Below are 55,053 nucleotides of genomic sequence, written 5' to 3' on the forward strand. Positions count from 1 at the left end.
GAGGGACCCGGCGAGATCGCGCACCGCGCCGGGGTCGCCCAGCATCCGGCCGCCGATCGGCAGCTCCAGCGCGGCGGCCAGGGTGAACGGCCCACCGACCTGCACCTTGACCGGCCCGGCGTACCCCTCGGCCTGCTCGGCGAGCTGGTCCAGATCACGTTCCATCAGGTCGCGGGCCCGGCGCAGGTCCCGGCCGGGGCGCAGGGCGATCCGCCACCGGGCGGCGTAGAGCTCCACCGGCAGCTCGACCAGCAGCCCGGCCGTCCGGCCGATCAGGTCGGCACCGGGGCCGCGCGCCGGCAACTCCGCGAGGTGCGGCAGGGCGGGCAGCTCACCGAGGACGATCCGCTGCGCCTCGGCGATGTCGGTGCCGGGCAACGAGCCGACGCCGGTCGCCGCGCCGGGCGGCCACGGCCATGCCTGGTCTGTCACGGCCGAAGACTATCCGGTACGCGGACCCCGGCACGCCGCCGCCGGCCACCCCGCCGAACGGGCTGCCCGCCGATCGGGCTGCCGTGAGGGCGGTGGGCGCGCCGTCGGGCAGGCCTGCGGGCGGCGGCGCGTCCGTCGGAGCCGCCGAGGGCGGCGGCTCGGACGGCGTGGTCAGCCGGTGATGGTGGCGGAGCCGAGCACGATGTCGCCGGCCGGATCCGGCCGGTACGCCACCACGGCCTGCCCGGCGGCCACGCCCCGGACCGGCCGACGCAGCTCGGCCTGGAACGTGTCGCCGGCCAGCGTGACGGTGGCGGGCACCACGTCACCGTGTGCCCGCAGCTGCACCTCGCACTCCACCGGCGCCTCCGGACGCGGGCCGCCGGTCCACACCGGACGCTCGGCGCGCACCCGGGCGACCTCCAGCGCCTCGGCCGGGCCGACGGTCACCGTGTTGGTCTTCGGGGTGATGGAGAGCACGTAGCGCGGCCGGCCGTCCGGGGCGGGGCGGTCCAGGTTCAGCCCCCGCCGCTGGCCGACCGTGTACGCGTACGCGCCGGTGTGGCTGCCGACCACCGCGCCGGTGGTCGCGTCCACCACGTCGCCCGGGGCCGCGCCGAGCCGCTGGGCGAGGAAGCCGCGGGTGTCGCCGTCGGCGATGAAGCAGATGTCGTGCGAGTCCGGCTTGTCGGCCACCGCCAGGCCCCGCCGGGCGGCCTCCGCGCGGACCTGCGCCTTGGTCGATTCGCCGAGCGGGAACATCGACCGGTCCAGCTGCTCGCGGGTGAGCACCGCGAGCACGTACGACTGGTCCTTGGCCACGTCGACGCTGCGGCGCAGCAGGCCGTCCGCGCCGAGCCGGGCGTGGTGGCCGGTGACCACGGCGTCGAAGCCCAGGGCCACCGCCCGGTCCAGCACCGCGGCGAACTTGATCTTCTCGTTGCAGCGCAGGCAGGGGTTCGGGGTACGGCCGGCGGCGTACTCGGCGACGAAGTCGTCCACCACGTCGGAGTGGAACCGGTCGGCCATGTCCCAGACGTAGAACGGGATGCCGATCACGTCGGCCGCCCGCCGGGCGTCCCGGGAGTCCTCCAGGGTGCAGCAGCCGCGCGCCCCGGTGCGGTAGGTCTGCGGGTTCCGGGCGAGCGCCAGGTGCACCCCGGTCACCTCGTGCCCGGCCTCGACGGCACGCGCCGCCGCGACCGCCGAGTCGACCCCGCCGGACATCGCCGCCAACACCCTCACCGGCCCACTCCCTTCATCCCACCGAGCCTATCCCCGCTCACGACCCACCCTGCCTCCCCGCCCGCCACCGCCGCCCCCGTCACAGCCGAGATCGCCCACGTCACACCCGACAGAAAGGTGTGAACGCCGCCGATGAAGAGCCGAAACGCAAGATCGCGGCGGCCTGGGCCGGAGCGGCGAGGCGCGGGTCAGCGGGGGGTGCGGAGGGCGGCGGCGCGGCGGGCCCGGTCGACGGCGGCGGGCAGCGCGGCGATCAGGGCGTCGACGTCGGCCGGGGTGCTGGTGTGGCCGAGGGTGAAGCGCAGCGAGGAGCGGGCCCGGTCGTCGTCGGCGCCCATCGCGAGCAGCACGTGCGAGGGTTGGGCCACCCCGGCCGAGCAGGCCGACCCGGTCGAGCAGGCGATCCCCTGGGCGTCCAGCAGGAGCAGCAGGGCGTCGCCCTCGCAGCCGGGGAAGGAGAAGTGCGCGTTGCCGGGCAGCCGGTCGACCGGGTCGCCGTTGAAGACCACCTCGGGCACCGCCCGCCGGACCCGCTCGACCAGGTCGTCGCGGAGGGCGGCCACCCGGGCCGCGTACTCCTGCTGGCCCTTCACCGCCGCTTCCACCGCGACCGCGAAGGCCACGATGCCAGCGGTGTCCAGGGTCCCGGAGCGGACGTCCCGCTCCTGGCCGCCGCCGTGCAGCAGCGGGGTGGCCGGCACGTCCCGGGCAAGCAGCAGGGCGCCCACCCCGGCCGGTCCGCCGAGCTTGTGCCCGGTGACGGTCAGCGCGGCGACCCCGCTGGCGGAGAAGTCGACCGGCACCTGACCGACCGCCTGGATGGCGTCGGTGTGGAACGGCACCCCGTACTCGGCGGCGACGCCGGCCAGCTCGCTGACCGGCTGCACCGTGCCGACCTCGTTGTTCGCCCACATCGCGGTGATCACGGCCACCCGGTCGCCGTGCTCGGCCAACTCGGCGCGCAGCCCGTCGGGAGTGAGCCGGCCGGCCTCGTCGACCGGCAGCCAACCCACGTCGGCGCTCTCGTGCCCGGCGATCCAGTCGACCGCGTCGAGCACCGCGTGGTGCTCGACCGCGCTAGAGACCACCCGGTTCCGTCGCGCGTCGGCGCCCCGGCGGGCCCAGAAGATGCCCTTGACCGCCAGGTTGTCGCTCTCCGTGCCGCCACCGGTGAAGATCACCTCGGACGGCCGGGCACCGAGCGCGGCGGCCACCCGCTCCCTCGACTCCTCCACCCGGCGACGGGCACGACGACCCGCCGCGTGCAGCGAGGACGCGTTGCCGACCTCGCGGGCGGTGGTGACATACGCCTCCAGTGCCTCGTCGAGCATCGGCGTGGTCGCAGCGTGATCCAGGTAAGCCATCACGACTCAGCCTACGACCGCCGGCGGACCGGCCGGACGCCGGAGGCCGGGCGGGACCGGCCCGCAGGTGACCAGGATCGGCCCCGCGCCGACGCGAGGCGCGGGTGTTCGACGACGGGCGGCTGCACGTGCCCGCGGCGATTCTCCCGGACGTCCCGGGGTACTACGAGGTCTGGCTCATCAACCCACGGACGAGGGAGATGTTCTCGGTCGGCGTACTCGGCGACAGGGCGGACGAACCACTCTCGTTGCCACCGGCGGTCGACCTTCAGGCATACTCGGTTGTCGACGTTTCCGTCGAGCGGTTCGACAACAACACCGCCCACTCCGGCGAGAGCCTGTTGAGGGGCACCTTGACGGGCTGATCGGCGGGCCGGCTCAGCTCCCCGGCCCGCCGATCAGCTCCCCGGTCACCGGCCCGGCCGGCTCAGCCCAACCGGCGGCCGAACCAGCCGAACCGCTTGTCCAGCGCCACGACGGTGCTGGCCACGAGCGCGATGCCCAGGATGCGCAGCCATGCGTCGGCGTCGATCGGCGCGGTCCGGAACAGCGTGTTCATCACCGGCAGGTAGGTGAACGCCAGCTGAGCGAGGGCCTGGAGCAGCACGCCGCCGATCAGCCACCAGTTGGTGAACAGGCCCAGCCGCCAGGGCGAGCGGGTGAGCGACCGGCAGCTGAACAGGTAGAAGGTCTGCACCGTCACGAAGAGGTTCACCGCCGCCGTCCGCGCCTCCGCCAGCCCCGCTCCGGCGCTCAGCTCCCACTCGAACAGCCACCAGCCGCCCGCCACCAGCAACGCGGAGACCAGCAGGATGCGCACCACCAGGGCCGCCGTGAGCAGTGGCTGGGCCGGGTCGCGAGGCGGCCGGTCCATGATCCCGGCCTCCTTCGGCTCGAACGCGAGCGTCAGGCCGAGCAGCACCGCCGTGGTCATGTTGATCCAGAGGATCTGGCTGGGCAGGATCGGCAGGGCGGCACCGAGGAGGATGGCCACCAGGATGACCAGTCCTTCGCCCGTGTTGGTGGGCAGCGTCCAGGTGATGAACTTGGTCAGGTTGGCGAAGACGCCGCGCCCCTCCTCGACGGCCGCCTCGATGGTGGCGAAGTCGTCGTCGGTGAGCACGATGTCGGAGGCTTCCTTGGCCACCTCCGTGCCGCTGCGTCCCATCGCCACCCCGATGTTCGCCTGGCGGAGCGCGGGGGCGTCGTTGACCCCGTCGCCGGTCATGGCGACCACCTGCCCCTCGGCCTGCAGCGCTTCCACCAGCCGGAGCTTCTGCTCGGGCGACACCCGGGCGAACACCGCCGCCCGTCGCACGGCCGCCGGCCGGTCCGCGTCGGACAGGGCCGCCAAGTCCCGGCCGTCCAGCACCTCACCCGTCCCCGGCTCGGTCCCCAACAGCCCCAGGCGGGCGGCGATGGCGCTCGCGGTGGTCCGGTGGTCACCGGTGATCATCTTGACCATGATCCCGGCCCGTCGGCACGCCTCGACGGCGGTGGCCGCGGCGGCCCGGGGCGGATCGAGCATCGCCTGGAATCCGGTGAAAACGAGGTTGCCGGGCAGCGCGTCCTCCGTCAGCCCGTCGTCGGCGGCGACCCGGCGCATCGCGGTGGCGAGCACCCGCAGGCCCTCGCCGGCCAGCTCACCGGCGGCGGCCAGCACGGCGGAGCGGTCGAGCGGAACCACCGCCCCGTCGGGACCGAGTGCCTGCGTGGACCACTCGACCAATCGCTCCACCGCGCCCTTGACCAGCACCACCCGCCCACCGTCGCGATGGTCGTGCAGGGTCGCCATGAACTGCCGCTCGGAGGTGAACGGGATCGCGGCGACGCGGGGCAGTTCCTCGGCGACCTCCTCGGCGCGGAGACCCACCTTGGCGCCCACCACGAGCATCGCCCCCTCGGTAGGGTCGCCGAGCACCGCCCACCGCCCCTCCCGCTCATCGAGCCGGGCGTCGTTGCAGGCGACTCCGGCCAGTAGCGACCAGCGCAGTGCGCCGCCCTCGCCGGTCGGAGCCGGGCCACCCTCCGGATCGCGGATTTCACCGACGGGGGCGTAGCCGCGGCCGCTCACCTCGTAGCGGCCGGCAACGGTCCAGACCGCCTGCACGGTCATCTGGTTCTCGGTGAGGGTGCCGGTCTTGTCGGTGCAGATCACGGTGGTGCTGCCCAGCGTTTCGACGGCCGGCAACCGCCGGATCACGGCCTGCTGGCGAGCCATCCGCGCCACCCCGATGGCCAGCGTGATGGTCACCGCCGCCGGCAGGCCTTCGGGGATGGCACCCACGGCCAGCGCCACCCCGGCCGTGAACGTCTCGCCGGCCGGTTCCCCCCGGGCGAGACCGACGGCGAAGGTCACCGCCGCGAGCACGAGAATCGCCACGGTGAGCACCCGGCTGAACCGGGCCAGCTTCGACGTGAGGGGCGTGTCCAGCACCTGTGCGCTGCCGACCAGGCGGTGGATCCGGCCCAGTTCGGTCTCCGCCCCGGTCGCCGTGGCGAGGCCGGCCGCCGAGCCTCCGGTGACCAGGGTGCCGGAGTACAGCACGTTGCGGCGGTCGGCGACGGGGACGTCACCCGGTACCACGACCTCGTCCTTGCGCACGGGCTGGGACTCCCCGGTCAGCGTCGACTCGTCCACGCGCAGCTCGTCGGCGCGGGCCAGGCGCAGGTCGGCGGGAATCTTGTCGCCCGCCTCGACAAGCACCAGGTCGCCGGGGACCACGTCCTCCGACGGCACGCGCCGAGGCCGTCCGTCGCGCACCACCCGCGCCTCGGTCCGCACCATGGCCCGTAGCGCGTCCAGCGCCGCCTCGGCCTTGGACTCCTGGAGGAAGCCGATGACGGCGTTGACGACGACCACGCCGAAGATCACCACCGAGTCGACGTACTCGGCGAGCAGCAGGGTGACCACGCCGGCGACGATCAGCACGTACACCAGGGGGTTCTGGAACTGTCGGAGGAGCCGGCGGAACCAACTACCCCGGGCGGCGGTCGGCAGCACGTTGGGGCCGAAACGCTCCCGGCGGGCAGCCGCCTCCGCGTCGCTGAGTCCGCGCTGGACGTCGGTCTCGAGCAGCAGCACGACCTCATGCAGGGCCAGCGCGTGGTGACCGCCTTCGGGCGTCCTGACCGGCATGCGTACTCCTCGTCCGTCTCCGGCGGGGACAGCGGGGGTCCCGCAGTCATCGTCGCAGGCCGGGAGCGCGCGCCGGGCCGTTCCGAGCGGGTCGGACGGACGGCGAGGGCCGGGAACCACCGGTTCCCGGCCCTCGGACACTGGTGCTCAGCTCACTTGCGCTTGCGGATCTCCTCCGCGGCCTGCGGGACGACCTTGAACAGGTCACCCACCACGCCGAAGTCGGCCAGCTCGAAGATCGGCGCCTCGCCGTCCTTGTTGACCGCGACGATGGTCTTCGAGGTCTGCATGCCGGCCCGGTGCTGGATCGCGCCGGAGATGCCCAGCGCGATGTAGAGCTGCGGGGAGACCGTCTTGCCGGTCTGGCCCACCTGGAACTGGTGCGGGTAGAAGCCGGAGTCCACCGCTGCCCGGGACGCGCCGACCGCGCCGCCGAGCAGGTCGGCAAGCTCCTCGACGAGCTTGAAGTTGTCGGCGTTGCCGACGCCGCGGCCGCCGGAGACGACGACGGACGCCTCGGTCAGCTCGGGACGCGAACCCTTCTGTTCGGCGACCCGGTCCACCACCTTGGCCAGCTTGTCGGTGTCGGTCACGGTGACGGTGAGCTGCTCGACCGCCGGGGTGGCGGCGGCCGGCACCGGGTTGACCGAGTTCGGCCGGAGGGTGACCAGCGGCAGGCCGCGGGTGACCTTGGACTTCACGATGGTGGAGCCGGCGAAGGCCACCTGGGTGGCGGTGCCGTCGGCGTCCAGCGCGACCACGTCGGTCAGGATGCCGTTGTCCAGCTTGACCGCCAGCCGGGCAGCGATCTCCTTGCCCTCCTGCGAGGAGGCGAGCAGCACGGCCGCGGGCTCGACCCGCTTGACCAGCTCGGCCAGCACGGTGGCCTTGGGCGCCACCAGGTAGCCGTCGATCTCCTCGCTCTCCGCGGCGTAGATCTTCTCCGCGCCGTACTCGCCCAGCTTGGCGCTCAGCGCCTCGGCCGCACCGGCGCCGCCGAGCACCACCGCGCTGGGCGTGCCCAGTTCGCGGGCGAGGGTGAGCATCTCCAGGGTGACCTTCTTGACGCCGAATTCCCGGGTGGCTTCGACGACGACGAGAACCTCAGACATGTCCGGACCCCTCACACGAACTTCTCGGTGGCGAGGAACTCGACCAGCTTGACGCCGCCCTCGCCCTCGTCGGTGATCTTGGCGCCGCCGGAGCGCGGCGGCCGCTTGCTGTGCTCCAGCACGGCGCTGGTCGCGCCGTCGGAGCCCACCTCGGCCGGGGCGACCCCGAGGTCACCGAGGGAGAGCGTCTGCACCGGCTTCTTCTTGGCGGCCATGATGCCCTTGAAGGACGGGTAGCGCGGCTCGTTGATGGTGTCCCAGACGGAGACCACGGCCGGGGTCGAGGCGGTGACCACCTCGTAGCCCTCCTCGGTCTGCCGCTCGACGGTGAGCGTGCCGCCGTCGACGGTGAGCTTGCGGGCGCCGGTCAGCGCCGCGACGCCGAGCCGCTCGGCGATCATGTGCGGCATCACCTGGACCCGACCGTCGGTGGACTCGGCGCCGCAGATGACCAGGTCCGCGTTGAGGGTGCCCAGCGCGGCGGCGAGCACCTTCGAGGTCGCCACGGCGCAGGACCCGTGCAGCGCGTCGTCGACCACGTGCACGGCCTTGTCCGGGCCCATCGAGAGCGCCTTGCGGATCGACTCGGTCGCCCCGTCCGGACCCATGGTCAGGATGGTGACCTCGCCGCCGTGCGCCTCCTTGATCTTCAACGCCTCTTCGATGGCGTACTCGTCCATCTCGTTGATGACGTTGTTCGCCGAACCGCGGTCGACGGTGTTGTCGTCAGTACGCAGGTTGCGGTCCGCGCCCGAGTCGGGCACCTGCTTGACGAGTACGACGATGTTCATCGCGCTTCGACGACCCTCCTGTTTGGTGTAGCGATCGCTCGCCCGGTCTGGGGCGCAGCCTCGCGCGTCGGGTGACGCCGGTCAACCGCAGGCTGCTGTGCGGTTGCCCACGACGCCATGTTACCTGCCAGTAGCATCGGCTCCTCGGGCCGCTCGGAGTGACACAGCTCACCGGCGACCCGGATGCCGGGTAAGCTGGCAAATCGGGAGGTATCACGACATGTCAGGACAGCGCCCGGTGAGGCGGCCGGGGGCGGCCAGGCTCGCCTGCCGGCGGCCCCTGCCCGAGTCGTACCGCTGCGCCTGCGGCCGGATCCGCGACCGCTGCGTACGGGCGGCCGTCCGGGCGCTCTGGTCACCGGCCGCGCCCGCCGCCGGCCCGCTCAGGCCGGCTCACCCAGCGCGTCCCTGATCCGGTCGATGACCGCCGCCTCGGCCGGCGCGACGCCCCGGTGGGCCCGGGCCACCCGTTCCGCGGCGGCCAGCACCACCGAGCGGTAGACCGGCACGTCCTGCGGCGCCTTCGCGCGGAGGACCTCCATCGCCCGGCCCAGCGCCGGCAGCACCACCGACTCGACCTCCAGCGCCGAGTCCCGGGGTAGCTTCGGCAGCGGACCGGTGGTCAGCGCCTCCTTCACCACGCCGCTGGCGTCCGACATCGCCCCGGAGGCGGCGAAGCTCTCCCGGAACAGCGCCAGCATGCCGGGATCGGCGTTCGAGACCAGGAAGACCGCGCCGAACGCGCCGGTCTTGAGGGTGAGAAGCTCCTCGGCCGTCAACCGCTGCTGCATGATCACGGAGTGTAGACGTACGGCGTGGTGGTGGTGACCGGGACGAGGCCGAGCCGCTCCAGGATCGGCCGGCTGTCCGGCGAGGCGTCCACCTGCAACAGCGTCCGGCCGCGCTGGGCGGCCAGCCGGGCCCGGTGGGTGACCAGCGCCCGGTAGATGCCCCGCCCCCGCCACTGCGGCAGCGTCGAGCCGCCCCACAGGGTGGCGAAACCGGTCTCCGGCACGTACCGCACCCAGCCCGCGCAGACCACCGTGTCCGCCGCCTCGGCCACCACCACGGTGATCGACTGCGGGTCCGCGGCGATCTCCCTGGCCAGCCCGTCGGCCAGGTGACCGCGGTCGGCCTGCCAGACCTCCTCCTCCATCGCCACGATTCGGTCCAGGTCCGCCCGGACGGTCACCTCGCGCACGCGTACGCCCTCGGGCAGCACCGGGAGCGCGGCCGCCAACGGCGCGACCGGCCCGATCACCACGGTTTCCAGCTCCTCCGGGGCGAAGCCGGCCGCGCGCAGCCGGTCCGGCAGGTCCGCGGGCTCGTCGTGGCCGTGCAGCTTCCACTCGACCTGCTCGCCCCGGCGCCGGAAGAACTCCACCTGGCGGGCGATCAGCTCGTCCAGCGCCGCACCGGTCAACCCGCCGAGGTCCCGGTAGGTGAGGAAACCGCCCTGGTCGAGGCCGAGGATCCGCACCAGCGGGCCGTCCCGCTCCACCGTCACCCCGGCCGGCAGCGGGTCCGGCACCGCGGCGCGCAGCTGGTTGTCGTACGCGTTCCGCAGGGTCGTCACATCAAGATCCGTCACCTGTACAGGCTAGGCCGGTCGCCAACCGATAATCGGAGTGTGTGGCAGTCGATCAGGCGGTGGTTCGACCCGCGGGAGTTGCGGTCCGTCGGTAGCACCCCGGACTACCGGTTCTCGCTGGCCAACGAGCGGACGTTCCTGGCCTGGCTGCGGACCGGGCTGGCGCTGGTGGCCGGCGGGCTGGCCGCCGCACAGTTCCTGCCGCCGCTGCCGCTGGCGCACCTGCGTGAGCTGATCGCCGTGGCGCTGCTGCTGCTCGGCGGCGCCGTCGCCGTGCACGCCGTCGACCACTGGGCCCGCACCGAACGGGCCATCCGGCTCGGCGAGGAGCTGCCCGCCTCCCGCTTCCCGGCGGTGCTCGCCCTGACCATCGGCTTCGGCGCGGTGCTGCTGGTGGTGGCGGTGCTGTCCCGGGCGTTCGGCAACCCGTGACCGCCGGCGACCGTCCGCCCGACCCACCGCGGCCGTTGCCGGCCGGGGCGGCGACGCCGTCGGCCCGACCGGCCGGGGCGCGTGATCCGGGGCTGCAACCCGAACGGACCCGGCTGGCCTGGCAGCGGACCGCGCTGACCCTGACCGTGGTCATGCTGCTGACCCTGCGGCTCGCGTTCCCCGCCGGCGCGGTCGGCGCGCTGCTGGCCGGGTTGGCGCTGCTCGGCTGGGGCGCGGCGGTCACCGTCTGCTGGCCCCGGGCCGCCGCCGGCCCGACCCGCACCGGCGGCCGGACGCTGCCACTGGTCGCCCTGGCCACCGCCGGATTCGCGCTGCTCGGCACCGCGCTGGTGCTACGCGGGCTGTGGTGATCGGCGCCGGTGCGTCATCATTGACCCATGGCCCGGCTGTACGTCCTCCTTTTCCTGGCGCAGATCGTCCTCGCCGTCTGCGCACTGATCAGCTGCCTGTCCGCCGAGGAGGGCGAGATCCGCGCCCTGCCCCGGATCGCCTGGGTGCTGATCATCCTGTTCTTCCCGCTGCTCGGCTCGATCGCCTGGTTCGTCGCCGGCCGGGAGACCGCGGGCGCCCGCCCCCGGCCGGCCTGGCCGATGGGGAACGGCTTCGCCGAGCGGAAGCCGGCCCGGCCGGTCGCTCCCGACGACGACCCCGAGTTCCTGCGCTCGATCGAGGAGCGCTCCCGGCGGCAGGATTCCGAGCTCTTCCGCCGCTGGGAGGAGGACCTGCGCCGGCGCGAGGAGGACCTGCGCCGCCGCGAGGGCGAGGAGGACCGCCCCCCGGCGTAGCCGGCCCGGGCGGCGGTCACCCGCTGGTCACACCCGCCGCCGGAGCCCGCGTACCGCCAGCGGGGCGAAGATCGCGGCGAGGACGACCGCCCAGAGCAGCGACTGCACCACCGGCGCGGCCACCGGGCCGCCGACCAGCAGGCCGCGCAGCCCGTCGGCGAGGATGGTCACCGGGTTGACCTCGACCCAGGACTGCAGCCAGCCCGGCATGGTCTCGGTCGGCACGAACGCGTTGCTGGTGAAGGTGAGCGGAAAGATCACCATGAAGCCGAAGATCTGTACCTTCTCCGGCTCGTTGACCAGCACCCCGACCAGCACCGAGATCCAGGACGCGGCCAGCGAGAACGCCAGCAGCAGCGCGAACGCCCCGAGCAGGCCGAGCAGGCCGTTCTCCAGCCGGAAGCCGAGGATCATACCGACGCCGACCAGCAGCGACACCGACCAGGCCTGCTTGACGGTGTCGGCGAGGATCCGCCCGGCCAGCGGCGCCCAGCGGGCGATCGGCAGCGCCCGCAGCCGGTCGAACACGCCCTTGGTGAGGTCGTTGTTCAGTCCGAAGCCGGTGGTCATGGTGGCGAAGAAGGCGTTCTGCACGATGATGCCGGGCAGCGCGAAGGTGAGGTATTCCCCCGGCGAGCCGGAGATCGCCCCGCCGAACACGTACGTGAAGAGCAGCACGAACATGACCGGCTGGATGCTCAGGTCGAGCAGTTCCATCGGGTTGTGCTTGATCTGCACCAGGCTGCGCCAGGCCAGGGTGAGGGTGTGCCGCAGCCCGGCGGTCGGGCCGAGCCGGCGCGCCGGGGTGAGCGGGGCGGTCGCGGTGGCGGCGGTCATGCCACGCTCCCTTCCAGATCGGCCCCGGCGGGGGCGTCGGACTCGGCGCGGTGGCCGGTGAGCGAGAGGAAGACCTCGTCCAGGCTGGCGCCGCGCAGGGCCAGCTCGGCGACGGCGATCTCGGCCGCTTCGAGCCGACGAACCACGGCGGGCAGCACACCCGGGTCGTTCACCGGCACGGTGACCGTGGTCTGGGCAACCTCGGGGGCCGCCCCGGCCACCTCGGCGGCGATGGCCACCACTGCGGGCAGGTCGTCGGAGTCGGCGGGGCGGACGGTCAGCGTCTGCCCGCCGGTCTTGGTCTTCAGCTCCTCCGGGGTGCCCTGGGCGATCACCCGGCCGTGGTCGACCACCGCGATCTCGCTGGCCAGCTGGTCGGCCTCCTCCAGGTACTGAGTGGTGAGCAGCACGGTCACCCCGTCGGAGACCAGGTTGCGGACGATGTCCCACAGCTCGTTGCGGCTGCGCGGGTCCAGCCCGGTGGTCGGCTCGTCGAGGAAGAGCACCTGCGGGCGGCCGACCAGGCTGGCGGCGAGATCGAGCCGCCGGCGCATGCCTCCGGAGTAGGTCTTGGCGGCCCGGTCGGCGGCATCGCTGAGCTGGAAGTCGGCCAGCAACTCGCGGGCGCGGGCCTTGGCGTCCGCCCGGCCGAAGCCGAGCAGCCGGCCGATGAGCAGCAGGTTCTCGAAGCCGGCGAGCGTCTCGTCGACGGAGGCGTACTGCCCGGTCAGCCCGACCAGTTGGCGCACCCGGTGGGCGTCGCGCACCACGTCGAAGCCGCCCACCGTGGCGTGCCCCTCGTCGGCCCGCAGCAGGGTGCTGAGCACCCGCACCGCGGTGGTCTTGCCCGCCCCGTTCGGGCCGAGCAGGCCGAAGACCGTCCCGGTGGGCACCGCCAGGTCGACTCCGGCGAGGGCGGTGGTGTCGCCGAAGCGGCGCACCAGACCCTCCGCGCGGATCGCGTGGTCCATCGCAACTCCTGTCGTGTCCGCTGGTCGCACCCCCATGACCGGCGCTGACCCCCACGGCGCTGACGTTACGGCGACAGGCGCTGACGGTCCGCTGATTTTGCCGCTGGCAGAGCCCGTTCAGCTGCTGGTGAAACGCGCCCGCCGCCGTCGCCGGGGTGGCGGCGACGGCGGCGGGCGGTGTGTCAGGCCAGGTTCGACGAGCGGGGGTACGCGTCCGCCGGGTCGGTGAGCACGTTCACCAGGTACGGCACCCCGGCGTCGAAGGCGCGCTGCAGGGCCGGCCCGAGGTCGGCCGCCCTGGCCACCGTCTCGCCGGCGCCGCCGAGCGCCGCGACCACCTGGTCGTAGCGCAGCTCGGGCTGGAGGTCGGCGGCGACGTCGTAGCCGTACATGGCGCGCATCGGGTGCTTCTCCAGCCCCCAGATGCCGTTGTTGCCGACCACGATCACCACCGGCAGCTGCTGCCGGGCCAGCGACTCCACGTCCATCAGCGAGAAGCCGGCCGCGCCGTCGCCCATCAGCACGCAGATCTGCCGGTCCGGGTGGCTGACCCGGGCCCCCATCGCGTAGCCCATGCCGGTGCCGAGGCAGCCGTACGGGCCGGGGTCGAGCCAGGTGCCGGGCTGCGCCGGCTCCAGGTAGCGGCCGGCGTACGAGACGAAGTCGCCGCCGTCGCCGATGGTGATGGCGTCGCGGGCGAGCACCTTGCGCAGCTCGCCGTAGACCCGGGCCGGGCGGATCGGGTCGGTCTCGGCGGCCATCTCCTCGGCGTCGCGGGCCTTCGCGGCGTCCTCGGCGGTGCGCAGCTCGGCGATCCAACCGGCGTGGTCGGCCCGGTCGCCGGGGTGCTCGGCCAGCGCGGTGAGGGTCAGCCGCAGGTCGCCGGCGGGGGCGACGGCCGGCTGCACGTGCCCGGCCCGCTGGCTCGGCGCGTCGACGATGTGCACCACCGTGGCGTCGCCGAAGTCGCCGAAGCTCAGCCGGAAGTCCAGCGGGGTGCCGATCACCACGACCACATCGGCGCCCTTCAGCGCCACCCGGCGGGCCTTGGCGAAGGCGAGCGGGTGCTCGGGCGGCAGCGCACCCCGGCCCATCCCGTTGGTGAAGACCGGCACCTGCAACGCCTCGGCCGCGGCGCGCAGCGCGTCGACCGCGTCGCCGGCGTAGACGTCGGAGCCGGCGATGATCACCGGGCGGCTCGCCGCCGCAATCAGCTGCGCCGCCGTGCGCACCTCGTCCGGGTCGGCCTCGACGGGGGCGATGCCGGGCAGCGCGGGCAGCTCCGCGTCGGCGACCGAGAAGACCGCCTCCAGCGGGAAGTCCAGGAAGACCGGGCCGCGGTGCGGGGTGAGAGCGGTGGTCAGCGCCGCCGTCACCGCGCGCGGGATGTCGTCGGGGCTGAACACCGTCTCGGCGTGCTTGGTGACCGGGGCGACCAGCGGCAGGTGGTCCATCTCCTGCAGGCTGCCGGAACCCCAGCGGAACTGCGGGGCCCGGCCGCCCAGCACCAGCACTGGCGACGCGTTGAAGTACGCGCTGGTCAGGCCCGAGATGCCGTTGGTGACGCCGGGGCCGGCGGTGAGCACGGCCAGGCCGGGACGGCGCTGGAGCTTGGCCACCGCCTCGGCGGCGAAGACGGCGGACTGCTCGTGCCGGACGTCGTAGATCGGGAAGTCGTTCTTGTGCGCGGCGTCGTAGAGCGGGAAGACGTGGCCGCCGGAGAGGGTGAACATCTCCCGCACCCCGTACGCGCGCAGCGCCGCGAGCGCCAGCTCGCCGCCGTGACCTTCGATCCGCTCCGTCATGCCGCTTCCCTTCGTCGCCCGGCCGGAGTCACACGCTACTGGCCGGTAGGCCGAATGTGAACCGTCTTCGGGTCGGCGGCGAGGGCCGCCGACCCGGTCCGGTTCACCGGCCGGTGAAGTCCGGCTTGCGCTTCGCCACGAAGGCGGCCATGCCCTCGCGCCGGTCGTCGGTGGCGAACAGCGCCGCGAAGAGCTGGCTCTCCCAGGCCAGGCCGGAGTTGAGGTCCATGTCCAGGCCGCCGTCGACGGCGAGCTTCGCCGCGCGCAGCGCCTGCACCGGGCCGGTGAGGTACGGGCGCACCAGCTCGACAGCCGTGTCGTAGACCTCGGCGGCCGGGGCGACCCGGTCGGCCAGGCCGATCCGCAGCGCCTCCTGGGCGTCCACCATCCGGCCGGACATGATCAGATCCTTGGCCCGGGCCGGGCCGACCAGCCGCGCCAGCCGCTGGGTGCCGCCGGCCCCGGGGATGATGCCGAGCTTGATCTCGGGCTGGCCCAGCTTGGCGTCCTCGGCCACCACCCGCCAGTCGCAGGCCAGCGCCAGTTCGCAGCCGCCGCCGAGGGCGTAACCGGTGATCGCCGCGACGACCGGCTTGGGGATCCGGGCGATCGCGCCGAGCGCGCTGGACAGGTCGGCCGCCCGCGCCGCCATGTCCACGTAGGACATGTCGGCCATCTCCTTGATGTCCGCGCCGGCGGCGAAGACCTTCTCCCCGCCGTACACGATGACCGCGCGGACACCCGGGTCGGCGGTGGCCGCCGTCGCGGCGGCGCGCAACTCCTCCTGCACCTGGGTGTTCAACGCGTTCATCGGTGGCCGCTCCAGGCGGATGGTGCCGATCCCGTCCTTGGTCTCCAGCCGCACGAACTCGCTCACGCGCACCCTCACTTCCTCGTCGAAGTCGCGTGCCAACCTTACGGCCCGACGCGTTTGGGCAAGTAGTCTGGTATCAGCCCCGCTCCGGGAGTCCAGCGATGATCACGTACTACGACGACAGGTCGGTCCGGGTCACCTCCACCGCCGTACGGGTGGACGGCCGGACGTTTCCGCTCACCGAGATCAGCCTGGTGTGGCACCAGCGCGGCAGCCGGTCCTGGCGGGTGCTGGCCGGCCGGGGGGCGATCGGCGCGGCGCTGGTCGGGCCGCTGGTCGCGGCCGCGCTCGGCATCGCGCTGGCGCTCTGGCTGGACCGCTCGCCCACCGTCACGATCGCGATCGTCGGCGCCTCGGTGCTGGTCGGGCTCGCCGTCGGGCCGGTCGCCGACTTCCTCTTCGAGCACCTGGACCGCTCCTACGCCCGGGGCAGCCGGCAGTTGGAGCTCTGGGCGCGCTGGCGCGGCCACCCGGTACGACTGCTGCGGACCGGCGACGCGCTGCGCTTCGGCCAGATCTACCGCGCGGTGCAGCGGGCGGTGGAACGCAGCCAGCCGGCGGCGGCCCGCCGCGGTTAGCACCCGATCGGGCGCCCGGACGTCCGACGGTCCGGCGGCGGGAGCGCCGGTTGCCGGGAAGTGCTTAGGCTTAGTGATGACCCTCTATTACCGGGACGACGCGGTGCAGGTGACCTCCGAGTCGATCCGGGCGGGTGGCCATACCGTGGCGATCGCCGACGTGACGTACGTCTGGCATGCCCGCGGGCGGACCACGATCGCGGTCCGGGGACGGGTGCTCGGCCGGGGCGTGCTGGTCCTGCTGCTGTCGCTGCCGCCGCTGCTCGCGGTGGTCTGCGTGCTCTCGCTGGCCTGGTCGGCGCAGGACCGGGGCGAGTGGCAGCTCGCGCTGGTCATCCTGGCCGCGTGCGCGGTCGGCGCGCTGGCCCTGACCCCGTTCCTGGAGGTGCCGCTCGGCTGGCTGGACCGCTCCTACGAGCGCGGCAACCGGGTGCACGAGCTCTGGGTGCAGCACCACGGGCGGGAGGAGATGCTGCTGCGCACGCCGGACGCGCTGCGGTTCGGCCAGATCTACCGCGCCGTGCAGCGGGCCGTCGAGCAGCACGGGCCGGTCGGCTGACGCCGCCGGGCGGTTCTCGCCGCGACGACGCACACTTGGTGCCATGGCGATTCCCCTCCCCCGGCCCGCCGCGGTCGTCGGTCTCACCCGCTCCGCCCTCGGCTCGGCCGCGTCATTCGCCGCCGTGCCCGTCCGCGCGTTCGCGGTGCTCGACGGGGTGGAGGCGTTGCTGGCGCGGATCAACGGCGTGGTCGACCGGATCGAGCAGACGCTGGATCGCACCGACCGGGTGCTCACCGACGCCGAGGCCGCGGTCCGCGAGGTCGCCGTGATCAGCGCCGCCGCGACCACCGCGATCGACAACGCCACCGAGGTGGCCGCCGCGGCCACGGTGGTCGTCAACGAGGCCGACAAGGTGGCCCGGGCGGCCGCCACGGTGGTCGCCGAGGCCGGCTCGGTGGCCGACCGGGCGACGGCCACGGTGTGCACCGCCGCGGAGGCGGCGGCCACCGCGGCCGAACTGCTGGCCGCGTACGAGCCGGCGCTGCGCCGGGCCGCGCCGATGGCGAACCGTTTCGTCGAGCAGCTCAGCCACGAGGAGGTGAGCGCCGCGATCCGGCTCGTCGACGAGCTGCCGAAGCTCAAGCAGCACCTGACCTCGGACATCCTGCCGATCCTGGCCACCCTGGACCGGGTCGGCCCGGACCTGCACGACCTGCTCGACGTGACCCGCGACCTGAAACTCGCGGTGGCCGGCATCCCCGGGCTGAACATGCTGCGCCGGCGGGGCGAGAAGCTCACCGACGACGCCGAAGGCTGACCGGCGGTCAGCAGTCGCAGGTGGCGGTGGCCCGGGGCGCGGTCAGGTCGTCGACCGGGCGGCGGGTCAGCCCGGTCCCGGTGACCACCGGCAACCCCTCGCGCACCCAGTACTCGTACCCGCCGAGCAGTTCCTTGACGGCGAAGCCGAGCCGGGCGAACTCCAGCGCGGCCCGGGTGGCGCCGTTGCAGCCCGGACCCCAGCAGTAGGTGACCACCCGGGACCCGGCCGGCACCAGGCCGATGGCCCGCCCGGCGATCTCGGCGGTGGGCAGGTGCACCGCGCCGGGCAGGTGCCCCTGGGCCCAGGCGGCGGCGCCCCGGGAGTCGACCACCACCAAGCCGGGCGTCCCGGCGGTCAGGTCGGCATGCACGTCGCTGACGTCGGTCTCGAAGGTGAGCCGGGCGAGGAAGTGAGCGGCGGCGACCGCCGGCTCGGCGGCCGGTACGGCGAAGGTCTGCGTCATGCCGATGATCCTCCGGCGACACGGTCCGGTCGGGCGAGTGGCGGGAACGACGACGAGCGCTAACATCCCGCCATGGCCCTGCGCGCGCCGGCCGACCGCAGCGTCGCCGTGCTGGCGTACCCGGGGATGTCGGTCTTCGAGACCGGCATCGTCACCGAGGTGTTCGGGCTGCCCCGGCCCGAGTTCGACGTCGACTGGTACGAGCTGACCGTCTGCGCCGAGCGGCCCGGCCCGGTGCCGGTCGTCGGCGGGGCCAGCCTGCACACCCCGTACGGGCTGGACGTGCTGGCCGGCGCCGCGACGGTGATCGTCCCCGGGGTGCCGGACGTCACCGCCGCCCCGTCGCCGGAACTGGTCGCCGCGCTGCGCCGGGCGCACCGGGCCGGCGCCCGGATCATGTCCATCTGCTCCGGGGCGTTCGCCCTCGCCGGCGCCGGGCTGCTGGACGGCCGGCGGGCCACCACCCACTGGCGGTACGCGGACCTGCTGGCCCGCCGGCACCCGCGGGTCGAGGTGGACCCGGACGTGCTCTACCTCGACGACGGTGACCTGCTCACCAGTGCCGGCAGCGCGGCCGGCCTGGACCTCTGCGTGCACCTGGTCCGCCGGGACCACGGCGCGGCCATCGCCAACGCGGTCGCCCGCCGGCTGGTGATCCCGCCGCACCGCGACGGCGGCCAGGCCCAGTTCATCGAGGCGCCGGTGACCGTCGACCCGGACGACGACCGGATCGCCGGCAGCATCGCCTGGGCGCTGGCGCACCTGGCGGAGCCGGTCACCGTCGACCGGCTGGCCCGGCAGGCGCACATGTCGCCCCGCACCTACCTGCGGCACTTCGCCCGGGCCACCGGCACCAGCCCGATCCGGTGGCTGGTCGACCAGCGGGTGCGGGCCAGCCTGCCGTTGCTGGAGGGCACCGACGCGCCGGTCGAGGAGATCGCCGCGGCGGTCGGGTTCGACAGCCCGGTCACCTACCGCCACCACTTCGGCCGGGCCATGCGCACGTCGCCGTCGGCGTACCGCCGGGCCTTCCGAAGGAGCACGGCGGTCCGCCCACCCGGTACCCCGTGAACCGGGCCGGCGCCGCGCCGCCCGGCCGGGCCGGACCCCGGCCGGGCGGCGCAGGGCTCAGTCCACGTCGGTGCAGACGTCGTGCGTGGTGCCGTGCACCATCGTGATGGTCTTCTCGAACGTCGGGGTGAACTCGACCCGGAACACCCCGTCCACCAGCCACAGGCCGCGCGGCAGCGAGCCGGCGTTCTCCCGGAAGCCGAGCAGCACCGGCCCGACCACGTACCAGGTCATCGAGCCGTCCGTGCCATGGACGACGAGCGCGGAACCACTGGCGTCCGCGAAACTGGTGGCCCCGGTCTCCAGGTTCTTCACCTCGCTGATCAGGGCGCCGGTGTAGATCTCCCGCTTCGGCGAGCCGTCCGGATAGGTCTCCAGCACCAGCTTGCGTACCTCGTCGACCACGGGCTGGACGCGGACGGCGAAGTCGCACCGCGCCCCGGCGGGCAGTTCGAACGGCTCCTGCGGCGCCGGCACCCAGCCGCCGAGCCGGCTCGCCTCGGCGAGCGCGGCCGCCGGTTCGGCCGGCGCGCCGGCGGGCGCGGCCGCCAGCTCGGCCGGCACGGTCGGCGGGTTGGCGGGAGCGGCGGACGCCGCCGTCGCCCCACCACCGACGAACATCGCAGCCGCCAGGACCGTTCCGACACTCGTTCTCCAACGCATGTTCACTCCACCTGTTCTCGGACGGTCGGACCGGACCAGGGTCGTCGGCGCCACTGACCACGTCCTGACCGTCACGGCCGCGGCCACCCGTCCCCGCCCGGCCGAGCCGCCCGCCGGTACCCGGGAAATCACCAGCCGCTCACCGGACCGGCAACCGTCCACGACGGCCAGGTGGTCTGACCAGGTATGGACTTCCGACTGCTCGGCCCCTTCGAAGCGCGTCAGGACGACCGGCCCGTCGAGTTCGGCAGCCGCCGGCAGGAACGGTGCATCCTCGGCGTCCTCCTGCTCGACCCGGGTCGCCTGGTCAGCACCGACCGGCTCATCGAGCTGCTGTGGCACGGCCAACCGCCCGCCTCGGCCCGCGGCGCCGTACACACCTACATCGGCCGGCTCCGCGCGTCGCTGGCGCCCCATCGGGTCCGGATCACCACGCGCGGCGAGGGCTACCTCGTGGAACCCGACGGGCACCGGGTCGACGTCGAAGAGTTCAGCCGTCTCGTCCACCAGGCGAGCGGCACCGCCGATCCGGCCGAGCGCGTACGGCTGCTCGACCAGGCGCTGGGGCTCTGGCGGGGGCCGCTGCTCGCCGACACGGCCGACGACGAGCTGCGCGGTCGGCTGGGTGGGCCGATCGAGGAGCTCCGGCTCACCGGCGTCGAACTGCGGGCCGAGGCGCGGCTCGCGCTGGGCCGCCAGGTTCGCGTGATCAGCGAGTTGACCCCCATGGTCACCCGGTACCCGACCCGGGAACGGCTGGTCGCCTCGCTGATGACCGCGCTGTACCGGGCCGGCAGGCAGGCCGAGGCGCTACAGCTGTACCGGACGACCCGGCGGACGCTCGTGGCCGAGCTCGGCGTCGAGCCGGGGATGCGGCTGCGGGAGGTGCACCGGCGGATCCTCCGTGCCGACCACCGGCTCGACCGGCCCGACCTGCCCGTCTACGAGGTGCGCGTGCGTGGCGAGAGCCTGCCGTGGAGCGTCGGCGGGCATCCGGCGTTGGAGTTCTGCAACACCTTCGCCGGCTGGGGACACGAGCCACCGCTGCCGGGGGCGGAGTGGCTCCGCGGCTACCCGACCCTGGCGGTCTGGGCCGGCCACGTGGGACTGATCGACGACGTGGCGGTGCGGCGACTGCTCGATCTGGCCCGGCGGACCCCGGGCGAGGCCGCCGCCGCGCTCGACGAGGCCCGCGCGCTCCGCACCCGGCTGTACGCCTGCCTGACCGATCCGGAGGACCGAGGTGCCTTCGACGCCGTCGCGCGGGCCGCGGAGACGGCCACGAAGGTGATGGTGCTCCGGCGGGAGCCGGACGGCCGAGGGCGGTGGTGGCCCGATCTCTCGGCCGGGCTCCGGCTGCCCGTGCACGCCGCGGCATGGAGCGCCGCCGCGCTGCTGGCCGATCCACGTCGACTCACCGTCCGCGCATGCCCGGACGAGCGGTGCGGCTGGCTCTTCCTCGACGAGAGCGGCCTACGCCGCTGGTGCAGCCTGGCGACCTGCGGCCGCTCGGCCGGGCAGGCGCCGTGCAGCGCCTGAGCGGGTCCGGACCGGCCAGGCTGGTGGCGGGAACCGCGCGGGTCGAACCGGATCTGGACGCCCCTGGTCCCTACCTGATCAGGCGGGAACGTACAGCTCGTCGATCTCGGCCCGGCGGGGCAGCGCCACCGAGGCGCCGAGCCGCCGGGCACACGCCGCTCCGGCCGCGGCCGCCCAGCGCACCGCGTCGACCAGGTCCCGGCCCTCGCCCCAGGCGACCGCGAGGGCGGCGGTGAACGCGTCGCCGGCGCCGGTCGAGTCGACCACGTCGACCTTCACCGCCGGCACGTGCACGTCGGCGCCGTCCCGGTCGCCGTACCAGGCGCCCTCGGCGCCGAGGGTGAGCACCGCCCGGGGCACCAGGTCGAGCAGGGCGCGCGGTTCGTCCCGGCCCCGGCCGGTCAGCGCTCGCGCCTCGTTCTCGTTGACCACCAGCAGGTCCACCGCGGCCAGCAACTCGGCGGGCACCGGCCGGGCCGGCGCCGCGTTCAGCACCACCCGGGTGCCGGCCGCGCGGGCGGCCACCGCCGCGGCGGTCACCGTCTCCACCGGCACCTCCAGCTGAGCGACCAGCACGTCCGCGTCACGTACGGCGGCCAGTTCGGCCTCGGTGAGCCCGGTGAACGCGCCGTTCGCGCCGGGGGTGACCAGGATGGCGTTCTCCCCCTCGGCGTTCACCATCACCAGGGCGACGCCGGAGGCGCCGTACACCACCCGCAGCTGGCTGGTGTCCACGCCGGCCGCGGTGATCCGGGCCCGCAGGGTGACCCCGAACGAGTCGGAGCCGATCGCGCCGAGGAAGGCGCAGGCGGCGCCGGCCCGGGCGGCGGCGACCGCCTGGTTGGCGCCCTTGCCGCCCGGCACCGTCACGAAGTCCGTGCCGAGCAGCGTCTCGCCCGGCCGGGGCAGGGCGGGAGCGGTGGCCACCAGGTCCATGTTGGCGCTGCCGACCACGACGACCCGGGTCTGCCGCACGCTGGCCTCCTCAACCGCCGTGTCAGGCCGCGCGAGCGGTGTACCGATCGCCGGAGCGCTGGACCGCCAGCGGCAGGCCGAAGGTCTTCGAGAGGTTGTCGCCGGTGAGCGTTTCGCCGAGCAGCCCCTGCGCCACCACGCCTCCCTCGCGCAGCAGCAGCGCGTGGGTGAAGCCGGGCGGGATCTCCTCCACGTGGTGGGTGACCAGCACCATCGCCGGAGCGTCCGGGTCCTGCGCCAGCTCGGCCAGCCGGGCCACCAGGTCCTCCCGGCCGCCCAGGTCGAGCCCGGCCGCGGGCTCGTCGAGCAGCAGCAGCTCCGGGTCGGTCATCAGGGCGCGGGCGATCTGCACGCGCTTGCGCTCCCCCTCCGACAGCGTGCCGTAGCTGCGCTCGGCGAGGCCGCCGACGCCGAGCTGGCCGAGCAGCGCGCGGGCGCGGGCCTCGTCGGTGGGGTCGTAGCTCTCCCGCCAACGACCGACCACCGACCAGGCGGCGGTGACCACCACGTCGGTGACCCGCTCGTCGGCGGGCACCCGCTCGGCGAGCGCCGCGGTGGAGAGCCCGATCCGGGTACGCAGCTCGGTCAGGTCGGTACGGCCGATCCGCTCGCCGAGCACGTGCGCGACGCCGGTGGTGGGGTGCAGCCGGCCGGCCGCGATGTTGAGCAGGGTGGTCTTGCCGGCGCCGTTCGGGCCGAGCACGACCCAGCGCTCGTCCAGCTCGACCCGCCAGGTGAGGTCGTGCAGCAGGGCGGTGCCGGACCGGCGTACGCCGACGCCGTCGAGGCTGACCACCAGATCCGCGTCCACGGGCGGGGGTGCGGGTGCGGCGCCGCCGGCGCCGGGGATCAGGTCACCAGTCACCCGACCATCCAACCACGCAGCGCCGCGATGCCCCCCACGGGCGGCGGGCCGGCCGTATGGTGGGGCGCCGTGTCGTTGGTCACCCCACCCGGAGGACGGTTCATGCCCGGTCGGAGCAGGGAGCCGCGCGGATGAGCGCGGTCATCGAGATCGAGGGTCTGCGCAAGACCTTCCACAGTCTGCGGCACGGCCGCCGGGTCGCGGTCGACGGCTTCGACCTGCTCGTGCAGCCCGGTCAGATCCACGGCTTCCTCGGCCCGAACGGCTCCGGCAAGACCACCACGCTGCGCGCCCTGCTCGGCCTGGTCCGCGCCGACGCGGGGCGGATGACGGTGCTCGGCGCGCGGTCGCCGGAGCAGCTGCCCCGGGTGTCCGGGCGGGTCGGGGCGATCGTGGAGAGCCCGCAGTTCTTCGGCAACTTCACCGCCCACCGCACGCTGCGGCTGCTCGCCCGGGCCGGCGGCGTTCCGGTCTCCCGGGTCGACGAGGTGCTGGCCCAGGTCGGCCTGTACGACCGCGGCCACGAGCGGGTCAAGGGCTACTCGCTGGGCATGAAGCAGCGCCTCGCGGTCGCCTCCGCCCTGCTCAAGGACCCGGAGCTGCTGATCCTCGACGAGCCGGCGAACGGGCTGGACCCGGCCGGCATCCGGGAGATGCGGGACCTGATGCGGTCGCTGGCCGCGGCCGGGGTGACCGTGCTGGTGTCCAGCCACATCCTGGCCGAGATCCAGCTGATCTGCGACCACGTCACGATCATCTCCCGGGGCCGGCGGGTGGCGGCCGGCCGGGTGGACGAGGTGCTGGCCGGCTTCGACCGGCACGAGTTCCTGGTCCGGGTGGCCGAGCCGGCGCGGGCGGTCGAGCTGCTCGGCGCCGCCGGGCTGGCCGCCACCGCGCACGACGACCACCTGACCGTGGCCGACGTGACCGATCCGACCGTGGTCAGCCGCACCCTCGGTGAGCAGGGCCTGTGGGTGGGCGAGCTGACCCCGCTGCGGCCGGACCTGGAGAGCGTCTTCCTGGAGCTGACCGGTACGGCGGGGCATCCGGGGGTGCCCCGGCAGGTGGACGACTCGGTGCTGCCCGACCGCCCGACGCGGGACGCGACGATCGACCTCGACGCGGGGGTCGGCGAGACCAGAGGAGTGGACGCGTGAACCTGGTCCGTGCCGAACTGGAGCGGCTGAGCGCCCGGCGCTTCGTCCAGCTCATGATCGTCCTGCTGGTGCTGGCCTTCGGCGTCACCGCGGCGACCACCCTGGCCGGCTCGCACCGGCCCACCGCCACCGAACTGGCCGAGGCGCAGCGGCAGGCGGCCGAGGAGCGGCGCAACCTGGAAGTCATCCACGAGCAGTGCCTCGCCCGCGAGCGTGGTGTGCTGCCGCCGGAGCAGGCCGACCAGTACTACCCGCCCAACTGCAGCGAGGTGGACCCGGCGCTGCGGGAGCGGCTGCCGGTGGCCGCCGACTACCTGGTCGGGGTGTTCACCTTCGCCACGGAGGCCCGGCCGCTGCTCTACTTCCTGATCGCCTTCCTGGTTCTCTTCGGCTTCCTGGTCGGCGCCTCCTACATCGGCGCCGACCTCAACTCGGGCGGCGTGGTCAACCTGCTGCTGTGGCGGCCCCGCCGGATGACGGTGCTCGGCGCCAAGCTGGGCACCCTGCTCGGCGGGGTGCTGGCGCTGTCGCTGGTCGCCTCGGTGGCGTACCTGGGCACCTTCTGGTTCATCGGGCAGGCCGCCGGGCAGCCGGGCCATCTCGACGACGAGTTCTGGCGGTCGCTGGGGACGATCTGGGGTCGTGGGCTGGTGCTGGTGCTGCTGGCCACGGCGCTCGGCTTCGCCATCGCCACGCTGGGCCGGCACACCTCGGCAGCGCTCGGCGCGGTCGCCGCGTACCTGGTGGTGTGGGAGCTGGGCGCCCGGCTGGTGTTCGAGATCCTGGAGGTGGCCCGGCCCGACCAGCTGATGCTCTCCAGCCACCTGGCCGCCTGGCTGACCGGGCGGGCGGAGTTCTGGGACAACCAGGCCTGCGCCGGTGTCTTCGACGGCAGCTGCGACGGCTTCTACGCGCTGACCTGGGCGCCGGCGCTGGTCGTACTGGTCACGCTGACCGCCGCGCTCACCGCGGCGGCCTTCACCCTGTTCCGCCGGCGGGATCTGATCTGAGCTGGCCGGACCATCGGTCGGGGTGCGGCAAGACCTTGCAGCACCCCGACCGATAGTGAAGAATTCCTTCACATGACGGACGGCGCGGGCGACCACGCACGCCCCGCCGAGGCGGGCGCGGCGTCCCGCGCCGCCGCGACGCCACCGCCCGGAGCGGGGGCCGACCGGGGCGCCGGATCAGCCGACGGTGGAACCGAAGACCTCGTCGCGGACGGCGTCCAGCGCGGTCCGCAGCGCGCCGTTGAGGATCGGCTCCTCGGTCAGCCCGGTCGGCACCACCCGGGGCCGCACCAGGGTGATCGCCGCCACCTCGTGCTGCACCCGCTGGGCCAGCGCCGTGCCGCCCGCCTGGCCGACATCGCCGGCGAGTACCACCAGCGGCGGGTCCAGCACCACGCAGGTGCTGGCCACACCGAGCGCCAGCCGGCGGGCGAGCTCGTCGAGCATCGGGCCGCCCGCCGCGCCGTCCGCGATCGCCGCGCGCACCGCCGCGGTGGCGCTGTCGTCGGGGTAGCCGTGCTCGCGGGCCAGCGCGCGCACCGCGTCCCCACCGACCAGCTGCTGGAAGGCCGGCTTGGCCCGGCGGGACACGTCACGCGGGATGGGCGCGCCGGGCACCGGCAGGTAGCCGATCTCGCCCGCGGCGCCGCTGCTGCCGTGGTGCAGCCGCCCGCCGAGCATGATCGCCAGACCGACACCCGCGCCGACCCAGACCAGCACGAAGTCGGTCACCCCGCGGGCGGCGCCGGACTGCGCCTCGGCCACCGCGGCCAGGTTGACGTCGTTCTCGAAGACCACCGGGGTGTGCAGGTCGTCGCGGAGCGCGCCGAGCAGGCCGCTGTGCCAGCGCGGCAGGTTGAAGGCGAAGGTGATGTCGCCGGTGGCCGGGTCGACCAGGCCGGGGGTGCCGAGCACGATCCGCCGGACACTCGACAGCTGGGCCTGCGCGCTGCTGGCCGCCTGGACCACCGCGTTGTGCACCACGCCGACCGGGTCGTCGGTGTCCCGGGTGGACTGCTCGACCCGGCCGATCACCGCGCCGGTGATGTCCGCGCAGGCGGCGACCACCCGGTCGGGGCCGACGTCCACCCCGACCACGTGCGCGCTGCCCGGCCGCACCGCGTAGAGCTGGGCGTTCGGTCCCCGCCCGCCGGCCTGCTCGCCGACCCGGGTGACCAGCCCCCGCTCCTCCAGCCGCTCGACCAGTTGGGAGGCGGTGACCTTGGACAACCCGGTCAGCTCGCCGAGCCGGGCCCGGGTCAGCGGCCCCTGCTCGAGCAGCAGTTCCAGCGCGGCGCGGTCGTTGAGCGCCCGCAGCAGGCGGGGGGTGCCGGGCAACCGGGTCGCACTCATGCCACGTCCTTCTGCTTCTATAAACTTTGCTAACTGTAAACCGACCGGTGAGCGGGTAGCCGTAGCGTATCGGCCACCCGGCACCGGAGAACTCGGACGACCCGGCACCGCTCCACCGCCGGGACGGCCGCCTCCGTCACGACGTCCGTGCCGTCCGGGCACCGGAAGGGGAGATCACGTGGGGCTCGATCCAGGACTGCGCCGGCTCGCGCTCGGCACGCTGCTGGCCGCGTACCCGGGCCCGGTGCCGCCGGACTGGGCGGTGGACCTGGTCGCCGAGGGGCTCGCCGGGCACACCCTGTTCGGCATGAACGTGCACAACCCCGCGCAGGTGGCGGCCAGCACCGCCGCGCTACGGGCCGGCCGTGCCGACGTGCTGATCGCCATCGACGAGGAGGGCGGCGACGTCACCCGGCTCGCCCACGCCACCGGCAGCCCCTATCCCGGCAACGCGGCGCTCGGCGCGGTCGGCGACGTGGCGCTGACCCGGCGCGTCTACGAGGCCATCGGGGCGGAGCTGTCCGCGCTCGGTATCACGGTGAACCTCGCGCCCACGGTCGACGTCAACACCGCCGACGAGAACCCGGTGATCGGCACCCGCTCGTTCGGCGCCGATCCGATCCGGGTCGCCGCGCACTCCTCCGCCGCGGTGGCCGGGCTCCAGGCGGCCGGCGTCGCCGCCTGCGCCAAGCACTTCCCCGGGCACGGCGCCACGATCGCCGACTCGCACCACGAGCTGCCCACCGTGGACGTGCCGGTCGAGGTGCTGCGGGAGCGCGACCTGCCCCCGTTCGCCGCGGTGGTCGCCGCCGGCACCCGGGCGGTGATGACCGCGCACATCCGGGTACCCGCGCTGACCGGCGACGGCCCGGCCACCTTCAGCCGGGCCGTCCTGGTGGACCTGCTGCGCGGCGAGTACGGCTTCACCGGCACGGTGATCACCGACGCGCTGGAGATGAAGGGCGCCGCGATCGCCGCGGGCGGGGTGGGGCCGGCCGCCGTCCGGGCCCTCGCCGCCGGCGCCGACCTGCTCTGCATCGGCGCCCAGGTCGACGCCGAGCTGGTCGAGCGGGTGGTCGCCGAGATCGTCGCGGCGCTGGGCGACGGCCGGCTGGACCGTTCCCGGGTGGAGGAGGCCGCCGGTCGGGCCGCCGAGCTGGCCGCCTGGACCGGAACCGCCGGCGGGATCTCCGCCGCCGCCACCGATCTGGGGTACGCGGCGGCGCGCCGCGCCGTCCGGGTGGAGGGCACCCTCACCGACCTGGACCGGCCGCTGGTGGTCCAGTTGCACGCCGCCTCCACCATCGCCGAGGGCCGGGTGCCCTGGGGACTCGGGCCGCACCTGGCCGACGCCGAGGAGATCCGGGTGGTCGCCGCGGAGACCGAACCGGCCACCCTGCGCGGGCTCGCCGGGTCCCGGCCGATCGTGCTGGTCGGCCGGCACCTCCACCGGCTGCCCGGCGGTCCCGAGCTGGTCACCGCGCTGGCCGCCGAGCACCCGGTGACCGTGGTCGAGATGGGTTGGCCGGCGAGCTGGCGGCCAGCCGGCGTCCGGGCCTTCGTCACCACCTACGGCGCCAGCCACGCCAACGGCCGGGCCGCCGCCGAGGCCCTCCGCCTGACCGGCTGACGCCGGGGCCGGCGGATCATGCCCGCCGGGCGGGCGGACCAGGCGGGCAGGCCGGGAAGGCCCGGGACCGGGAGGACCCGGGCCGGGCGGCATTGACCGGGCCGACGCGGGGTATGCGAATCGGATGACCGCTACCGACTCCTGGCACCGGGCACTGGCCGACCTCGTGTCCCGGTCGCACCGGCTGCCGCCGGACGAGCTGGCGGTGGCGGTCGGCGCCGTACTGCGGCCGCAGGGCGCCACGGCCACCGTCTACCTGGTCGACGCCGAGCGGTGCGACCTGCGTCCGCTGCCCGAGCCGGGCCGCCCGACGCCGGACGCCCTGCCGATCGACACCAGCCCGGCCGGTCGCGCCTTCACCCATGTCGAGCCGCGCATCGGACACGGGCCGCCACCCCGGCTCTGGATGCCGATCGTGAACGGCACCGACCGGCTGGGCCTGCTGGAGGTATTCCCGGCGGCCGGCACCGACCCGTCCGAGCCGTCGTTCCAGGACGGCTCGCCGGCTGATCGCCGGCCTGATCGGGCACCTGGTGACGAGCAAGATCGCGTACGGCGACACCCTGAGCCGGGCCCGGCGCAGCCGGCCGATGGCGGTCTCCGCCGAGCTGCTCTGGCAAACTGCTCCCGCCGCTGACCTTCGCCGCCCCGGGCACCGCGATCACCGCCCTGCTCGAACCCTGCTACGAGGTCGGCGGGGACGCGTTCGACTACGCCCTGGACGGCGGTGTCCTCACCCTGGCGATCCTGGACGGGGTCGGCCGCGGCCTGCCGGCGGTGCCCACCACCTCGGTCGCGCTCTCCGCGCTGCGTGCGGCGCGGCGGGCCGGCAGCGACCTGCCCGGGCTGGCCCGCTCGGTGGACACCGCCATCGCGAGCCAGTGGCGCGACGCCCGCTTCGTCACCGGGGTGCTGGCCGAGTTCGACACCCGCACCGGCCTGCTCAGGTACGTCGTCGCCGGGCACCCGCCGCCGCTGCTGCTGCGTGGCGGGCGGGCGGTGCGGGAGCTGACCGGCGGCCGGCGCCTCCCGCTCGGCCTGGCCGACCAGACCGTGGCGGCGCAGACCCGGCTGGAGCGGGGCGACCGGCTGCTGTTGCACACCGACGGGGTCACCGAGGCGCGCGGTACGAGCGGCGAACTGTTCGGCCTGCCCAGGCTGACCGATCTCGTCGAGCGCCAGATCAGCTCCGGCCGGCCGGCGGCCGAGATCCTGCGCCGGCTGAGCCGCGCGCTCACCGAGCACCTGGGCGGGCCGGACCGCGACGACGCCACGCCGCTGCTGGTCGAGTGGTCGGCCGAGGCGTCCGCGAACGTCGAACCCTGACTGTCAGTCCAGCGCCTGCAAGCCCTGGCCGGAGTGGTCCTCGGCGCCCCCGTCGGTCAACCCGAGCAGGGCATCGACCGAGGTGATCCGCAGCACCCGGGCCACCACCGGCAGCGGCCGGGCCACCCGGAGCGTCACGCCGCGTTCCCGGGCCACCACCGCGCCGTGGACCAGCACGCGAACCCCGCTGGAGTCGAGGAACGCGACGCCGGCCAGATCGACGAGGACCTCGTCGACATCGGCCGAACGCAGCACCACCTGCCGCCGCTCCGCGTCCTGCGCCCGCACGTCATCCACCGCCTCACCAGGGAGCCCGGCGCCCGTGCCGGTGCCAGCCGACCATACCCAGCCCGCGGTCGAGTGCCATTCGTCGCCGCAGTCTTGAACGTGTTCAACTCATCGCCTACGCTGAGCCCAGTCGATTTGAACGCGTTCAAGAGAGGTTCAGGATGGACACGAAGGTCTGGATGTACCTGGTCTACCTGGCGATCAGCATCGGGCTGACCATCTGGGTGGCCCGGGCGCTCTCCCGCAACGGGCTGGTCTTCCTCGAGGAGGTGTTCGCCGACGAGCGTCTCGCCAAGGCGGTGAACAGCCTGCTGGTGGTCGGCTTCTACCTGCTCAACCTCGGCTACGTCACGGTGGCCATGCGGCACCCCGACCCGGTGCGGACGACCAGCGCCGCGATGGAGGAGCTGTCGCTCAAGGTCGGCCTGGTGCTGCTGGTGCTCGGCGCGCTGCACTTCTTCAACGTCTTCGCGCTCAACCGGTACCGCCGGGGCCGGCTGCGCCAGTTCGCCACCCACCCCCCGCTCGCCCCGGTCGGCCAGCTGCCGATGACGCCCGCACCGCACGCCGGCCACCCGGTCGGCCCGCAGCCGCACGCCGGCCCGTACGCCGGCGGCCCGCGCCCCCAGCCCGGTCCGGCGGGCGGCGGCCAGCCGGGCGCCGGCCCGACCGCTCCCCAGTCGGCGCGATGACCGTCCCGCCCGCCGGAGCGCAGGGCCTCCCGGATGCCACCACGCACTCCGGTGGTGGCATCCGGGGGTTCACCGTCCTGTTCGACGCGCACTGCTCACTGTGCCGGGCCGCGCGCGCCTGGCTGGCGTCCCGGCCACAGCTCGTACCGCTGGAGTTCGTGCCGGCCGGCTCGGCGGAGGCCCGGCGGCGCTTCCCCGGCCTGGATCACGCCGCGACGCTGCGCGACCTCACCGTCATCGCGGACACCGGCGCGGTGTACGCGGGCGACGGCGCCTGGTTCGCCTGCCTGTGGGCGCTGGCCGAGCACCGGTCGACGGCCGAGCGGCTGGCCCGCCCGCACCTGCTCCCGCTGGCCCGGCGGGTGGTGGCGGTCGCCTCGGCGGTACGCGAGCGGGTCCGCGAGCCGTGGCCGGAGCCGACGCACGACCCGCCGGGTTACGGTGGCCCCGATGACCGAGCAGACTGCGCCGACGACCGCTGCGGGTGAGCCGGCGACCGCCCGCGGCGAGCAGACGCGGCAGCTCATCCTGGACACCGCGATGCGGCTGTTCCGCGAGCGCGGGTACGCCCAGACCACCATGCGCGCGATCGCCCAGGAGGCCGGGGTGGCGGTGGGCAACGCCTACTACTACTTCGGCTCCAAGGACCATCTGATCCAGGAGTTCTACGCCCGTGCACAGGTCGAGCACCGGGCGGCGGCCCAGCCGGTGCTCGACCGCGAGTCCGACTTCGCCGCCCGGCTCGCCGGGGTGCTGCACGCCGGCATCGACGTGCTCACCCCCTCGCACGACTTCGCCGCCAGCTTCTTCAAGACGGCCGCGGAGCCGACCTCCCCGCTGAGCCCGTTCTCGGCGGAGTCCTCGGCGCCGCGCCAGGCGGCGGTCGCGCTCTTCGCCGAGGTGCTGGACGGCTCCGCGGCCAAGGTGGACGCCGAGCTGCGCCCCCAGTTGCCGGAGCTGCTCTGGCTGGCGTACATGGGGGTGATCCTCTACTGGGTCTACGACCGGTCGCCGGGACAGGCCCGAACCCGGCAGCTGATCGACGGGGCGGTGCCGCTCATCGACCGGCTGGTGGCGCTGTCCCGGCTGCGGGTGCTCCGCCCGGTCACCCGCCAGGTCCTCGATCTGATTCGTACGCTGCGTCACTGAGCGGCCGGGCCGGACTCGTCGACTCCGCTCCAGGTCAAGTCCGCTATTCGACACTCCACGACAAGCGCTGACATCTTGCCGTCGAGCCTGTCGATACGTAGCGTAATCAGCGTCGCTCGACCTACGGGGCCTGGGGGAGGCTGCGGACCGTGGATCCGGCCCGGGATCCACGGTCCGCGCCCCGCGTCCGGACGACCCGCCCGGCCGGGGCGGCTTTCGCGAGTCAGCTCGGGTACACCCCGAACGACCGCCAACCCCGGTCCGGGAAGCCGGCGGCTTCCGCCACCCGCGCCGAGGCGGCGTTGCGGTGATCGTGCAGATAGGTTGGTACGGCGCCCTCGTCGAGCACCCGGCGGGCCGCCTGGGCGACCAGTCGGCGGGCCAGGCCGCGATCCCGGGCGGCGGGCACGGTCCCCACCGCCAACTCGTGGCCGTACGCGTCGTGCCGCTTGATCCCCACCCCGGCCAGGTAGCGACCACTGTCGTCGCGGACCACCAGCACCGCCCGGTCGAACAGCCGCAGCCAGGCCGGCAGTCCCGGTTCCGCCGGGGAGATCCACTCCCCCAGGTCGGGCAGCGGGGCCGGTGCCGAAGTCCACCGGAAGACGTCGTCGTGCAGCGCCCAGCCCCGGTGGCCGACCGCCGTGGGCAGCTCCGGCAGCAGGCGCTTCGGCCGCCGGGCCAGCTCCCGGACCGCGGCGACCCGGTCGGGCGGCACCGACAGCACGGTGCTCGCGCCGGCCCGAACCGCGATCGCCGGGCGGAGCCGGCCGTCCCAGGCGGGGCGGGCCCGGCGGTGCGAGCCGACCACGTGCAGACCCGGGCCGGCGGGCCACTGCCCGAGCCAGCTGGCCAGGTGCAGGTGGAGTCGCCGGTCGAGCACCGATCCACCTCCCTGCGCCGTCGGCCACCGAGCCGGAATCCGATCACGGTACGCCGGGCGGCTCCGCCCGGCGTACCGAACCGGTCAGCGTCGACCGTGCCCCGCGTCGTGCTCGGCGTGCCCGGCGTGCTCGCCGTGGTCGGCATGCCCGGCGTTTGCGCCATGCCCCGCGTGCCCGGCGCGCTCGCCGTGACCGGCATCCCCGGCGTCCCCCTAGGGATATGAGGGGAAGTGGTGCCCGTCACTGCGCCGACCGCGCCGTAAGGAGATGGCAAGACCTACGGCAGCGTACGTCTGGCTACGCTGGGCCGGCGCGAGGGAGGTGCCCGGTGACCCAGCGGGTGCTGGTCGTCGACGACGACCGGACGGTCAGCGACGTGGTCTGCCGCTACCTGGAGCACGCCGGATACCGGGTCGACCATGTCGGCGACGGGGCCGCCGCGCTGGCCGCGGTCGCCGCGGAGCCGCCCGACCTGGTGGTACTCGACCTGATGCTGCCGGTGCTGGACGGCCTGGAGGTCTGCCGGCGGCTACGGTCCCGGCCGGACGGCGTACCCATCGTGATGCTCACCGCGCGCGGCGACGAGGCCGACCGGATCCTCGGCCTGCAACTCGGCGCGGACGACTACCTGGGCAAGCCGTTCTCCCCCCGGGAGCTGGTGCTGCGGGTCCGCTCGGTGCTGCGCCGGGCCGGCGGCGAGCCGGCCGGGACGGTGCCGGAGGTGCTCACCGACGGCGGGCTGGAGGTGCTCACCGGGCCCCGGGTGGCCCGGCTGCACGGGCGCGAACTGGCCCTGACGCTGCGCGAGTTCGACCTGTTGGCCCACCTGATGCGACACCCGGCACGGGCGTTGCGCCAGGCGGAACTGCTGGAGCGGGTGTGGGGCTGGAGCTTCGGCGACGAGTCGACGGTGACCGTGCACGTACGGCGGCTGCGGGAGAAGGTGGAGGCCGATCCCGCGGACCCACGGCGGATCGTGACGGTCTGGGGCGTGGGCTACCGATACCAGCCGACCGATGCGTGAGCTGGCCCTGATCTTCGCGGCGGCGCTCGCCGCGGCGCTCTGCGTCGGCGCCGCCGGCGCGCTCGCCCTGCGGCTGCTGCGCGGCCGGTCGATCACCGTCCACATCGTGGTGCTGCTGACGGTGACCGTGACCGCGGTGGTGGCCGGCGTGGCCGTGGTCGCCGAGGCGATGTTCCTCTCCGCTCACGACCTCGAGGTGGTACTGATCACCGTCGCGGCGGCGGCGACGGTCAGCCTGGCCGTCGGCTGGCTCTTCGCCCGCCGGCTCGCCGCCGCCGCGGTCTGGGCCGACCAGGCGCGGGAGCGGGAACGGCGGATCGAGCAGGGGCGGCGCGACCTGGTCGCCTGGGTGTCGCACGACCTGCGCACCCCGCTGGCCGGGCTGCGGGCGATGGCGGAGGCGCTGGAGGACCGGGTGGTGCTGGACCCGGAGACGGTCGCCGAGTACCACCGCCGGATCCGGGTGGAGACCGACCGGATGACCCGGCTGGTGGACGACCTGTTCGAACTGTCCCGGATCAACGCCGGCGCGCTGCGGCTGTCGCTGTCGGCGGTGCCGCTCGGCGACGTGGTCTCCGACGCGCTGGCCGGCGCCGCGCCACTGGCCGCAGCCCGGCGGATCCGGCTGGTCGCCGCCGAGACCGGCTGGCCGACGGTGCTGGCCAGCGAGCCGGAACTGGCCCGGGTGGTGAGCAACCTGCTGCTCAACGCGGTCCGCTACACCCCCGAGGACGGCACGGTACGGATTGACGGCGGACGCGACGCCGACGCCGCCTGGCTGGCGGTGGCCGACACCTGCGGCGGGATCCCGGAGGAGGACCTGCCCCGGGTCTTCGAGGTGGCGTTCCGGGGCGAGCCGGCGCGTACGCCGCGACCGGGCAACGGGCACCGCGCCGGGTCGGGCGGGCTGGGTCTGGCGATCGTGCGCGGGCTGATTGAGGCGCACGGCGGCCGGGTAGATGTACAGAACCTCACCGACGGGTGCCGGTTCGTGGTCCGCCTGCCCGCCACGGGAACCTGATCCATCGATCCCACGTCATATTCATTTCCATACATGTACAACTTTCTTTGGGACGGTAATGGTCATGCCGAATCAGCCGAATGACCGGTACCAGCAGGACACCGAGCGCCTCTGGCGGGTCCCCGGGACTCCCGGACGCTTCCCGGGTCAGCCGCCGTACCGGGGCAGCCGGTCCGCCTCCGGCACCGACGCGCCGACCTGGAGCGAGCTGAACAAGCTGCCGGCCGGCACCTCCGCCCGACGCGGCCTCAACACCCACTGACGCACGAACCCTCGCGGCCGACAGCCAGCACCGGAGCTTCCGGCTACCCGACCTCATCATCGCCGCGACGGCCGAGGTGCACGGCGCGACGGTGCTCCACTACGACGCCGACCACGACCGGATCGCCGCTCACCGGCCAGCCCACGGAGTGGGTGGCGCCGCAGGGCAGTCTCTGACCCGGCGACACTCCCGGGCGGTCCAACGGGGGCTTTCGCACACCTGTCGGGTAATTTCTTGAGGTCCGGAACCCGGCCCACGACAGGAGAAGCTCAGCGCATGGGCAAGAAGACGATCCACGTCTCCGACTTCAGCGGCACGGTGCTGCGCCCCGACGACGAGGTGGTCCGCGTCGTCGTGCTGGAGCACCCTGACCTGGTGGCCGGGCCCGTGCAACTGGACGCCACCCCGGTCGAGGTGGAGAGCATCGACGACGCGGCGCTGGACGTCGCGGTGGTCGAGATCCACGACCGGCACGGCGGCGGCGAACCGCGCCGGGTGGTGCTGACCGCCAGCGAGTTCGACGCGATGGCCACCGACGTGCCGATGGCACAACTGCTCAGGACCGCCGAGCGGGTCCGCCCGCCCAAGGCCCGCCGCAGCGCCGAGCGGCTCGACTACGGCACCATCGAGCACGCCGGCAAGCCGCACCGGGGGCGGGTCACCGAGGAGGAGGCCCGGCTGGTGCGCGAACGGCTCGACGAGGTGAACAAGCGCCTCGCCGACGCCGGGATCCGCCAGATCGACCCGGCCGACCCGGAGCAGGCCGCCCGGTACGGCTTCCCCGCCACCGCCTGACCGGAGCGGTCAGGAGGCCTTCTTCGTCAGGGCTTCGAGCGCGGCGACGAGCCAGGTCTCGGCGGCGGTCTTGTCGACGCCGAGGCCGGCCAGCACACCGCTGCCGTGCTCCAGTTCCAGCAGGGCGAGCAGGATGTGCTCGGTGCCGATGTAGTTGTGCCCCAGCCGGAGCGCCTCGCGGAAGGTCAGCTCCATCGCCTTCCTGCTCTGCGCGTCGTACGGGATGAGGTCGGGGACCTCGGCCGCCGACGCCGCCGGCAGCGCGGCAAGCGCGGCCTCCCGGACCTGCTCCAGCGATACGCCCTGCGCGACGATCGCCTTCGCGGCCAGCGCCTCCGGCTCGCTGAGCAGCCCGAGCGTGATGTGCTCCGGCCGGATCTCCGCGTGCCCGGTGGCCCGCGCCTCGTTCTGGGAGGCCATCGCCACGTTGCGGGCCCGCGGGGTGAACCGGCTGAAACCCTGCTGCGGGTCCAGCGGCGCTTCGGCGGACTTCGGCACGAACCGCTTCTGCGCGGCCTGCTTGGTCACGCCCATGCTGCGGCCGATCTCGGTCCACGAGGCGCCGGAGCGCCGGGCCTGGTCCACGAAGTGGCCGATCAGGTGGTCGGCCACTTCGCCGAGGTGGTCGGCGACGATGACCGCGTCGGCCAGCTGGTCGAGCGCGTCGGAGTGCGCCTTCTTGATCGCCTCGATCAGGTCGTCGAGCCGGACCGGGTTGTTCATGGGAAGTGGACTGGTCATGCGTCAACCGTAAGTTGACGGCCCGGCTTTCGTCAACCGCTGGTTGACGAATCGTGGGTTCCCCGGTCGCCCGGACGCCCGGGGTCAGTCGCGGTGCGCGGCACTGGGAGTCCGTCGGGCTGCTCTCCCCCGCCCGGGCGGTGGCCGGCCGCCGGCGCTACGGCACCGCCGACCTGTACGGATCGCGACGATCCTGCACCGGCCGGCCCGGTCCCCGTCGTCCGCCGGTGCCACCGGCCCGGCCGGTGCGCCCGGTCAGGCCCGCCCCGAGAGCAGCCGGTCGAGGTGGGTCGCGGTGCTGATCAGCGACAGGTGGCTGAACGCCTGGGGGAAGTTGCCGATCTGCTCGCCGCTGGGGGCGATCTCCTCGGAGTACAGCCCGAGCTGGCTGCTGTAGGTGAGCATCTTCTCGAACGTCAGCCGCGCGTCGTCGAGACGGCCGGACTGGGCGAGCGCCTCGACGTACCAGAAGGTGCACATGCTGAAGGTGCCCTCGTTGCCGGCGAGTCCGTCGGGTGAGGCGCCCGGGTCGTACCGGTAGACGAGACTGTCAGAGACCAGGTCGGTGTCGATGGTTCGCAGCGTCGCCTGCCACATCGGATCGGTCGGCGCGACGAACCCCAGCGCCGGCATGGCGAGCAGCGAGGCGTCCAGCACGTCGGTCGCGTAGTGCTGCACGAAGGCGCCGCGCTTGGGGTGGAAGCCGCGCGTCATGATCTGCTCGTACGCGGCGTTGCGCGCGTCCCGCCACCGAATGACGTCGCCCGGCCGCCCGAGCCGCTCGGCGAGGCGGATGGCACGGTCGAACGCCACCCACGACATCAGCCGGCCGTAGGTGAAGTCCTGCCGACCGGAACGGGTCTCCCAGATGCCGTCCTCCGGCTGGTCCCAGTTGGCGCAGAGCCAGTCCACCAGGTGGACGATGTGCTGCCACTCCTGGTGGGAGCTGCGCAGCCCGCGATCGCCGGCGAGGTGCACCGCGTTGAGCGCCTCGCCGTAGATGTCGAGTTGCAGCTGGCCGGCGGCGCCGTTGCCGATCCGTACCGGCGCCGAGCCCCGGTAGCCCTCCAGGTGGTCGAGGACCTCCTCGGTGAGGTCGGGCGAGCCGTCGACGCGGTACATGACCTGCAGCGGAGACTCGCTCTGCCGCGCCTCCCGGATCCGGTCGTAGAGCCAGCCCAGGTAACCGTTGGCCTCGTCGGTGAAGCCCAGGCTGAGCAGGGCGTGCACCGAGAAGGACGCGTCCCGGATCCAGGTGTAGCGGTAGTCCCAGTTGCGTTCGCCGCCGAGTTGCTCGGGCAGCCCGGCGGTCGGCGCGGCGATGAGCGCGCCGGTCGGGGCGTACGTCATGAGCTTCAGCGTCATCGCGGACCGCTCGACCATCTCCCGCCATCGGCCGGCGTACTGGGAGCGGGCGAGCCAGCGCCGCCAGAAGTCCCGCGTCTCCTCCAGCAGGTCCTGCACCTCGCCCGGGGTGTACCGGCGCGGCGGCGCGGACGCCCCGGTCTCCAGCACCACGCCCCCGGCCTCGCCCTCGTGGAAGGTGCCGATAACGCAGATCCCTTCCGGCTCCCGGCGGATCTCCTGGTCGCGCATCTCGAGCCGGTCGGCGTAGCGGATCTGGTTGAGCGTGAGGGAGAGCGTCGAGCTGCGGAAGACGCTGCCGTCCGGATGGACCTCGAGGTGGTGCGGATCCCGTCCGTAGTTGAACCGTGGCCGGCAGTCGACCCGGAACCGCATGTTGCCCCGGACGACCCGTAGCATCCGGACCAGGCGGTGGCGCTCGGTCGCCCGGTCCCCGGTGACCGGCATGAAGTCGATCAGCTCGCCCACGCCGTCCGCGCTGAGGAACCGGGTGATCAGGATCGGCGTACCGGGCAGGTAGAGCTGCTTGCTCACGTAGTCGATCCCGCACGGCGAGGCCTGGAAATGGCCCCCCTTCCGCCGGTCCAGCAGCCCACCGAACAGGCTCGGCGAGTCGAACCGGGGCGCGCAGAACCAGTCGAGGGTCCCGTCCCGGGTGATCAGCGCCGCGGTCTGCAGGTCACCGATCAGGCCGTGGGCCTCCACGGCGGGATACGTCTCCACCGGACCTCCCAGCGCTCGGCTGCCGGCGCGAGCCGACTACCCGCCGGCCGACCCGGCACACCTGCGCCACCCTCCCGCGACGGCCGTGGCAGCCCCCGCTGACCGGGGCATGCCGACTGCTGGACACCCGGCCCCGGCCAGCCGATCACGGCGTGCGACCCGACCTCGACGCCCGGTTACCGCCGGGCAACCGCGGTGAGCCGCCCGACGGCGAGCCCGGTCACGGCCGGACCACCGCGGCGGGCGGCGCGACGTCGACGCCGGAGAGGCCGAGCCAGGACGCCAACGCCTCCAACTCGGCGCGCACGGCCGCGGCCCATGGCCGGGGTGAAGCGGACGTCCTGGTGGACGGCGTCACCCGCAGGACCGATGCCCGGCGGTCGACCGTGGCGTCCACCTTGCCGATCAGCTCATCGTGATGCAGCACGGGCAGCGCGAATTAGCCCCAGCGCCGCTTCGCCTTCGGCACGTACATCTCAGGCTACCGACACCGATCGCGGGTGATCCACACGACATCCGCGATGTCGCGGTATCGACCACGCCCCGACACCCCGTTGTCCGGGATACGGAGCGGATAAGAATGGAACCCGGCGAGGGAGGCAGGCGATGAGCGAGGACCGAGAGCATCCCGACCGGTCGACGGACGACGAGTTCGAAGCCGAGCGGCACGTCCGGTTCGGCAAGCTGCCGGCGCGGGTCGCGCCGGAGGACCAGGTCGAGACGACCGACACGGATCCGCCGCCCGAGGGGCCGGGGGAGCCCCAGGTACGCCGCGAGTGGGGATGAGCGCCCGGTCCGGCGTCCGCCGGGCTGGAACATCACCGCGCACCCGGTCGGGGTGGCTCACCGCGAAGGCGGGGTAGGCGAGGGCCAGGCGTGGCCTGCGTCACCACGGGTAACTAGTCATTGACAAGATGGCTGATGGGCGGTAGCTTCGATCGCATCTTTACAGTGACTAGATGGGATCCGTCATGACACTTCCCGTCCTCCTCATCGCACTCCTGGTGCTACGCGGGCTCGGCGCGCTCGGCGTCCGTCGGTTCGCCACCTGGCCCACCGCCGCGGCCCACGCCCTGGCGATCATGCTCGTCATGACCGCGAGCGCGCACTTCGTCCCGGCTGGCGTCACCGTCATGCCGACCCACGAGGACCTCGTCCGGATGGTGCCGCCCGCGGTGCCGTTCCCGTCGGCGATGATCTATCTCACCGGCGTGCTGGAACTGCTCGGCGCCCTAGGCCTGATCGTCCCGCAGACCCGCCGTGCCGCCGGCTACTGCCTGGCGCTGTTGTTCGTCGTGATGCTGCCGGCGAACATCTACGCCGCCACCGCCGACGTGCCCCTCGCCGGCGAACCGGCCTCCCCGCTGTGGCAGCGCGTCCCGGAGCAGATTCTCTACATCGCGGTCGCGCTCTGGGCCACCCGCGGGGCGAGCGCCCTCACCCTCCGCCGGGCACTGCACCGCAGCCCCGCCGTCCAGCCCCGACGCTGAATCCCCGACGCGTCGGCGGCCGGGCCGGCCGGCGATGAGCCGCTGGCCCGCCGCCGGCGAGATGAGCCGCTGGCCCGCCGCCGGCAACTCGAACCGGTGACGGCGGCCGTCGGGCGGGAGGATTCCGGGTTCCACCGCGCGCCGGGGCAGTGTGGGCTGCGATGGGAGGGTGACCGGAGATCGGAGGCGGTGGGGGCGAGGCCGTGCGGTCGGGCTGCGTCGCCACCTCGGTCGGGCACGGCATCGTGCAGACCCACCCCACCGGGCACAGCTATCCGCCGTGGCTCGCCATGATCCTCGGTGGTCCGGCGTGCTTCCTGCTGGGTCGGGCCGCCCTGGAGCGGGCCGCGCGCCGCCCACCGGAGCCGCCACACCCCGCCGACCGCCGCTGGGTCGTGGCTACCCTGACGCCGTCCTCCACCAGTTGGTTGGCGTGCCCCCGTCCGGCCAGAACTCGAGCAGGTCGCCCGGCGCAAGCCCGAGCGCATGCTCGATCTCAGCAGGCGTCGCGGATGCGAGGTAGTCGGACAACGTCTCGGTGATGTCTTTCCAGTATCCGCGCAGCGTACTCTCGGCCGTGAAGAGGCGTCTCGCGAGTTGGCCGTAGCTGAATCCACGCGCGCGACCGTGCAGCACCTGACGCTGCCGATCGGTGAGCACCGTGATCGCCTTGCGCCGCACCAGCACCTCGAGAAGTCCGATGACCGAATGAGGAATCACCGTTCCTCCACCGGCGACCTCGACGAAGTTCTGCTGTGCCGCGGCGGCCGACACCGACTTCGACACGATCCCGTGTGCGCCCGCCGCGATGCAGGCGGCCAGGACGAATCGACGCTCCTCCTGGCTGTAGACGCAGACCCGGTACCCGCCATCGGTCAACGCGCGGATCGCGGCGATGCCCTGCCGCACGTCGGGCTGTGCGGCGTTGGCGAGGTGCAGATCGAGGACCACCAAATCAGCTGGGGGGCTTCTTCGCACGAGCTCTTCCACCGTGGGAACGGCCGCCACGACCTGGATTTCGGGCATCAGGATCGCGATCGACTCCCGGATGACCGAGGCGTCGTCGACCACGGCGAGGGCTGGCCTCACGACACCGCCCCCGCGTGGTTGGCGGGCGGCCGTGGGACAACCTGCGCCGCGTACGTGATCGTCACCGTCGTTCCTTCCCCCACCTGAGAGGTCACCGCCACGGAATACCCCTCGCGCTCCAGTTCGCCGACCACCACCTCGCGAAGGCCGATGCCCTGGCTGGACGATGTGGAGTCGAAGCCGCGTCCGTCGTCGTTGACGGTCAGGATCCACGACCCGTCGGGCTGCGCGTCCAGGTGGACGACGACCATCTCTGCATGTGCGTGCTCGCGGACATTCAGCAGCAGGCTGTCCAGTGCCCGCGTCACGACCTCTACCTTCCTCGATGTCATCCTGATCCCCGTGCCGAGATCGAGTGCGAGCTCGATCGGCAGGTCCCGGTACCTGGCGCAGGTGCGGCGCACCGCGTCCGCGAGCGAGGTCGCGTCCGCCCCCGATTGATCGGAATCGGGACGACCGGCGGGTTGCGTCGTCGTGCCGGGCGACGACTGGTGGCTCAGGTAGGCACGCATTCGCTTGAGTTCCACCTCCGCATGCTCGAGCAGGCGCACCCGCGTCTCGTCCGGGAGGTTGGGCTCGGTGAGCAGCCGCATCACGGCCACGCCGTTGTGCATGAGGACCTGGGCGCGGCGTTCCTCCTCGCGGCGGGCCAGCTCGGCCGCGACGGCGCGGGACGCGTCGGCGTCCCGCGCGATGCGCCGCATGTACGTGCTGAACATGCGGCACACCAGCGCGTAGACGACGAACGTCAGTTCGTTGCCGATGACCGTGCTGAACGTCGGCCCCTCAAGGGTGGCTCCGGACACGTGGACCACGTAGCTGCCGCTGACGGCGAGCAGGCCGACCGCCAGCACGACGGGTGATTTCGGCCCGATCGCCGTGATGATCACGGACAGCGCGTACCCCGGCTGGAATCCCACCCAGGTGCCGACCCGGTCCTCCGGAGCGACAACCAGGGGTCCCACCAGCATCACCACGCTCGCCAGGGCGAAGTCCGCGAGTACGGCACCGGCACCCAGCGGGCGGGCGGTCACCAGCGATGCCACGCTCACCGTCAGCGCGGCGAGTGTCGCGGCCAGCCAGGTCGTGAGGTACAGACCGGGCCGTGGGGACGACTGCATACCGAGGTAGAGGGTCGGGACCATCTGGGCGACGGTGCCCAGGCGGACGCCGGCGATGAAGATGGTGAACGCGCGTTCCACGCCGGCCGTCGTGGTGGGCAGCGCGCCGAACCTGTTCCGGGCGACGTACAGCCTCATGGCACTCCTGCTCCGCGGTGCGGTCGCTGTCCTCCGACCGGTCGAAGGCGGTGCCAACATAGCTGTGCGGCGGTGGCGTCACTGGCCCGGGCCCGGCGGGATCGGGTTCCACGGGACGTTTGGCGCCGGGGCGGTCAGGGCAGCGTTGATCGCCGCCGCGTAGGCGGTGGTGCCCTGGTCGTTCGGGTGGAACGAGGCCATGCTCGGCACGGCGTCGCCGTCACCCTGGCTCACCAGCGTCAGTCCGTTGATCCAGTTGGCGCCCAGCACCTCGCAGGCGTCGTGCCGGCGGAACCAGTCGTCGACGGGGGCGAACGTCACGTTCAATCCTTCGGTCGCCCACAACTTGATGATCAGGTCGCCCTGCTTGCGCGTCAGGTACGCCTGCAGCGGAAGGATCGCGTTCAGCTCCCACGGCTCGACCCAGCAGGCCTCGGCCTCGTCGATGTTGAACACCGTCGGGTACGTCGCGAGGACGATCTTGGCGTTCGGCGCCTGCACGTCGATCTTGCGTAGGAGCTTCTCGGTGTCGGGGATCGTGTGGTCGTCCAGCTGGTCGTACACGGTGTCGAACGCGAAATCCTGACACATCGGCAGCATCACGCATTCACTGAGCACGTTCGAGAAGAGATCCCCGTCGTTTCCGCCGATGGTCAGGACGACGTAGTCCGTGTCCGCGTTCAGGACCCCCGAGTAGACCTGCGGATACTCCGACCACTGTCCCTTGCCCCGGTACGCGTCCTCACCGCCGGAGACGCGGGAGTACCAGGGCACCGTCAGCTGCTCGGTCACCGCCCCGGAGCACGCGACGAAACCCAGTTCGACGTCGGGACTCCACCGGTCCTCCAGGGCGCCCACCGACTCGCTCATGCCCGGCATGACCAGCTTCCTCGCCCACGCCTCGGGACTGCGTCGGCACGAGTTCTGCCATTTCAGATCGTCGCCGTCGGTGTTGGTCTCCGGGTAGTAGCCCGCCGCCCCCGAGGGCGCCGGGTCGCCGGTCCCCTCGCCCGAGGCGTAGGAGTCGCCGAGGACGGCCACCTTGACTGGTTCGCGGTTCAACGGCTGGAACGCGACGGCGTCCCACGCGACGTTCTCGGTTCCGTCGCCGTCCAGGCTGACGTTCGTGAGGCTCACCCTCGGCACCCCGTTGAACCTGAACGCGCCCAGCGAGACCCAGTTGTTGGCCTTGCGCTTCTGGTTGAGATAGCGCACCGTCGTGCGTCCGTCGCCCAGGTGGATCGTGTACTTGGCCTGCTGGGTGCGGGCACCGTGGTCGGGCAGGTGCACCGCCACCCGCATCCAGCCGTTCACGGAACGGTTCAGCGTCCAGGTGCCGACCGCCTCGAGGCGGTCCTGGATCCCTCCGGGGCTACCCGACCTGGTGTGGCCGAAGATGAAACGCCCGCCGAAGCCGGCTCCCAGTTGATGCACGTCGACCTTGGACGGCACCGTGCCGTCCGGGTCGCTGGCGAAGCTCATCGTGAAGGTGCCGTCGCTCACGATGTCCGCGCACGGGCGGACGGAGGGCACGCCGTTCGCGTCGTTGTCGACGATGTAGGCACCCGACGGCGCGGCGTTGCCCGACGCCGACGCGCTGCGGCTGCAGTTCGGCGGGTACGCGGTGCCGTTCGCCTCCTCCGCCCAGGTGGCGGGGAACCGGAGGAACTCGTACCCGCACTCGACGCTGCAGTTCTTCCACGTCGCGGGTCGGTTGTACCAGCAGCGGTAGTCAGGAGTGAGCTGCTCGGTGCTCAGGCACGGGCCGGGGATCTCCGGCGCATCCGGACTCCACGGGTACGTGCCGACCAGTTCCTTGGCGCACCGGTTCGTCGAGTCGCAGAAGAGGTCCATCGGCGGCTTCACCTTCTGCCGGTAGTCCTCGTTGTTCCACCAAGCGCCGCGGAACGCGGGCACCTCGACACCGGGCGCCTCGTACATCCCCATGGGCCAGGCCGCCCAGCCCATCACCCGTTCCGGGTAGGGCCACCAGTTCGGGTGGACGGCGTCGACGAAGTGGTTGTCGTGCAGGAACGGTCTGCGCGCGGGGTCGTACTTCGGGTTGGCGGGGTTGTTGTGCCAGCCGACCCCCCAGGCGCCGTTGTGCTTCGCGGCGTCGGACTGCGGGTAGAAACCCGAGTTGTACGCCCAGGCGGCATAGAACCAGTTCTCGATGTTGCGTGGATTGCCGTTGTTGATGATCAGGCCGGCGTTGTACGTCTGGTTCCACTTCTGCACCAGGATCTGCAGTCCGGCGGCGATGTTGGCGGCGTAGTCCAGCGCGATCGCGTGCTGCTGCTGGTACGTGCGCTCGCCGATCCGCATCCCGTCGGTCACCTGCATGACCCCGTATCCGCAGTCCGCGTCGGCCATGGAGATGTCCCAGTCGTCGGCCGCGTCGTCGTTGTAGATGTCGATGCCGTAGTAGTTGCCGATCAGCGGGTTCCCGGTGACGCCGGGCATGGCGTACCGCGCCGCCTGCCACAGGTTGGACTCCTGCATGGCGATGCCGAGGACGACCTGCGCCGGGACCCGGCTGGTGGGCCATCCGGCGATCGCCGGGGTCGGGAAGAGTTGCAGCGGCGCGGTGCTGCCCAGCTCGACCCGGGTACGCCAACCGTCCACGCCGGTGGGATTCCACAGCGCGTCGAGGTTGCCCGTGACCGCCTGGTTCACCGCCCACTCGACCTGCCGGGGCTTCGGCTGCATGGCCTGCCGTCGGTGGTCGTTGCGGACGACCCCGCAGGCACGTTCACCGGCGGACTCGGGCAGATCGTCGTCGACCAGACCGGCCGACGTGGTCGTCGTCGACGCGAGGTCCAGCGCCGGAGAGATCGGGTCGCCGGCTGTCCGTACCGTCGGGTCAGGGCTCGCGGTGCCACGTCTCGTGCCGTCGGTCGCGGTGCCGGCGCCCGGCGGAGACCCCTGGGCGGGGGCGGTCCCCACATCCGCCGGGCGGGCCAGGTCGATGCCCAGCCGGACCGTCTCGTCGGTGGCCGGGACGGTGAGCGACAGCTCGATCGGGCCGGCCTCCCCCTCGGCCTGCGGGACCCGCCGATCGGGCAGTTCGACGTCGTGGACGAAGGCCGCGGCCGTGGTGCTCGCGCTCGCGTCCGGCGCGACCTTCGAGACATGCTTCAGGTAGCTCGCCGAGCTACGGACCTTCGCCGGGCCGACGATCGCGATCCTGCCGCCCGCGGCCGGGGCCAGGCTGAAGTCGCCGACGGCGCCCCGGGCGATCTCCGTCGGCTTGACCACGGTGGCGGCGGCGGACCGGGACGAGCCACCCTGCCCGAGCTGCGTGCGGCTCAGGCGCAACGCGACCAGCTCGTCTCGTGCGGACGCCTCCGCCGCGGACGGAGCGGCGGTACGCGCCGCGTCGCCGCCCGGCGCCCCCGCGGGCACCCGGTCCAGGAGCACCACCCCCCCGTCGGCGTCGGCGGTCAGCCGGAAGGGCACCCCGGTGGTCCTGGCGATCATCGCGACCTTGCCCCGGTCGTCGACCCGCACGACGTGCGCGCCCTTGGCGGCGACGATCCTGGTCCGGCTCAGCGGGACCGCCGAGGTCACCTGCCCGTCGAGCTCGACCGGCTTCGCGGCGACCCGGCCGCGGCGCGTGTCGACGATCGCCAGCCGGGTCCGCCCCTGGTCGTCACGGGCTTTCGCCTGGGTCAGGACGGCGAGGTCATCGGCGCCGCACCCGGGGTTGAAGTAGGCCAGCGAGGCGGTCACGCCCAGCTTGGTCACCCCGCCGGTCCGCAGGTCGACCACCGCGGTGAAGCCGCCGCGGTCGTAGAGGTCCGGCTTGTTCGCGAACGCGCGGGGCGCGTACACGGCGACCACCTTGTCGCCGGAGGACGCCAGGCACGCCTGCCCGATCCACTGGTCGACGTCGACCAGGCTCTCCCGCAGGGTCGCCACGACCCGCCACAGGTAGCCCTCGGCCGCGTCGGCCCGGAGGATGTGGAACCCCCGCCCGTCGGCCGCGGTGGCCCAGGCGGCGTCGTCCGAGTTCTTCCAGCGTGGGGTGAGAACGCGGTCCCGGTCCCGCTCCGGAACCGCCCGCGGCGCGGTCCCGTCGCCTGGCGACGCGGACGTCCGGCCGTGGGCGGCCGCACCGCTCGGCGCGCCGCCGGAGGGCTGCGCCGCCTGGGCGGACGCGGCGGGAATGCTGAGGAGCCCGGCCACCAGCAGCAGAGCGACGTGCCTGCGGGCGCGGACAACCGTGGGACGGGTATGCATGTGCGTCTCCGGAGGTGGGGAGGGCTACAAGGGCTCGCGTGCACGCCGTCGAGGTACCGGTGGCAGGTTCGGCCGGTCGGCCGATGACCGCTGTGGAGCGAGGGACCGCGAAGTGGCGTGGGTGCCAGGCCGACGGCCGCCGGCCTGGCACCCACGCACGGACCGTCAGAGTCCGAAATACGTGATACGGATGGCCTTGTCGAAGCCGCGCCAGGTGTTGGGGCCGGGGATGCCGTCGATCGGGCCGGTGTAGCCGCCCGACTGCCGGGCGATGAGCTGGATGCCCTTGTAGGTGTTCGTGCCCGGGATGCCGTCGATCGGGCCGCTGTAGACCTTCCGGGCCGTCAGGTATTGCTGGACGCCCTTCCAGCTGTTCACTCCGGGGTACCCGTCGGCAGGTCCGGTGTAGCCGTAGTTTGCCGCCGGTCCGTGCTGGATACGACACCACATCGGGCGGTCGGTGGCGCTTCCGCTGTACGTCATGACGTACATGTTGTCCTTGCAGAACTGGGTGATGTAGGAGTTGCCGGCCTGGGCCGGCTGGGCGAGCGCCAGGCCGGCCAGCGTCATGCCGACCGTGACGGCCACTGCGGAGGTGCGCTTCCAGTTCATGGTGATCCTCTCCGAGAACGTTCACACGATCCAGACGGGGCGACCGACAGATGGCGCATCAGGGACGTCGCGTCCCCGACCGGGTGCCGGCTCGGTGCCCGGCACGTCCCGGGTGCTGCAGCACCTACGGCGTCGGCGACCTCTGGTTCGTCGTGCGCTGTGCGATCCTTGACGATCCGTGCTTACCTCGATCGATCTGGATGCGACGCTAGTCATCGAGCGCGGTCGGGCGCACCCCACGAATCCGCGAAGAACCACGGCGCCGCCTCGGCCAGTACTCGCGTGCCACGGATTGTCCGGGCCGTCGTCGCATTTCCGGCCCGGTCGAGCCGGTTCCGGTTGAACCAGCGTGCTGCGCACCGCGTACGAGGTGGCACCCGAGGAGATCCGCTGCCGACCGACGGTCCAGCGCATCGCCGGCAACCTCGCCATGCTCGCCACCGGCTCTGTCCGCACCGCCGCTGTCGACGTCGCCCAAAGCACCGGAATCCGGTTGTGACCGACGGTCATCTCCAGATCGTCGTGTGCGGCGCCGGCCCCGCTGCCGACGTATCCCCACTCGTCAGGGCAGCGCAAGAGCAATCGTGGACAGCGGCAATCACGGCCACGCCGAACGCGAGGGACTTCATCGAGCCGCAGCCGCTGGAAGTCCTCACTGGTCATCCGGTGCGGTCGACGTACCACTCGAAGCCCGGCACCCGCCGGTCGCTCCCCGCCGCCGACGCCTTGGTCATCGCCCCCGCGACCTACAACTCGATCAACAAGATCGCCCTCGGCCTGGCCGACAACTACGCCATGACCTCGGTAGCCGAGCTGATCGGACGACAGGTACCGACCGTCATCGTCCCGTTCGTCAACGCCGCCCTCGCCGCGCGGGCACCGTTCCGGCACGCCGTAGCCAGCCTCCGCGACGAGGGAGTGCGCGTCCTGCTCGGCCCCGAGGACCAATGGGAACCGCACCCGCCCGGCAGCGGCAACGAGCGGCAGAAAGCCTTCCCCTGGACGGTGGCCTTCGAGACAGCAGCCCAGCTCACCCACGAACCTCGACCGGCCACTTCCGGCCACGTCTGACCGCAGACGGGCCAGCCACCGGGTCGCGCCAGGCCCGGCGCGGCGCGGCTAGCGTTGAGAGCCGTGGATCGGATCGCCATCATCGGCTGCGGCGGCAGCGGCAAATCCTCCGTCGCCCGGCATCTGGCGCGGATCCTCAACGTGCCACTGACCCACCTCGACACGCTCTATTACGACGAGCGCTGGACGCCGCTCCCCATGAACGAGTTCGCCGCACAGCAGGAGAAACTTGTTACCGGCGACCGGTGGATCATCGAAGGCAACTACGCCAGCACCCTGCCCATCCGACTCGCCGCCGCCGACACCGTAATCTTCCTCGACCTGCCGGCCGCGACATGTCTGTGGGGCATCGTCGAACGCCGGTGGCGCTACCAAGGCGGCCAACACAAGGCTGACGGCGTCTACGACCGGATCACCTGGAACTTCGTCCGCTACATCTTCAGCTACCGACGCACCATGCGACCCCGCGTCCACGGCCTGCTCCATGATCACGGGCCACACGTCCGGCTGATCACTCTCACCAGCCGACGCTACGCCAACCGCTTCATCGACCGCGTGCGACGGGAAATGCAGCCAAGGACCTGACCAGGCGTCGACGACGACCACGCCGCGTCCAACCGACACCGGCCGCGTCCAACGGCTCCCGAGCACCCACCGAGCACCGGACCGCCGACGGGGAAATGAAAAGGCTCCGACTCAGGGTAAAACCCCAGGTCAGAGCCCTTATTGCTGGTGCGCCGCCAGGGACTCGAACCCCGAACCCGCGGATTAAGAGTCCGCTGCTCTGCCAGTTGAGCTAGCGGCGCTCGCTGGCAACGGGGAGAACATTAGCACGGCCCCGGAGCCGGGTTCCAATCCGATCCCGGGCTCCCCCCTTCGGTCGAGCTTAAGCCGCGAAAGCGACAAACACCCCGGGCCTACGGCCACCGGGACCAGGGGGACGGGACCGATGCGGCACGATGTCCGCCAGGTACGCGAGAACAGAGGTGGGGATGGGCAGGTTCGCGCGGGTCGGGGCGATGGTGGGAGCCCTCGGCCTGGTGGCGTCGCTGGCTCTGACGGGCTGCGGCAACGCTCCGAAGAAGGCCGAATTCGTGGACGGGGCGGCGCCGAGCGCCAGCGCCGGCGCCTCGGCCGACCCGTCGGCTCCGGTCGCTCCGACCGGTCCGGCGCTGTCGGTCAGCCCGGCCGACGGGGCGAAGAACCGGCCGGTCAGCTCGGAGATCGGCGCCGAGCTGCCGGACGGCGGGAAGGTGTCCAGCGTCACGCTGACCACCGACGACGGCAAGCAGGTCGAGGGCAAGCTGCGCACGGACGGCTCCGCCTGGGTGCCCTCGGCGCCGCTGAAGTGGGGCACCCGCTACACCGCAACCGTCACCGCGACCGGGGCCGACGGCCAGACCAGCCAGGGCACCAGCACGTTCACCACGATGGCCAAGCCCAAGTCGATGATCAGCTCCGGGCTCTACCTCTTCGACGACAAGACCTACGGCGTGGCGATGCCGGTGGTCGCCGAGTTCCACCCGGGCATCCCGAAGAAGGACCGGGCCGCGGTGCAGAAGCGGATGTTCGTCAGCACCGACCCGCCGCAGCCGGGCGCGTGGCACTGGGTCGACAACGGCACCCAGGCCTACTACCGGGCGCCGGAGTACTGGAAGCCGGGCACGACGCTCACCGTCCGGATCGCGCTGGCCGGGATCCCGCTGAGCAACGGCCGGTACGGCAACGTCGACCGGAAGGCCACCGCCAAGATCGGTCGGGCGTTCGAGATGAAGGTCGACAACGCCGACAAGCAGATGCGGGTCTACGAGGACGGCCAACTGGTCCGCACCCTGCCGGTGAGCCTGGGCAAGCGGAAGACCCCCTCCTCCAGCGGCACCATGGTGGTGATGGAGAAGAAGGAGTCGACCGTCTTCGACACCCGCGACGACCCCGATCCGGAGAACCGCTACGTCACCGAGATCGACTTCGCGCAGCGGCTCACCTGGGGTGGCGAGTACATCCACGCCGCCCCCTGGTCGGAGCACGTGCAGGGCCGGCAGAACGTCTCGCACGGCTGCGTCAACGTCTCGATGGCCAACGCCCGGTGGCTGTTCGGCAAGACGAAGATCGGCGATCCGATCACCATCAAGGGCACCGAGCGGCGGCTGGCCCCCGGCAACGGCTGGACGGCTTGGAGCCTGAGCTGGTCGGAGTTCGTCAAGGGCAGCGCCCTCCCGGTCCCCGATGGTGGCGCCGGCCCCGCCCTCTGATACCCCGACCCCCACCCCGCCGACCCCGTCCGTCCCGCGTTGATCATGAGCTTGGCGGTGCCGGTTCCGGCATTCCGCCCCCGCCAACCTCATGATCAACCGGATGGGGGTGGTTGCGGGGGAGCCGGAGATGTGGAGTTGGTGCCGGGAACATCCGATAACCGACATGATGGTCGGGGTGTTTCAGGGCACCCCTGGCAACGGGTATCCCTCCCCATGCGTCAGTTGAGAGACGATGGGCAACCGGGGACCACGACTGTGAGGGAATCATGCGAGCTGTCCAGGACCAGCTGAAGCGTCACGGTGGGCGACGTCGCGGGATCGCGGCGGCCGTGCTCGCCGTGGCGCTCGCGCTGACCACCGCCTGCACCGACGGCGGCGGCGACAAGCCGCCGGGGTGGCAGGCCGGCAGCCAGAGCGCCGCGCCGAAGGCCGTGGCCACCATCACCGAGCCGCAGGCCGACGCCAAGGACGTGCCCGCCTCCACCGGCATCACCTTCACCACGAAGGACGCCCAGGAGACCACCGTCGACCTGAAGGACTCGGCCGGCCAGTCCGTCGAGGGCGAGCTCGCGGCGGACGGCAGGAGCTGGCTCCCGGCCGGCGCGCTGGAGTACGGCGAGACGTACACCGCCACCGTCACGGCGACCGGTGACGACGGCCGGCCCGCCACCGCGACCAGCACCTTCACCACCATGAAGAAGCCGGCCAAGCAGGTCCGGGTGAGCAGCTTCCTCGGCGACGGCCAGGTGGTGGGCGTGGGCATGCCGCTGATCGTCAAGTTCAGCCGCGCCGTACCCGAGGACTACCGCGACGACGTCCAGCGCCGGATGACGGTGACCTCCACGCCGGCCCAGGAGGGCATCTGGCACTGGGTCAGCCCCACCGAGATCCGCTACCGGCCGAAGGAGTTCTGGAAGGCCAACAGCACAGTTTCCTACCGGGTCCAGGCCGGCGGCCTGCCGATGGGCGACGGCTGGTACGGCCGTGCCGACCTCACCGTCGACATCAAGATCGGCCCGTCGCTGATCATGACGGTGGAGAACAAGACCAAGCGGATGACCGTCCGCAAGGACGGCGCGGTGGTCAAGACCATCCCGGTGAGCCTGGGCAAGAAGAGCACGCCGTCGTCCAGCGGCACGATGGTGGTGATCGAGAAGCTGCGCAAGACGGTGTTCGACACCTTCGAGGAGCTCGGCCCCGAGGAGGGCTACCGGACGAAGATCGACTACGCCCAGCGGCTCACCTGGGGTGGCGAGTTCATCCACGCCGCGCCCTGGTCGGAGGGGCAGCAGGGCCGGGTGAACGTCTCGCACGGCTGCGTGAACGTCTCGATGGCCAACGGGGCCTGGCTGTTCGCCAACACCCGCATCGGCGACCCGATCGTGGTCAAGGGCACCGAGCGGAAGCTGCAGAACGGCAACGGCTGGACGGACTGGAACATGAGCTGGGAGCAGTACGTCAAGGGCAGCGCCCTGCCGTACGAGCCGCCCGCCGTGCCGGGCGCCGACGCCACGGCCGACCCGGACGTCACGCCGACCACGAGCCCGACCGCCTGAGGCGGCGCCCCGGCCGCCCCGGAAACGACGGAAGCCCCCTCCGCGGAGGGGGCTTCCGTTCGTTGGGTGACTGATGGGAATTGAACCCACGACAACCGGGACCACAACCCGGTGCTCTGCCAACTGAGCTACAGCCACCATGCCGTCCACCCGGTCGATCGCCCCGGGCGGGTGCGGACCAATCATAGCCGCACCCCGGCCCGCCGCGTCCAGCGGGTTGCCGCCGCCGACGGGCGGCCCGGTTCACAGCTGCGCGGCGATCGCCTTGGCGCTCTCCACGTCCGGCCCGGGCAGCGGGACGAAGATCGTGCGCCGGTAGTACTCCAGCTCCCGGATGCTCTCCCGGATGTCGGCCAGGGCTCGGTGCGCGAGGCCCTTCTGCGGCTGCCCGAAGTACACCCGGGGATACCAGCGGCGGCACAGCTCCTTGATCGAGGAGACGTCGATCATCCGGTAGTGCAGGTGGGCGTCGAGGCGCGGCATGTCCCGGGTGATGAAGCCCCGGTCGGTGGCGATGGAGTTGCCGCAGAGCGGAGCGGTGCGCGGATCCTTCACGTAGCGGGTCACGTAGTCGAGGACCATGTCCTCGGCCTCCGCCAGGGTCACCGTCGACCGACGGACCTCCTCGGTCAACCCCGACTTGCCGTGCATCGTCGCCACGATCTCCGGCATCGCCTCCAGCGCCGCCTCGTCGGCGTGGATCACCACGTCGACGCCGTCACCGAGCACGTTGAGGTCGGGGTCCGTGACGAGCGCGGCGACCTCGATCAGCTTGTCCCTGCCGAGGTCCAATCCGGTCATCTCACAGTCGATCCAGACGAGGAGATCAGCCACCGGCACAGCCTACGCGCAGCCCACGACCCGCGGCTGCGCGCTACCGGCCCAGCGGACCGTTAGGGTTTGCCCGTGCCCGCAAAACCCGCCGCACCGCCCGCCGTCATCACCGACGACGCCGGCGGCGGCCGTCGGGTGCGTCGGATCCTCACCGTGCTGGCGCTCGCCGCCGTGCTGCCGGCGCTCTACCTGCCGGGCCTGGTGCACGACTTCTTCGACCTGAAGATCTACATGCGGGCGATGGACTGGTGGGCCGCCGGCAACCCGCTCTACGACTACGTCCAGCCGGACCGGGTGCAGGGCGAGCTGTACTTCACCTACCCGCCGTTCAGCGCGCTGCTGCTGCTGCCGTTCGGGGCGCTGCCGCTGGGCGCCACCGTGGCGATCTTCACGGCGCTGACCGGGCTCGCCGTGGTGGTCACCACCCGGTGGCTGGTCCTGCCGGTGATCGACCGGCACCACCTGCCCCGGCTGTTCACCCTCGTGGTGGCGGTGCTGCTGGTGCTCGCTGTGGAGAGCACCCGCGAGACGATCACCTTTGGTCAGATCAACATGCTGCTGGTCGTGCTGATCCTGGCCGACCTGCTGTTCGCCGTACCGCAGGCGCGGAAGTGGGCGGGGGTGGGGGTCGGCCTGGCGACGGCGCTCAAGCTCTTCCCCGGCATCTTCATCGTCTACCTGCTGGCCACCCGGCGGTGGCGGGCCGCCATCGTGGCGAGCGCCACCGCCGCCGCGGCGACCCTGCTCGCCGCCGCCCTGGCACCCCGGGACTCGTGGCGGTTCTGGACCCACGAGCTGTGGGCCACCGACCGCGTCGGCCGCACCGACTACACCGGCAACCAGTCGCTGTTCGGGCTGCTCAGCCGGATCACCGCGCCGGAGCAGCCGTCGCGGCTGGTCTGGCTGCTGCTGGTCGCGGTCGTCGCGGGGTACGGGCTGTGGCGGGCGGTGCGGGCGGCCCGCGCCGGGGACGTGCTCACCGCGCTGACCCTGACCGGCCTGGTCGGGGCGCTGGTCAGCCCGATCACCTGGACGCACCACATCTACTGGTTCATCCCCGCGGTGGTGGTGCTGGCGGACGCCGCGTGGCGCGCCGATCCCTCCACCGTGGCCGGCGCCCGGCGCCGCCGCCGGCTGGCCGCGCTGGCGGTCGGCACCACCGCCCTCATCGTCTACGGGGTGGTCACCTTCTACGACTGGGGGGTCGCCCCCGCGCGTACCGACTCGCCCGGGGAGTTCCTGGTCCGCAACACGTACGTGCTGCTCAGCCTGCTGCTGCTGGTCACGTTGCCGGTGCGGTCCGGGGCGCCCGGGCGGAAGCCGGCGCCGGGTCGGGAGAAGTCGCATCAAATGGATGGACTTCCCGATTAGCACCGTTCGGCGCTAATCTGGTCACAACTACCTCAGACGACTCTCGGGTAGCACCGATCCCCCGGTGAGAGCGGCCCTCCGTGTCGGCAGCGCGGAGGGCCGCTCGCCGTTGCCACGCACACCCGGGGAACCGGGTGCCGGCGCTCAGTCCGCGGTCTCGGGCCGGTCCGCCGGGGCGGCGGGGCGGGTCCGGTCGGCCACCTCGACCGGCCGGACCGTCTCCACCGGCCCGGCCGGCGGCCAGGCCAGTGTCAGGGTCACCCCGCGCGGGCGCGGGGCCTCCGCCGTGCCGGGCCCGGCCAGGTCGGCCAGGGTGGACGGCCGACGGGCGGGCACCGACCCGATCGCCGGCCGGGTGGCCCCGGCAGCGCCCACCGCCGCCAGTTGCCGCCGGCCGGCCAGCGACCGGTCGGTGTCCCGGGTCGGCTGGGCGCCCAGGCCGCTCAACGAACTCACGCCGAGACGCCCGGCCAGCACCGGCACCTGGTCCGGCTCGACCACGAAGACCACCTCCCGGGGCCGGACCGGCCGCAGCAGGAGCAGCAGCGCCAGCGTCACCAGCAGCACCCCACCGGCCAGCAAACCCGCGGTGGCCGGGGCGGTCCAGCCGGACCGCAGTTCGGCGCGCATCCGCAGGGTCAGGTCGGGCCGGCCGTCGGGGTGCATCACCACCAGGCTCAGCCGCTGGTCGGCCAGTTCCTGCGGGCTCCACTCCAGGGCGCCGATCCCCTCGCGTACCCAGAAGGGACGGCCGACCGGCGCCATGCCGGCGGCCGGCGCGGCACCGGGGGTGGGCGCGGAGTCGGGGGTGGGCGCGGAGTCGGTGGCGGGCCCGGCGCGGTCCAGCCGGACCGGCAGCGGGCCCCGGGACAGCGCCACCCGGCGGACCGTGGCGTGCGGCACCGGATCGAGCCAGCGCCGCACCTCATCGGTGGGGGCCAGGCCGACGAAGGCCGGCCCGTCGGCGGTACGCGCCTCC

58 protein-coding genes and 2 tRNA genes (2 of these 60 only partly in view) are annotated in these 55,053 nt (G+C 73.1%); 30 read left to right on the top strand and 30 right to left on the bottom strand.

Going from position 1 to position 55,053, the window contains the following annotated elements:
* The 3 genes from FHX32_RS25675 to FHX32_RS25685 form a co-directional block, all read right to left on the bottom strand.
* On the bottom strand, positions 1-432 hold the 5' end (the start) of the coding sequence (locus FHX32_RS25675; protein ID WP_167188345.1) for a methionine synthase. Its footprint begins 573 nt before the window's first position; the window shows 432 of its 1,005 coding nt (coding positions 1-432); it begins with the start codon at positions 430-432; its stop codon lies off the left edge, out of view.
* Between the two features lie 171 nt (positions 433-603).
* Entirely contained in the window at positions 604-1,677 is a 1,074-nt protein-coding gene (gene mnmA / locus FHX32_RS25680) for a tRNA 2-thiouridine(34) synthase MnmA (protein ID WP_167188348.1), read from the bottom strand.
* 188 nt (positions 1,678-1,865) lie between these two features.
* Complete coding sequence (locus FHX32_RS25685) at positions 1,866-3,041, bottom strand: cysteine desulfurase family protein (RefSeq protein WP_167188351.1); 1,176 nt, start codon at positions 3,039-3,041, stop codon at positions 1,866-1,868.
* Between the two features lie 104 nt (positions 3,042-3,145).
* Between FHX32_RS25685 and FHX32_RS25690 the strand changes: the two genes are divergently transcribed.
* Entirely contained in the window at positions 3,146-3,406 is a 261-nt protein-coding gene (locus FHX32_RS25690) for an anti-sigma factor (protein WP_167188354.1), read from the top strand.
* A gap of 62 nt (positions 3,407-3,468) precedes the next feature.
* On the opposite strand, the gene FHX32_RS25695 is transcribed toward FHX32_RS25690, so the two are convergent.
* The 5 genes from FHX32_RS25695 to FHX32_RS25715 form a co-directional block, all read right to left on the bottom strand.
* Positions 3,469-6,180 (bottom strand): HAD-IC family P-type ATPase, encoded by a 2,712-nt coding sequence (locus tag FHX32_RS25695; protein ID WP_167188357.1) that lies wholly within the window; start codon positions 6,178-6,180, stop codon positions 3,469-3,471.
* A gap of 152 nt (positions 6,181-6,332) precedes the next feature.
* On the bottom strand, positions 6,333-7,292 hold the full coding sequence (locus tag FHX32_RS25700) for an electron transfer flavoprotein subunit alpha/FixB family protein (RefSeq protein ID WP_167188360.1): 960 nt from the start codon (positions 7,290-7,292) through the stop codon (positions 6,333-6,335).
* Between the two features lie 11 nt (positions 7,293-7,303).
* Positions 7,304-8,083 carry an electron transfer flavoprotein subunit beta/FixA family protein gene (locus FHX32_RS25705; protein ID WP_167188363.1) on the bottom strand — a complete coding sequence of 260 codons (780 nt, stop codon included), beginning with the start codon at positions 8,081-8,083 and terminating at the stop codon, positions 7,304-7,306.
* 383 nt (positions 8,084-8,466) lie between these two features.
* Positions 8,467-8,880: a hypothetical protein gene (locus FHX32_RS25710; protein WP_486481316.1), complete on the bottom strand. Its 414-nt coding sequence runs from the start codon at positions 8,878-8,880 to the stop codon at positions 8,467-8,469.
* Positions 8,877-9,674, bottom strand: coding sequence for a GNAT family N-acetyltransferase (locus FHX32_RS25715; protein WP_167188369.1), 798 nt, complete (start codon positions 9,672-9,674; stop codon positions 8,877-8,879). The genes FHX32_RS25710 and FHX32_RS25715 overlap by 4 nt, the downstream gene beginning before the upstream one ends.
* Positions 9,675-9,713: 39 nt before the next feature.
* On the opposite strand from FHX32_RS25715, the gene FHX32_RS25720 reads away from it, so the two are divergent.
* The 3 genes from FHX32_RS25720 to FHX32_RS25730 are packed head-to-tail and all read left to right on the top strand — an operon-like array spanning position 9,714 to position 10,912.
* Positions 9,714-10,106, top strand: coding sequence for a DUF202 domain-containing protein (locus tag FHX32_RS25720; RefSeq protein ID WP_167188371.1), 393 nt, complete (start codon positions 9,714-9,716; stop codon positions 10,104-10,106).
* Positions 10,103-10,477, top strand: coding sequence for a DUF202 domain-containing protein (locus FHX32_RS25725; RefSeq protein ID WP_486481317.1), 375 nt, complete (start codon positions 10,103-10,105; stop codon positions 10,475-10,477). Before FHX32_RS25720 ends, FHX32_RS25725 begins: the two co-directional genes overlap by 4 nt.
* 27 nt (positions 10,478-10,504) lie before the next feature.
* Positions 10,505-10,912 carry a PLD nuclease N-terminal domain-containing protein gene (locus FHX32_RS25730; protein ID WP_167188374.1) on the top strand — a complete coding sequence of 136 codons (408 nt, stop codon included), beginning with the start codon at positions 10,505-10,507 and terminating at the stop codon, positions 10,910-10,912.
* A 27-nt stretch (positions 10,913-10,939) separates the two neighbouring features.
* Here the strand turns inward: FHX32_RS25730 and FHX32_RS25735 are convergent, their stop codons facing one another.
* The 4 genes from FHX32_RS25735 to FHX32_RS25750 form a co-directional block, all read right to left on the bottom strand.
* On the bottom strand, positions 10,940-11,749 hold the full coding sequence (locus FHX32_RS25735) for an ABC transporter permease (RefSeq protein WP_167188377.1): 810 nt from the start codon (positions 11,747-11,749) through the stop codon (positions 10,940-10,942).
* Entirely contained in the window at positions 11,746-12,720 is a 975-nt protein-coding gene (locus FHX32_RS25740) for an ATP-binding cassette domain-containing protein (RefSeq protein WP_167188380.1), read from the bottom strand. Before FHX32_RS25740 ends, FHX32_RS25735 begins: the two co-directional genes overlap by 4 nt.
* Before the next feature lie 182 nt (positions 12,721-12,902).
* Positions 12,903-14,525, bottom strand: coding sequence for an acetolactate synthase (locus tag FHX32_RS25745; RefSeq protein ID WP_167188383.1), 1,623 nt, complete (start codon positions 14,523-14,525; stop codon positions 12,903-12,905).
* Positions 14,526-14,628: 103 nt separating this feature from the next.
* On the bottom strand, positions 14,629-15,402 hold the full coding sequence (locus FHX32_RS25750) for an enoyl-CoA hydratase-related protein (protein ID WP_088997912.1): 774 nt from the start codon (positions 15,400-15,402) through the stop codon (positions 14,629-14,631).
* Positions 15,403-15,500: 98 nt separating this feature from the next.
* Here FHX32_RS25750 and FHX32_RS25755 point away from each other — a divergent pair, with 98 nt between their 5' ends.
* The 3 genes from FHX32_RS25755 (at position 15,501) to FHX32_RS25765 (ending at position 17,296) form a co-directional block, all read left to right on the top strand.
* On the top strand, positions 15,501-15,977 hold the full coding sequence (locus FHX32_RS25755; protein WP_167188386.1) for a DUF6232 family protein: 477 nt from the start codon (positions 15,501-15,503) through the stop codon (positions 15,975-15,977).
* 76 nt (positions 15,978-16,053) lie between these two features.
* Entirely contained in the window at positions 16,054-16,536 is a 483-nt protein-coding gene (locus FHX32_RS25760) for a DUF6232 family protein (protein WP_167188390.1), read from the top strand.
* Positions 16,537-16,579: 43 nt separating this feature from the next.
* Positions 16,580-17,296 (top strand): hypothetical protein, encoded by a 717-nt coding sequence (locus tag FHX32_RS25765; protein WP_167188392.1) that lies wholly within the window; start codon positions 16,580-16,582, stop codon positions 17,294-17,296.
* A gap of 7 nt (positions 17,297-17,303) precedes the next feature.
* Here the strand turns inward: FHX32_RS25765 and FHX32_RS25770 are convergent, their stop codons facing one another.
* The gene (locus tag FHX32_RS25770; protein ID WP_167188394.1) at positions 17,304-17,762 is read right to left on the bottom strand and encodes a rhodanese-like domain-containing protein; all 459 of its coding nucleotides are present in this window, start codon (positions 17,760-17,762) and stop codon (positions 17,304-17,306) included.
* A gap of 72 nt (positions 17,763-17,834) precedes the next feature.
* Here FHX32_RS25770 and ftrA point away from each other — a divergent pair, with 72 nt between their 5' ends.
* Positions 17,835-18,833 carry a transcriptional regulator FtrA gene (ftrA, locus tag FHX32_RS25775; protein WP_167188396.1) on the top strand — a complete coding sequence of 333 codons (999 nt, stop codon included), beginning with the start codon at positions 17,835-17,837 and terminating at the stop codon, positions 18,831-18,833.
* Between the two features lie 57 nt (positions 18,834-18,890).
* Here ftrA and FHX32_RS25780 read toward each other — a convergent pair whose 3' ends face one another.
* A complete protein-coding gene (locus FHX32_RS25780; protein WP_486481318.1) occupies positions 18,891-19,496 on the bottom strand; it encodes a hypothetical protein in 606 nt (201 codons plus the stop codon).
* A 186-nt stretch (positions 19,497-19,682) separates the two neighbouring features.
* On the opposite strand from FHX32_RS25780, the gene FHX32_RS25785 reads away from it, so the two are divergent.
* Positions 19,683-21,035, top strand: a complete 1,353-nt coding sequence (locus FHX32_RS25785) for a BTAD domain-containing putative transcriptional regulator (protein WP_167188398.1) — start codon at positions 19,683-19,685, stop codon at positions 21,033-21,035.
* Between the two features lie 78 nt (positions 21,036-21,113).
* Here FHX32_RS25785 and FHX32_RS25790 read toward each other — a convergent pair whose 3' ends face one another.
* Positions 21,114-22,010 (bottom strand): ribokinase, encoded by an 897-nt coding sequence (locus tag FHX32_RS25790; protein ID WP_167188400.1) that lies wholly within the window; start codon positions 22,008-22,010, stop codon positions 21,114-21,116.
* A 22-nt stretch (positions 22,011-22,032) separates the two neighbouring features.
* Positions 22,033-22,875 carry an ABC transporter ATP-binding protein gene (locus FHX32_RS25795; protein ID WP_167188401.1) on the bottom strand — a complete coding sequence of 281 codons (843 nt, stop codon included), beginning with the start codon at positions 22,873-22,875 and terminating at the stop codon, positions 22,033-22,035.
* Positions 22,876-23,006: 131 nt separating this feature from the next.
* Between FHX32_RS25795 and FHX32_RS25800 the strand changes: the two genes are divergently transcribed.
* Together FHX32_RS25800 and FHX32_RS25805 are read left to right on the top strand one after the other, a co-directional pair.
* Positions 23,007-24,032 (top strand): ATP-binding cassette domain-containing protein, encoded by a 1,026-nt coding sequence (locus tag FHX32_RS25800; RefSeq protein ID WP_167188404.1) that lies wholly within the window; start codon positions 23,007-23,009, stop codon positions 24,030-24,032.
* Positions 24,029-25,042 carry an ABC transporter permease subunit gene (locus tag FHX32_RS25805; protein ID WP_167188407.1) on the top strand — a complete coding sequence of 338 codons (1,014 nt, stop codon included), beginning with the start codon at positions 24,029-24,031 and terminating at the stop codon, positions 25,040-25,042. Before FHX32_RS25800 ends, FHX32_RS25805 begins: the two co-directional genes overlap by 4 nt.
* Before the next feature lie 177 nt (positions 25,043-25,219).
* On the opposite strand, the gene FHX32_RS25810 is transcribed toward FHX32_RS25805, so the two are convergent.
* Positions 25,220-26,395: an ROK family transcriptional regulator gene (locus FHX32_RS25810; protein ID WP_167188410.1), complete on the bottom strand. Its 1,176-nt coding sequence runs from the start codon at positions 26,393-26,395 to the stop codon at positions 25,220-25,222.
* Positions 26,396-26,573: 178 nt separating this feature from the next.
* Between FHX32_RS25810 and FHX32_RS25815 the strand changes: the two genes are divergently transcribed.
* The 3 genes from FHX32_RS25815 to FHX32_RS25825 all read left to right on the top strand — a co-directional run bounded on the left by FHX32_RS25815 (position 26,574) and on the right by FHX32_RS25825 (position 29,351).
* Entirely contained in the window at positions 26,574-28,025 is a 1,452-nt protein-coding gene (locus FHX32_RS25815) for a glycoside hydrolase family 3 N-terminal domain-containing protein (protein WP_167188413.1), read from the top strand.
* Positions 28,026-28,149: 124 nt separating this feature from the next.
* Entirely contained in the window at positions 28,150-28,662 is a 513-nt protein-coding gene (locus FHX32_RS25820) for a hypothetical protein (protein WP_167188416.1), read from the top strand.
* Between the two features lie 80 nt (positions 28,663-28,742).
* Entirely contained in the window at positions 28,743-29,351 is a 609-nt protein-coding gene (locus tag FHX32_RS25825; protein WP_486481350.1) for a PP2C family protein-serine/threonine phosphatase, read from the top strand.
* A gap of 3 nt (positions 29,352-29,354) precedes the next feature.
* Here FHX32_RS25825 and FHX32_RS25830 read toward each other — a convergent pair whose 3' ends face one another.
* Positions 29,355-29,648: an STAS domain-containing protein gene (locus FHX32_RS25830; protein WP_167188419.1), complete on the bottom strand. Its 294-nt coding sequence runs from the start codon at positions 29,646-29,648 to the stop codon at positions 29,355-29,357.
* A 152-nt stretch (positions 29,649-29,800) separates the two neighbouring features.
* On the opposite strand from FHX32_RS25830, the gene FHX32_RS25835 reads away from it, so the two are divergent.
* The 3 genes from FHX32_RS25835 to FHX32_RS25845 are packed head-to-tail and all read left to right on the top strand — an operon-like array spanning position 29,801 to position 31,480.
* Positions 29,801-30,331, top strand: a complete 531-nt coding sequence (locus FHX32_RS25835) for a hypothetical protein (protein WP_167188421.1) — start codon at positions 29,801-29,803, stop codon at positions 30,329-30,331.
* On the top strand, positions 30,328-30,819 hold the full coding sequence (locus tag FHX32_RS25840; RefSeq protein ID WP_167188424.1) for a DCC1-like thiol-disulfide oxidoreductase family protein: 492 nt from the start codon (positions 30,328-30,330) through the stop codon (positions 30,817-30,819). The genes FHX32_RS25835 and FHX32_RS25840 overlap by 4 nt, the downstream gene beginning before the upstream one ends.
* Positions 30,782-31,480 (top strand): TetR family transcriptional regulator, encoded by a 699-nt coding sequence (locus tag FHX32_RS25845; protein ID WP_167188427.1) that lies wholly within the window; start codon positions 30,782-30,784, stop codon positions 31,478-31,480. Before FHX32_RS25840 ends, FHX32_RS25845 begins: the two co-directional genes overlap by 38 nt.
* A 223-nt stretch (positions 31,481-31,703) precedes the next feature.
* Here FHX32_RS25845 and FHX32_RS25850 read toward each other — a convergent pair whose 3' ends face one another.
* Positions 31,704-32,363 carry a GNAT family N-acetyltransferase gene (locus FHX32_RS25850; protein WP_167188430.1) on the bottom strand — a complete coding sequence of 220 codons (660 nt, stop codon included), beginning with the start codon at positions 32,361-32,363 and terminating at the stop codon, positions 31,704-31,706.
* Positions 32,364-32,692: 329 nt separating this feature from the next.
* Between FHX32_RS25850 and FHX32_RS25855 the strand changes: the two genes are divergently transcribed.
* The 5 genes from FHX32_RS25855 to FHX32_RS25870 all read left to right on the top strand — a co-directional run bounded on the left by FHX32_RS25855 (position 32,693) and on the right by FHX32_RS25870 (position 35,466).
* Positions 32,693-33,388, top strand: a complete 696-nt coding sequence (locus FHX32_RS25855; RefSeq protein ID WP_167188433.1) for a response regulator transcription factor — start codon at positions 32,693-32,695, stop codon at positions 33,386-33,388.
* Positions 33,381-34,409 carry an ATP-binding protein gene (locus FHX32_RS25860; protein WP_167188436.1) on the top strand — a complete coding sequence of 343 codons (1,029 nt, stop codon included), beginning with the start codon at positions 33,381-33,383 and terminating at the stop codon, positions 34,407-34,409. The genes FHX32_RS25855 and FHX32_RS25860 overlap by 8 nt, the downstream gene beginning before the upstream one ends.
* Positions 34,410-34,473: 64 nt before the next feature.
* On the top strand, positions 34,474-34,671 hold the full coding sequence (locus tag FHX32_RS25865; RefSeq protein WP_167188439.1) for a DNA repair protein: 198 nt from the start codon (positions 34,474-34,476) through the stop codon (positions 34,669-34,671).
* Positions 34,672-34,729: 58 nt separating this feature from the next.
* Positions 34,730-34,909: a hypothetical protein gene (locus FHX32_RS35425; protein WP_486481351.1), complete on the top strand. Its 180-nt coding sequence runs from the start codon at positions 34,730-34,732 to the stop codon at positions 34,907-34,909.
* A 38-nt stretch (positions 34,910-34,947) separates the two neighbouring features.
* Positions 34,948-35,466 carry a hypothetical protein gene (locus FHX32_RS25870; RefSeq protein ID WP_167188442.1) on the top strand — a complete coding sequence of 173 codons (519 nt, stop codon included), beginning with the start codon at positions 34,948-34,950 and terminating at the stop codon, positions 35,464-35,466.
* A gap of 9 nt (positions 35,467-35,475) precedes the next feature.
* Here FHX32_RS25870 and FHX32_RS25875 read toward each other — a convergent pair whose 3' ends face one another.
* The 3 genes from FHX32_RS25875 to FHX32_RS25885 all read right to left on the bottom strand — a co-directional run bounded on the left by FHX32_RS25875 (position 35,476) and on the right by FHX32_RS25885 (position 38,722).
* Entirely contained in the window at positions 35,476-36,207 is a 732-nt protein-coding gene (locus FHX32_RS25875) for a Clp protease N-terminal domain-containing protein (RefSeq protein ID WP_208419195.1), read from the bottom strand.
* 255 nt (positions 36,208-36,462) lie between these two features.
* A complete protein-coding gene (locus FHX32_RS25880) occupies positions 36,463-38,295 on the bottom strand; it encodes a glycoside hydrolase family 15 protein (protein WP_167188445.1) in 1,833 nt (610 codons plus the stop codon).
* Between the two features lie 220 nt (positions 38,296-38,515).
* Positions 38,516-38,722, bottom strand: coding sequence for a hypothetical protein (locus FHX32_RS25885; RefSeq protein WP_486481319.1), 207 nt, complete (start codon positions 38,720-38,722; stop codon positions 38,516-38,518).
* A 179-nt stretch (positions 38,723-38,901) separates the two neighbouring features.
* On the opposite strand from FHX32_RS25885, the gene FHX32_RS25890 reads away from it, so the two are divergent.
* Together FHX32_RS25890 and FHX32_RS25895 are read left to right on the top strand one after the other, a co-directional pair.
* A complete protein-coding gene (locus FHX32_RS25890; protein ID WP_167188448.1) occupies positions 38,902-39,081 on the top strand; it encodes a hypothetical protein in 180 nt (59 codons plus the stop codon).
* A gap of 185 nt (positions 39,082-39,266) precedes the next feature.
* Positions 39,267-39,785 carry a DoxX family protein gene (locus FHX32_RS25895; protein WP_167188451.1) on the top strand — a complete coding sequence of 173 codons (519 nt, stop codon included), beginning with the start codon at positions 39,267-39,269 and terminating at the stop codon, positions 39,783-39,785.
* A gap of 399 nt (positions 39,786-40,184) precedes the next feature.
* Here the strand turns inward: FHX32_RS25895 and FHX32_RS25900 are convergent, their stop codons facing one another.
* From FHX32_RS25900 to FHX32_RS34655, 4 genes are all read right to left on the bottom strand, one after another.
* Complete coding sequence (locus FHX32_RS25900) at positions 40,185-40,856, bottom strand: response regulator transcription factor (protein ID WP_208419196.1); 672 nt, start codon at positions 40,854-40,856, stop codon at positions 40,185-40,187.
* A gap of 14 nt (positions 40,857-40,870) precedes the next feature.
* Positions 40,871-42,133, bottom strand: coding sequence for an ATP-binding protein (locus tag FHX32_RS25905; RefSeq protein ID WP_486481320.1), 1,263 nt, complete (start codon positions 42,131-42,133; stop codon positions 40,871-40,873).
* A gap of 78 nt (positions 42,134-42,211) precedes the next feature.
* Positions 42,212-46,375: a golvesin C-terminal-like domain-containing protein gene (locus tag FHX32_RS25910; protein WP_167188457.1), complete on the bottom strand. Its 4,164-nt coding sequence runs from the start codon at positions 46,373-46,375 to the stop codon at positions 42,212-42,214.
* A 165-nt stretch (positions 46,376-46,540) separates the two neighbouring features.
* Entirely contained in the window at positions 46,541-46,987 is a 447-nt protein-coding gene (locus FHX32_RS34655) for a hypothetical protein (RefSeq protein WP_208419197.1), read from the bottom strand.
* Positions 46,988-47,336: 349 nt separating this feature from the next.
* Here FHX32_RS34655 and FHX32_RS35430 point away from each other — a divergent pair, with 349 nt between their 5' ends.
* From FHX32_RS35430 to FHX32_RS25930, 3 genes are all read left to right on the top strand, one after another.
* Positions 47,337-47,486 carry a hypothetical protein gene (locus tag FHX32_RS35430; RefSeq protein WP_167186434.1) on the top strand — a complete coding sequence of 50 codons (150 nt, stop codon included), beginning with the start codon at positions 47,337-47,339 and terminating at the stop codon, positions 47,484-47,486.
* Positions 47,483-48,058: a flavoprotein gene (locus FHX32_RS25925; protein ID WP_167188460.1), complete on the top strand. Its 576-nt coding sequence runs from the start codon at positions 47,483-47,485 to the stop codon at positions 48,056-48,058. Before FHX32_RS35430 ends, FHX32_RS25925 begins: the two co-directional genes overlap by 4 nt.
* A 63-nt stretch (positions 48,059-48,121) precedes the next feature.
* Complete coding sequence (locus tag FHX32_RS25930; protein WP_167188464.1) at positions 48,122-48,643, top strand: GTPase domain-containing protein; 522 nt, start codon at positions 48,122-48,124, stop codon at positions 48,641-48,643.
* 145 nt (positions 48,644-48,788) lie between these two features.
* On the opposite strand, the gene FHX32_RS25935 is transcribed toward FHX32_RS25930, so the two are convergent.
* Positions 48,789-48,864, bottom strand: a tRNA-Lys gene (locus FHX32_RS25935).
* A 186-nt stretch (positions 48,865-49,050) separates the two neighbouring features.
* Between FHX32_RS25935 and FHX32_RS25940 the strand changes: the two genes are divergently transcribed.
* On the top strand, positions 49,051-50,310 hold the full coding sequence (locus FHX32_RS25940) for an Ig-like domain-containing protein (RefSeq protein WP_167188467.1): 1,260 nt from the start codon (positions 49,051-49,053) through the stop codon (positions 50,308-50,310).
* Positions 50,311-50,579: 269 nt separating this feature from the next.
* Positions 50,580-51,869: an Ig-like domain-containing protein gene (locus FHX32_RS25945; protein ID WP_167188470.1), complete on the top strand. Its 1,290-nt coding sequence runs from the start codon at positions 50,580-50,582 to the stop codon at positions 51,867-51,869.
* A 65-nt stretch (positions 51,870-51,934) separates the two neighbouring features.
* Here the strand turns inward: FHX32_RS25945 and FHX32_RS25950 are convergent.
* Positions 51,935-52,007 (bottom strand) — tRNA-His (locus FHX32_RS25950).
* 105 nt (positions 52,008-52,112) lie between these two features.
* Positions 52,113-52,709: an oligoribonuclease gene (gene orn / locus FHX32_RS25955; protein ID WP_088995664.1), complete on the bottom strand. Its 597-nt coding sequence runs from the start codon at positions 52,707-52,709 to the stop codon at positions 52,113-52,115.
* A 66-nt stretch (positions 52,710-52,775) separates the two neighbouring features.
* Between orn and FHX32_RS25960 the strand changes: the two genes are divergently transcribed.
* Positions 52,776-54,074 (top strand): glycosyltransferase 87 family protein, encoded by a 1,299-nt coding sequence (locus FHX32_RS25960; protein WP_167188473.1) that lies wholly within the window; start codon positions 52,776-52,778, stop codon positions 54,072-54,074.
* Positions 54,075-54,218: 144 nt separating this feature from the next.
* Here FHX32_RS25960 and FHX32_RS25965 read toward each other — a convergent pair whose 3' ends face one another.
* A protein-coding gene (locus FHX32_RS25965; protein ID WP_167188476.1) for a hypothetical protein crosses the window boundary here: on the bottom strand, positions 54,219-55,053 show its 3' portion. 230 nt of this gene lie beyond the right edge of the window; 835 of the gene's 1,065 nt are visible here — the last part of the coding sequence; its start codon lies beyond the right edge, outside the window; its stop codon occupies positions 54,219-54,221.

The organism is Micromonospora sp. CNZ280, from assembly GCF_011759515.1.

What these genes read in the sequence shown, in the direction of transcription:
- FHX32_RS25890 (WP_167188448.1), top strand. Translation starts at nt 38,902, where the DNA reads ATGAGCGAGGACCGAGAGCATCCCGACCGGTCGACGGACGACGAGTTC.
- FHX32_RS25840 (WP_167188424.1), top strand. Translation starts at nt 30,328, where the DNA reads ATGACCGTCCCGCCCGCCGGAGCGCAGGGCCTCCCGGATGCCACCACG.
- FHX32_RS25940 (WP_167188467.1), top strand. Translation starts at nt 49,051, where the DNA reads ATGGGCAGGTTCGCGCGGGTCGGGGCGATGGTGGGAGCCCTCGGCCTG.
- FHX32_RS34655 (WP_208419197.1), bottom strand. Translation starts at nt 46,987, where the DNA reads ATGAACTGGAAGCGCACCTCCGCAGTGGCCGTCACGGTCGGCATGACG.
- FHX32_RS25810 (WP_167188410.1), bottom strand. Translation starts at nt 26,395, where the DNA reads ATGAGTGCGACCCGGTTGCCCGGCACCCCCCGCCTGCTGCGGGCGCTC.
- FHX32_RS25760 (WP_167188390.1), top strand. Translation starts at nt 16,054, where the DNA reads ATGACCCTCTATTACCGGGACGACGCGGTGCAGGTGACCTCCGAGTCG.
- FHX32_RS25770 (WP_167188394.1), bottom strand. Translation starts at nt 17,762, where the DNA reads ATGACGCAGACCTTCGCCGTACCGGCCGCCGAGCCGGCGGTCGCCGCC.
- FHX32_RS25740 (WP_167188380.1), bottom strand. Translation starts at nt 12,720, where the DNA reads ATGGACCACGCGATCCGCGCGGAGGGTCTGGTGCGCCGCTTCGGCGAC.
- FHX32_RS25730 (WP_167188374.1), top strand. Translation starts at nt 10,505, where the DNA reads ATGGCCCGGCTGTACGTCCTCCTTTTCCTGGCGCAGATCGTCCTCGCC.
- FHX32_RS25860 (WP_167188436.1), top strand. Translation starts at nt 33,381, where the DNA reads ATGCGTGAGCTGGCCCTGATCTTCGCGGCGGCGCTCGCCGCGGCGCTC.
- FHX32_RS25695 (WP_167188357.1), bottom strand. Translation starts at nt 6,180, where the DNA reads ATGCCGGTCAGGACGCCCGAAGGCGGTCACCACGCGCTGGCCCTGCAT.
- FHX32_RS25700 (WP_167188360.1), bottom strand. Translation starts at nt 7,292, where the DNA reads ATGTCTGAGGTTCTCGTCGTCGTCGAAGCCACCCGGGAATTCGGCGTC.
- FHX32_RS25875 (WP_208419195.1), bottom strand. Translation starts at nt 36,207, where the DNA reads ATGACCAGTCCACTTCCCATGAACAACCCGGTCCGGCTCGACGACCTG.
- FHX32_RS25705 (WP_167188363.1), bottom strand. Translation starts at nt 8,083, where the DNA reads ATGAACATCGTCGTACTCGTCAAGCAGGTGCCCGACTCGGGCGCGGAC.
- ftrA (WP_167188396.1), top strand. Translation starts at nt 17,835, where the DNA reads ATGGCCCTGCGCGCGCCGGCCGACCGCAGCGTCGCCGTGCTGGCGTAC.
- FHX32_RS25780 (WP_486481318.1), bottom strand. Translation starts at nt 19,496, where the DNA reads ATGCGTTGGAGAACGAGTGTCGGAACGGTCCTGGCGGCTGCGATGTTC.
- FHX32_RS25785 (WP_167188398.1), top strand. Translation starts at nt 19,683, where the DNA reads ATGGACTTCCGACTGCTCGGCCCCTTCGAAGCGCGTCAGGACGACCGG.
- FHX32_RS25865 (WP_167188439.1), top strand. Translation starts at nt 34,474, where the DNA reads ATGCCGAATCAGCCGAATGACCGGTACCAGCAGGACACCGAGCGCCTC.
- FHX32_RS25735 (WP_167188377.1), bottom strand. Translation starts at nt 11,749, where the DNA reads ATGACCGCCGCCACCGCGACCGCCCCGCTCACCCCGGCGCGCCGGCTC.
- FHX32_RS25905 (WP_486481320.1), bottom strand. Translation starts at nt 42,133, where the DNA reads ATGAGGCTGTACGTCGCCCGGAACAGGTTCGGCGCGCTGCCCACCACG.
- FHX32_RS25765 (WP_167188392.1), top strand. Translation starts at nt 16,580, where the DNA reads ATGGCGATTCCCCTCCCCCGGCCCGCCGCGGTCGTCGGTCTCACCCGC.
- FHX32_RS25910 (WP_167188457.1), bottom strand. Translation starts at nt 46,375, where the DNA reads ATGCATACCCGTCCCACGGTTGTCCGCGCCCGCAGGCACGTCGCTCTG.
- FHX32_RS25685 (WP_167188351.1), bottom strand. Translation starts at nt 3,041, where the DNA reads ATGGCTTACCTGGATCACGCTGCGACCACGCCGATGCTCGACGAGGCA.
- FHX32_RS25755 (WP_167188386.1), top strand. Translation starts at nt 15,501, where the DNA reads ATGATCACGTACTACGACGACAGGTCGGTCCGGGTCACCTCCACCGCC.
- FHX32_RS25870 (WP_167188442.1), top strand. Translation starts at nt 34,948, where the DNA reads ATGGGCAAGAAGACGATCCACGTCTCCGACTTCAGCGGCACGGTGCTG.
- FHX32_RS25800 (WP_167188404.1), top strand. Translation starts at nt 23,007, where the DNA reads ATGAGCGCGGTCATCGAGATCGAGGGTCTGCGCAAGACCTTCCACAGT.
- FHX32_RS25835 (WP_167188421.1), top strand. Translation starts at nt 29,801, where the DNA reads ATGGACACGAAGGTCTGGATGTACCTGGTCTACCTGGCGATCAGCATC.
- FHX32_RS25820 (WP_167188416.1), top strand. Translation starts at nt 28,150, where the DNA reads ATGACCGCTACCGACTCCTGGCACCGGGCACTGGCCGACCTCGTGTCC.
- FHX32_RS25895 (WP_167188451.1), top strand. Translation starts at nt 39,267, where the DNA reads ATGACACTTCCCGTCCTCCTCATCGCACTCCTGGTGCTACGCGGGCTC.
- FHX32_RS25945 (WP_167188470.1), top strand. Translation starts at nt 50,580, where the DNA reads ATGCGAGCTGTCCAGGACCAGCTGAAGCGTCACGGTGGGCGACGTCGC.
- FHX32_RS25745 (WP_167188383.1), bottom strand. Translation starts at nt 14,525, where the DNA reads ATGACGGAGCGGATCGAAGGTCACGGCGGCGAGCTGGCGCTCGCGGCG.
- FHX32_RS25845 (WP_167188427.1), top strand. Translation starts at nt 30,782, where the DNA reads ATGACCGAGCAGACTGCGCCGACGACCGCTGCGGGTGAGCCGGCGACC.